The following is a 57,096-nucleotide window of genomic DNA, read 5'->3' as shown; positions in this document are numbered from 1 at the left end:
CCGTCGTAAGTGGCGACTTGATCCGAGCCGATGACAAGTGCGGCTTCACTGGCGCCGAACTTGGCTGCCACCGCGCGGGCTTTTGCCTCGGCGAGGCGCAGGGCCGTCACTTCGGGCGTTTCGCCGGCGAGCGGCGTTTCGTCGATTGCCGGGACGACGACTTCGAACGGAATCCGCAGGCGCTCGAGCAGTTCTCGACGATAAGGTGAACTCGACGCCAGGATCAGGCGTGGCGGGCGATTGAGGGAATCTGGCATGTGCAACCAACGGCTAGAGAGGCGGGTCGTACGAGGCTGTGCGGGTGGCGCACGTGTACGGGCTTAAGTGTTTGACTCGAAAAGACAAAACGGATATGATTTCGGGCTTTTCATCGGTATGCTATTGCACAGGCGGGCTACTGCTTAGGTAACGCGCTCTGGCAACACCGAGCAATACCGGGCAGCGCATGAGTTCCGCGGACTGCTTTGCAAACCGATTTACCCCCGGCGAAATCCTTGCCGACGCAGGAGCGCACATGACTCAACATCCTGGCAACCCTGCTGGTCTGTCCGACCCGCACGATATCGATCTGTTCGAATTTGCGCGGAGTGGGCGTCAGGCCGCGGGTGTCGTGCGCGTCTCGCAACTGCCGCGCATGTTAAACGAAGTCCCGGTTGAAGCGCCAGATCGCGATACCGCGTTCACGTGGCAAGCCGAAGGGGCGACGCAGCCGGAATTGCAGGACGACGGCACCGAGGGTCCGCAGCCTTATCTGAGGCTGGCGATTCACGGTGCTGCATGGCTCGAATGTCAGCGGTGCATGACACCGTATCTGCAGGCGTTCAATGTCGATGCAACTTACCGGATCGTCAGCACTGAGGCGGAAGCCGAAGAGTTTCCGCTCGACGAGGATGAAGTCGAAGTGATCGTGGGCTCGCGCCAGTTCGATCTCATCGACTTGATCGAAGAAGAGTTGCTGCTTTCCTTGCCGCTCGTGCCCAAGCACGAGGTGTGTCCTGAAGTGCACGAGAGCCTTGTCTCTGGTGTGGCTGGAGCAGAAGGCGAGGGCGACGAGGCTGCGCCGGACGAAGCTGGTGAGGGCGCTGAGCCCGAACGGCCCAATCCGTTTGCGGCGCTCGAAAGTCTCAAGCGCGGTGAGCCGGGCGACAAGAAGCACTGAACAGTTGCATGGGAGCGCGAAGCGGGCGCATTGGCCATTCGGTCAATGGCGGACACCGGGTCGGGCTGTGTTAGAATTCGGAAAATTTTTAGGAGTTAGTCATGGCAGTTCAACAAAATAAGAAGTCGCCGTCGAAGCGCGGCATGCACCGTTCGCACGATTTCCTGACGGCAGCGCCGCTGGCCGTGGAACCGAGCACGGGCGAAGTGCATCTGCGTCACCACGTTAGCCCGAACGGCTACTATCGCGGCAAGAAAGTCGTCAAGACGAAGAACGACTAATCGTTTCACTGCGTTGCGCCCCTTGGCGTTTCGCGTGGCGATCGGCTCGCTTGACATTTTCCCGGCTCGGCAAAAAGGCGGCATTCATCTGCCGCTTTTTTGTGTCGATCGCAGTTGGCGCTTTAGCGCTTACTGTGGTTCCATGCAGGGCGCCTGAAATTCGTCGCACTCCATGACAGTAAAGCTCACGATAGATTGCATGGGAGGCGACCACGGCCCGTCCGTGACCGTTCCCGCAGCCGTCAACTTCGTTCGTTCGCATCCCGATGCTGAGCTGCTGCTCGTCGGCATTGAAAGTGCGATTCGTGCGCAGCTGAAGAAGTTGAAGGCTCAAGACCTGCCGGCGCTGACCGTCGTACCTGCTTCCGAGATCGTCGCCATGGACGATCCGGTCGAAGTCGCGCTGCGCAAGAAAAAAGACTCATCCATGCGCGTGGCGCTCAATCGCGTCAAGGAAGGCGAGGCGCAAGCCTGCATTTCCGCCGGCAATACCGGCGCGCTGATGGCGGTCTCGCGTTATGTGCTGAAAACGCTGTCGGGCATCGAACGCCCGGCCATTGCGTCGGCACTGCCCAATCCCAATGGCTACACGATGATGCTCGACCTGGGCGCCAACGTCGATTGCGAGCCGCAGCATCTGCTGCAGTTCGCGGAGATGGGGCACGCGCTCGTGTCCGCGCTCGAGGGCAAGGAGCGGCCCACCATCGGCCTGCTCAACATTGGCGAAGAAGCCATCAAGGGCAACGACACCATCAAACGCGCCGGCGAACTGCTGCGCGCGAGTACACTTAACTTTCACGGTAACGTTGAAGGCAACGACATCTTCAAGGGCACGGTCGACGTGATCGTCTGCGACGGTTTTGTCGGCAATGTCGCGCTGAAGACGTCGGAAGGCCTCGCGCAGATGCTCTCCAACATCATCAGGGAAGAGTTCGGCCGCTCGTGGCTCACCAAGGTGATGGCGGTGCTCGCGTTGCCGGTATTGATGCGCTTCAAGAAGCGCGTCGATCATCGGCAATACAATGGCGCCGCGTTGCTGGGCCTGCGTGGGCTGGTGATCAAAAGCCACGGTTCGGCGGATGCCTACGCGTTTGAGTGGGCTATCAAACGCGGGTATGATGCCGTCAAAAACGGCGTGCTGGAACGCCTTGCGCGAGCAATGGAAGAGAATGCAGGTTCTCTCGAACAGGCAGCGCGCGATGCAAGCGGTGCGGGTCACGCAAGCCCGATCGCAGGCCAGCCAGCCGAGCCCTACGCTGCGCAATCCTCGAAGGCATAATGGCTCAATCGACAATTTATTCCCGCGTGCTGGGCACCGGCAGCTACCTGCCGCCCGGGCGCGTCACCAATCAGGATCTGGCCGAACGTCTCGCCAAGCAGGGTGTCGAGACGAGCGACGAATGGATCGTTGCCCGCACGGGCATCCATGCGCGCCACTTCGCCGAACCCGATGTCACTACCAGCGATCTGGCGCTCATCGCCTCGCAACGCGCGATCGAAGCGGCGGATATCGATCCGCAATCCATCGATCTGATCATCGTTGCAACCTCCACGCCTGACTTTGTGTTTCCGAGCACGGCGTGCCTGTTGCAGAACAAGCTCGGCATCAAGAATCACGGCGCGGCATTCGACGTGCAGGCCGTCTGTTCGGGCTTCGCTTATGCGGTGGCAACGGCGGACAGCTTCATTCGTAGCGGCCAGCATCGCACGGCGCTCGTGATCGGCGCGGAAACCTTCTCGCGCATTCTCGATTTCAAGGACCGCACCACCTGCGTGCTGTTCGGCGACGGCGCCGGCGCGGTGATCCTGCAGGCGTCCGAAGAACCGGGCGTGCTGGCGAGCGCTCTGCACGCCGACGGCAGCCATTCGAACATTCTCTGCACGCCGGGCAATGTGAACGGCGGTGTGATCGAAGGCAGCGCGTTCCTGCATATGGACGGCCAGGCTGTGTTCAAGCTCGCGGTCAATGTGCTCGAAAAGGTCGCGGTCGAGGCACTTGCAAAAGCGAATCTGTCGGCCGAGCAGATCGACTGGCTGATTCCGCATCAGGCCAATATCCGCATCATGCAAAGCACCTGCCGCAAGCTCGGCTTGCCGCAGGAACGCATGGTCGTCACGGTGGGCGAGCACGGCAATACGTCGGCTGCGTCCATTCCGCTCGCATTCGACGTCGCGGTGCGCGACGGCCGCATCAAGCGCGGCCAGAACGTGCTGATCGAAGGCGTCGGCGGCGGCTTCACCTGGGGCGCGTCGGTTATCCGCTACTGATAGCGGCGACGTTATGGCGAGCGCTCTTTGCGGCGCTCGGCTACGCTTGAGCGCGCTTGCCATCAATCGGGCGCGCCACCCACATCTGACAACATCGATTTTGGGGACGATATGAAATTTGCGTTCGTTTTTCCTGGGCAAGGTTCGCAGTCGGTTGGCATGCTTAACGCATTCGCCGATCACGCGGTCGTGCGTGAGACGGTTCAGGAAGCGTCCGACGCGCTCAATCAGGACCTCGGCAAGCTGATCGCCGAAGGCCCCGCCGAAGATCTGAACCTCACCACCAATACCCAACCGGTCATGCTGACCGCCGCGTACGCGATTTACCGCGCGTGGCAGCAGGCCGGCGGCCCGAAGCCGGCTATCGTCGCCGGTCATAGCCTCGGCGAATACACCGCGCTGGTCGCGGCAGGCGCGATCGCGTTTCGCGATGCCGTGCCGCTCGTGCGTTTTCGCGCGCAAGCTATGCAAACGGCCGTGCCGGTCGGCGTCGGCGGTATGGCCGCGATTCTCGGCCTCGATGACGATACGGTCCGCGCGGTTTGCGCCGAAGCGTCGGTCGCGGGTGTCGTCGAAGCGGTGAATTTCAACGCGCCGGCGCAAGTCGTGATCGCGGGTCACAAGGCCGCTGTCGAAAAGGCCTGCGAAGTTGCGAAGGCGAAGGGCGCCAAGCGCGCGTTGCCGCTGCCGGTGTCGGCGCCGTTCCACTCGTCGCTGTTGAAGCCCGCGTCGGATCAATTGCGCGAGTATCTGGCCAGCGTCGACGTGCAGGTGCCGTCGATTCCGGTGATCAACAACGTCGACGTCGCGGTGGTCAACGAGCCGGCAAAGATCAAGGATGCGCTGGTGCGTCAGGCAGCCGGTCCGGTGCGCTGGGTCGAAAGCGTGCAGGCAATGGCTGCGCAAGGCGTCACGCATGTGATCGAATGCGGCCCGGGCAAGGTCCTCGCGGGCTTGACGAAGCGTATCGACGGCAATCTGGTCGGCGCTTCGGTGTTCGACCCGGCTTCGCTCGAAGAAACGCTCAAGCTGGTGACGGCGGGCTAAACGCAGCCTCCTGGGGCGCCAGCAGGGCACCAGGCCTGACATCAAGAATCAATCAGCCCTCCGAAAGGGCATTCGGACTGACAGATGGAAAAGACTCTCGACAAGCAAATCGCAATCGTGACGGGCGCATCGCGCGGCATCGGCCGTGCGATCGCGCTGGAACTGGCGCGCCAGGGCGCGACGGTGATCGGCACGGCAACCAGCGAAAGCGGCGCGGCAGCGATCAGCGAAGCCTTTAACGCGGCTGGCGTAAGCGGCCGCGGCGCGGTGCTCAACGTCAACGACGCCGCCGCAGCCGAAGCGCTGATCGACGGCACCGTGAAGGAATTTGGCGCGCTGCACGTGCTGGTGAACAACGCCGGCATCACGCAGGACCAGCTCGCCATGCGCATGAAGGACGACGACTGGGATGCGGTGATCGACACCAATCTCAAGTCGGTCTTCCGTCTGTCGCGCGCAGTGCTGCGTCCGATGATGAAGGCCAAGGGCGGCCGGATCATCAACATCACGTCGGTGGTCGGCTCGGCCGGCAACCCCGGGCAGGTCAACTATGCAGCCGCGAAAGCGGGCGTAGCAGGCATGACGCGTGCGCTGGCACGCGAGATCGGCAGCCGAGGCATCACGGTGAATTGCGTGGCGCCAGGCTTCATCGATACCGACATGACCAAGACCCTGCCGGAAGAGCAGCAAGCCGCACTGAAGACGCAGATTCCGCTCGGCCGCCTCGGCAGCCCGGACGACATCGCACACGCTGTGGCGTTCCTCGCGTCGCCGCAAGCGGGCTATATCACCGGCACGACATTGCATGTGAACGGCGGAATGTACATGTCGTAACCAAATTCGGTTACTATCCGCGCCTTGACGCGTTTGCAAAAGCGTAAGGCGCATGCCTTGACAGGAACCCGATGCGCCGCTTTTTTGCCGGGTCAAACCTGATAAAATGCGCGCACCTGTATTTTTGAACTTCTTTTCCCTTGGAGGGGTAATGGACAATATCGAACAGCGCGTCAAGAAGATCGTCGCAGAACAACTGGGCGTTGCAGAAGCTGAGATCAAGAACGAAGCTTCGTTCGTGAACGACCTCGGCGCCGACTCGCTCGACACCGTTGAACTCGTGATGGCCCTCGAAGACGAATTCGGCATGGAAATTCCGGATGAAGAAGCCGAGAAGATCACTACCGTTCAGCAAGCGATCGACTACGCTCGCGCGAACGTCAAGGCCTAAAGTCATTCGCGCCTGCGTTTCTGCGTTGGCGGCGTATGACGCCCTGCCGTGTCGGTTTCCGACGCCAGCAGGGCTGGCGCTTTTTGCCGTGCAGGAGCCAGCGATGTTGACAGCGCAACTTTTCGCGCGATTGCCGACTTTCAAGAAAACGCCGGGCCGCCCCAAGTTTTCTTGCCCCTCTCGGGGGGACCTGGTGCGAAGCGCCGGGGGTAGGGGGCGGCTAACAGCCACAGGGCACACAGGGCAGGTTCCTGTGGCCGCTGTGGCTTTTGTGCTTTTGTCATCTATGAAAAAGGGGTTACCGTGAGCCGCCGTCGTGTTGTTGTTACAGGCCTGGGGCTGATTTCGCCTGTTGGCAATAATGTTGCCGACGGCTGGGCCAATCTGGTCGCCGGCAAGTCGGGTATTGCCAATATCACGAAGTTCGATGCGTCGAACTTCTCGACTCGTTTCGCCGGCGAGGTGAAGGGCTTCAACATCGAGGACTACATCCCCGGTAAGGAAGCGCGCCACATGGATACGTTTATCCATTACGGCGTCGCGGCCGGCATCCAGGCGATGCAGGACAGCGGCCTCGAAGTCACCGACGAAAATTCGGAGCGCATCGGCGTGGTGGTCGGTTCGGGCATCGGCGGTCTGCCGATGATCGAAGCGACGCAAACCGAGCTGCTCAATCGCGGCCCGCGCCGTATTTCGCCGTTCTTCGTGCCGGCATCGATCATCAACATGATCTCCGGTCACCTGTCGATCAAGTTCGGCATCAAGGGTCCGAATCTCGCCATCGTTACCGCGTGTACCACGGGTCTGCACTGTATCGGCGAGGCTTCGCGCCTGATCGAATACGGCGACGCCGACGTGATGATCGCAGGCGGTGCCGAATCGACCGTGTCGCCGCTCGGCGTCGGTGGCTTTGCGGCGGCGCGTGCGCTGTCGCAACGCAATGACGATCCGGCAACGGCGAGCCGTCCGTGGGACAAGGATCGCGACGGTTTCGTGCTGGGCGAAGGCGCCGGCGTGATGGTGCTCGAAGAGTACGAACACGCGAAGGCACGTGGCGCGAAGATTTATGCCGAAATCAGCGGCTACGGGATGAGCGGCGACGCCTATCACATGACCGCTCCGCTGGAAGATGGCGACGGCGCGCGCCGCTGCATGCTGGCCGCGCTGAAGAATGCAGGCATCAATTCGGATCAGGTGAATTACCTGAACGCGCACGGCACGTCCACGCCGCTGGGCGACCTGGCTGAAACCACCGGCATCAAGCGCGCTTTCGGCGACCACGCCAAAGACATGGTCGTGAATTCGACCAAGTCGATGACAGGTCACCTGTTGGGCGGCGCCGGCGGTCTGGAGTCCGTGTTCACCGTGCTCGCCGTGCATCATCAGGTGTCGCCGCCGACGATCAACATCTTCAATCAGGATCCCGCCTGCGATCTCGATTACTGCGCCAACACCGCGCGGGAGATGAAGATCGACGTCGCGCTGAAGAACTCGTTCGGGTTCGGCGGCACGAACGGCACGCTGGTCTTCAAGCGCGCCTGATCGCTTGCTGACACGCCAGTCGAAAACGCCGGCTTGCCCGGCGGTTTCCCTCGAATCGGCAACCGACGGAGCGCCGCAGCGGATCACGTTGCGGCGCTCCGTCGCCATGCGCGCCGCTTTGGGTATGTTCGTCCTGATGGCGACTGGCGCTGCCTATACATGCTTCGCGTCGCATCTGGGCGCCTGGCAGGCGGTTCCGTTGACGTTTTCCGTGTGGGCGCTGCTGACGTTCTGTGCGGTAAAGCATGAGCATGCGCAGCCGGTCGCGCTGAAAATCGGCCCAGACGGAGTGTCCGCCTGGAACCGGGCCGGCAGTTTGTTGACACAGGGTCGCATTGCCGGCTGTTCGCAATGGAGCGATCGCCTGCTCGTTCTGGCGCTGGCGCCGGATCATGGGCGCTCCCGCACGCTGCTTCTTGCCGCCGACGCGCTTCCTGCGGCCGTTTTCCGGGAGCTGGCCGTGCTGGGCCGGCGTGGCGCCGGCGCCTGACTGTAACGACTGTAACCGCTGTTACCGGAGTAACGTGCCGCGATGATGGGGACGCTACAATGGTCCCCCGCCATGCGCCCTATAGTTAACGGATTTATCAGGTGAGCGAAAAAGAAATTGATCAGGTGCTGGTCGAGCGCGTCCAGAAGGGCGACAAGGCCGCGTTCGAGCTTCTGGTCTCCAAATACCACCGCAAGATTCTCCGGCTGATCTCCCGCCTCGTGCGGGACCCGGCCGAAGTGGAAGACGTCGCTCAGGACGCCTTTATCAAGGCGTACCGGGCGTTGCCGCAATTTCGCGGCGAATCGGCCTTTTATACGTGGTTGTACCGGATTGCGGTCAATACGGCAAAGAACTACCTTGCGACCCAAGGGCGGCGCGCACCGACTTCGACCGAAGCAGATGCTGAAGAAGCTGAAACTTTCTCGGACGCCGACCAACTAAGGGATATCAACACGCCTGAGTCGATGTTGATGAGCAAGCAGATCGCTGAGACGGTCAATGCTGCGATGGCGGTTTTACCGGAAGAGTTGCGCACCGCCATTACTCTTCGTGAAATTGAAGGTTTGAGTTACGAGGAAATCGCTGAGATGATGGGTTGCCCAATTGGCACAGTCAGATCACGAATTTTCCGCGCTCGCGAAGCCATTGCGGCAAAATTGCGTCCGTTGCTTGACACACCTGAAGGCAAGCGCTGGTAAACACCAGCCCGCCGGACGGGGCGCGGGTGCAATATCTGGATTAGTGGTGTCACTACGGGGTATTTGTAAGATGGGGAGCATCATGGGGTCGGTCTCGATGCAATCGCAAGCCAGCTCGCGCGGCGAGCGTCTGTCCGCTTTTGTCGACGGTGAGCTGTTCGGCGAAGAGCATCTGAACACGTTTGTTTCCGAACTGGACGGCGAAGATCGTGCCGCCTGGTCGTGCTATCACCTGATCGGCGACGCTCTGCGTTCCGACGATCTGGCGGTCAGCCCGGCGGCGAGCAGCGCGTTTCTGAGCGGTTTTGCCGCACGTTTCGACAATGAGCCGCACGTGCTCGCGCCTGCTGCAATGCCGGTCGCGCGGCGTTTGCTGGCGCTGCGCCGCCGCGTTGTGCCGGCGTTTGCTGTTGCCGCCGCCGCTGCCACGCTGACGTGGATCGTCGTGCCGCAACTGCAAGGCGTGCCGGGCGGCCCGGGTGTGGCGCAAGTCGCGTCGACCCAGTCGCATGGTGATTCGCTGCAACGTGTGGCTATGGCGTCGGTGCCGGCCGCTACGCTCCAGCCGGTTGCGCAAGACGCCAACATCATTCGTGACGCCAGTCTCGATCAGTATCTGGAAGCTCACCAGCAATTCGCGCAACAGCCGGTCATGCCGGGCTCGATGCCGCTGATTCGCGCTGCCGCCGTTTCTACGCAAGGCCAATAGTTTGATGCAGACTCCGCGGTTGAATAAAACGACTATCTGGGGGCGGCTGCCGGCATTTCTGTTCTGCGCAGCCGTATTGTTGTCCGCCACGCCGCGGGTCTTTGCACAAACCGACGATCCGCTCGTCGCCCGTCGCACGGCCGCAGAGCTGCTCGATCGCATTCATCAGGCTGCCCAGCAGCAGAACTACGAGGGTGCGTTCGTCTATCAGCGCGGCAATTTCGTCCAGACGTCGCGGATCGCGCACTACGCGACCCGTACTGACGGCGAATTCGAGCAACTCGAAAGCCTCGACGGCAAGCCGCGCAAAATGCTTCGTCACAACGAAGATCTCTACACGTTCGTGCCCGAGCGACATCTGTGCGTGGTCGAGAAGCGCCAGAACAAAGATTCGTTTCCCGCGCTGCTCGCTGTAAGCGGCGAGCAGGTGCTGTCCGTCTACGAGCCGAAGCTGCTCGGCGACGACCGCGTCGCGGGTATCGATAGCCAGGTAATCGAGCTCGATCCGAAAGACGCATATCGCTTTGCTTACAAACTGTGGGCCGACAAGAAGACCGGCCTGCTGTTGCGTGCGCAAACGCTCGATCCGAACGGCCAGGTGCTCGAACAGTTGTCGTTTTCGCAGATTCGTATCGGCGTGCCGGTCGACAAGACCGCCATCGTCAACGGCATTCGTAATACAACGGGTTGGACGGTAGTGCGTCCGCCGGTCGAGCCGGTCGATATGGCTGCGCAAGGCTGGCAAATCACGCCGACGGTGCCGGGCTTCCGCAAGATTCGCGAGCTTCGCCGTCCCATGGCCGCGCGTGACCCCGGCCAGCCCACCATTCCGGTTGATCAGGCTGTATTCTCCGACGGCCTTGCGGCCATTTCGGTATTCGTCGAGCCGGTCGAGAACAATACTCGCAAGGAAGGCGCGGGCAGTAGCGGCGCCACGCACGTGCTGGTCAAGCGGCGCGGCGACTTCTGGATTACTCTGCTTGGTGAAGTGCCCCAGACCACATTGCAGCAATTTGCGTCTGCCATAGAATATAAAGCTCCGAAGTAATCCTCCGAATCACACGAATCCCTCGGCTTGCTACGATATGACGACTTTCTCGGTGCGCAAATTCCTCGCGGCCGCGGTGGTAGCGGCGTGTTTGCCGCTCGTGCCGCACACGGCATCGGCCGCTCCCGCAGCCAATCTGCCCGACTTTACTGACCTCGTCGACAAGGTCGGCCCGGCAGTCGTCAACATTCGCACGACCACGCGCGTGTCGACCAGCGGTGCCCGCGGCGGGTTGCCGCCAGGCATGGACGATGGCGACATGTCGGAGTTTTTCCGGCGCTTCTTCGGCATCCCGTTGCCGCAGTCGCCGCAATCGCCGGGTTCGCCACGCGGTGGCGATAACGGTGGCAGCGGCAGTGGCGGCAACCAGGACTCGCCGGATAACAGCGATCCCGAACAGAACAGCGGCGTCGGCTCAGGCTTCATTCTGTCGGCGGACGGTTACGTGATGACCAACGCGCACGTCGTGGACGACGCGGACACCATTTACGTCACTCTTACTGACAAGCGCGAGTTCAAAGCCAAACTGATCGGCGTGGACGATCGGACCGATGTCGCCGTCGTGAAGATCAGCGCGGCCAACTTGCCGACCATCACGATCGGTGATTCGAACAAGGTGCGGGTGGGCGAGTGGGTGGTGGCAATCGGTTCGCCGTTTGGTCTCGAGAACACGGTGACAGCCGGTATCGTCAGCGCCAAGGGGCGCGATACGGGCGATTATCTGCCGTTCATCCAGACTGACGTGGCCGTCAATCCGGGTAATTCGGGCGGTCCGCTGATCAATATGCAGGGCGAAGTGATCGGCATCAATTCGCAGATTTACAGCCGTACTGGCGGCTTCATGGGCATCTCGTTCGCGATTCCGATCGACGAGGCGATGCGTGTGGCCGATCAGCTGAAGGCATCGGGCAAGGTCGTGCGCGGCCGGATCGCGGTGGCGATCGGTGAAGTCACTAAAGATGTTGCCGATTCGCTTGGTTTGCCGAAGGCGCAGGGCGCGCTGGTCAGCAGCGTCGAACCGGGTGGCCCGGCAGATAAAGCCGGCGTGCAGCCGGGCGACATCATCCTGAAGTTCAATGGCCATTCGGTCGACACGGCAACGGACTTGCCGCGTATGGTCGGCGATACGAAGCCGGGCACCAAGTCGACCATTACGATCTGGCGCAAGGGTCAGACGCGCGATCTGCCGGTCACGATTGCCGAGATGCAGCCGGACAAGACCGCCAAGGCGGATGACAAAAAGCCGCCGGTGCCGAAGCAGCGCGCCACGAACGTGTTGGGTCTTGCCGTTAGCGATATCCCTGCCGACCAGATGAAGGCGCTGAAGCTGCGCAACGGTGTGCAGATCGACGCGGTAGACGGCCCGGCCGTGCGCGTTGGACTGCAAAAGGGCGACATCGTCCTGCGTGTGGGCGATACGGATATCACGAGCGCGAAGCAGTTCGACGAGCTGACCGCACACCTCGACTCGCAGAAGATGGTTGCGTTGCTGGTCCGTCGCGGCGAGAACACGCAGTTCGTGCCGATTCGCCCGCGCGCCCAGAAATGACGTCAATGGCGCCACTCACGCTCTACGGGCGCGCGTGGTGCCACTTATGCGACGACATGCGCGCCGCGCTCGAGCCGTTGCTGGCCGAATTCGCTGCGCAAGTCGTCGTGATCGACGTCGACACGGATCCTTTGCTGGAAGCCCGTTATAACGAGCTGGTTCCGGTTCTGGTCTGTGACGGCGTCGAACTGTGTCACTATCACCTTGACGTGGCGCGGGTTCGCGCCGCGCTTACTGCACGCGTTGTAGTAACCCATCCGGGATCCGGTTAAGGGTCCAAAACAGGCGCGAACGTGCGCTGTTCACACCCCGTTTCACGTCTCTCCTAAGCCGTCTTTTCCGCCCGAGCCTTGCAAGATGCGCCGGGCGATAGCCTTTTCGGCTAAAATAGATAGGTTTTTCACCTACTTACAAGGCGTGCTCCGCTATTGTCCGAGCGCGCCTTTTTTGCTTGATCGGCACTGAATGGATCATATTCGTAACTTCTCGATCATTGCGCACATCGACCATGGCAAGTCGACTCTGGCTGATCGCATCATCCAGATCTGCGGTGGCTTGTCCGACCGCGAGATGGAATCTCAAGTGCTCGACTCGATGGATCTCGAGCGCGAGCGCGGTATCACGATCAAGGCACAAACCGCTGCACTGACGTACAAAGCCCGTGACGGGCAGATCTACAACCTGAACATGATCGACACGCCGGGCCACGTCGACTTCTCGTATGAAGTCAGCCGCTCGCTGTCCGCATGTGAAGGCGCATTGCTGGTCGTCGACGCAAGCCAGGGCGTGGAAGCGCAAACCGTCGCCAACTGCTACACGGCGATCGAACTTGGCGTCGACGTCATTCCGGTGCTCAACAAGATCGACCTGCCGGCCGCGAATCCCGAGAACGCGATCGAAGAAATCGAAGACGTGATCGGTATCGACGCAACCGATGCGACGCGTTGCAGTGCGAAGACCGGCCTCGGCGTGGAAGACGTACTCGAAGCACTGGTCGCTAAAGTGCCGCCGCCCAAGGGCGATCCGGAAGCACCGCTGCAGGCGCTGATCATCGACTCGTGGTTCGATAACTACGTGGGCGTCGTGATGCTGGTGCGTATCGTCAACGGCACGCTGCGCCCGAAAGACAAGATCCGCATGATGGCGACCGGCGCGCAGTATCCGGTCGAGCATATCGGCGTGTTTACGCCGAAGTCGAAGAACCTCGAATCGCTGTCGGCGGGGCAGGTGGGTTTCATCATCGCCGGCATCAAGGAATTGGCCGCTGCGAAGGTGGGGGACACCGTCACGCTGTTGAACCGTCCTGCTGCCGAACCGCTGCCGGGCTTCAAGGAAGTGAAGCCGCAGGTGTTCGCCGGTCTCTATCCGGTCGAAGCGAACCAGTATGATGCGCTGCGCGACTCGCTGGAAAAGCTGAAGCTGAACGACGCCTCGCTGATGTACGAGCCGGAAGTGTCGCAGGCGCTCGGCTTCGGTTTCCGTTGCGGCTTCCTCGGCCTGCTGCACATGGAGATCGTGCAGGAGCGTCTCGAGCGCGAGTTCGACATGGACCTGATCACCACGGCGCCGACCGTGGTGTACGAAGTTCTGCAGCGCGATGGCACGATCCTCATGGTCGAAAACCCGGCCAAGATGCCGGAGCCCTCGAAGATCGAAGAAGTGCGCGAGCCGATCGTCACCGTGAATCTGTACATGCCGCAAGACTACGTCGGCTCGGTGATCACGCTGTGTACGCAAAAGCGCGGCAACCAGATCAACATGCAGTACCACGGCCGTCAGGTGCAGTTGACCTACGAAATCCCGATGGGCGAAGTCGTGCTCGATTTCTTCGATCGTCTGAAGTCCATCTCGCGCGGCTACGCGTCGATGGATTACGAGTTCAAGGAATATCGCGCGGCAGATGTCGTGAAGGTCGACATGCTGATCAACGGCGACAAGGTGGACGCCTTGTCCGTGATCGTGCACCGTTCGCAAAGCCAGTATCGCGGCCGTGAAGTCGCGGCGAAAATGCGTGAACTGATTCCGCGCCAGATGTACGACGTGGCGATTCAGGCCACCATCGGTTCGAACATTATTGCCCGCGAGAACATTAAAGCCTTGCGTAAGAACGTGCTGGCAAAATGCTACGGCGGCGACATTTCCCGTAAGAAGAAACTGCTCGAGAAACAAAAGGCAGGCAAGAAGCGAATGAAGCAGGTCGGGTCCGTCGAGATTCCGCAAGAAGCTTTCCTCGCGATTCTGCGTGTCGAAGACAAATAAGACGAACAACGGAACCCTATGAATTTTGCGCTGATTCTTTTTGTGCTCGTCATTTTGACGGGCGTCGCATGGGTCGCAGACAAACTGGTTTTCATGCCGCAACGGCGGCGCGCGGCGGAAGCCGTGGTCGCCGAGTTCGACCGCCAGCAGGCGCGCGTCGGCGAGCGTTTCGCCGACGAAAACGCGGCGCAAACGCGTGCCCGTCTGCGTGACGACAAGCTGCGTCAACCGTGGTGGCTCGAGTATTCGGCGAGCTTTTTCCCGGTGATTCTGGTGGTGTTCGTGGTGCGCTCGTTCGTGGTCGAGCCGTTCAAGATTCCGTCGGGTTCGATGGTGCCGACGCTGCTGGTGGGCGACTTCATCCTCGTCAATAAATTCGACTACGGCATCCGTCTGCCGATCACCAACACGAAGGTCACCGAAGGCCGTCCGCTCGAGCGTGGCGACGTGGTGGTGTTTCGCTACCCGAAAGACGAATCGGTCGACTACATCAAGCGCGTGATCGGTCTGCCGGGCGACACTGTCGCTTATCAGGACAAGCAACTGACGATCAACGGCAAGCCGGTGCCGGAAACGCCGCTGCCTGACTACCTCGACGAAGAGCGTCTCGGCTACGCAAAGCAATTCGAAGAAAATCTCGACGGCCGCAAGAACGCGATTCTGAACAACCCGGCCGTGCCGCCGTTCATCGTCGGTGCGGAAGATTATCCGTATCGCGATAACTGCACGTACAACGCACGCGGCGTGATCTGCAAAGTGCCGCCTGGCAATTACTTCATGATGGGCGACAACCGCGATAACAGCGCGGACAGCCGTTACTGGGGTTTCGCGCCGGATAAAAATATTGTCGGTCGCGCGTTTTTCATCTGGATGAACTTCAGCGATCTGAAACGCATCGGCTCATTCCACTGAGCACGCATGTCTTGATCGCACAGCACGCCGCGCGGGTGGCCCACACTTAGGTAACATCAGTCGCGGCGTGTTATCACGCTACTTTAAGAATCTGCGGTAACGTCGCTTCACCACGCTTTTTCCGCTGGCCGTCCCGCGTTTTCGCCGGGGCAGGCGCCCGCGTTATACTCTGCCCATGCCCCTATCTCCGTTGGAAAGCCGTCTGCGCTACGAATTTCGCAATGCGGAATTGTTGCGCCAGGCTTTAACGCACCGCAGTCATAGCTCCACGCACAACGAACGGCTCGAGTTTCTCGGCGACTCCGTTCTAAATTGCGCGGTGGCTGCGCTTTTGTTCCAACGTTTCGGCAAACTGGACGAAGGCGACCTGTCGCGCGTCCGCGCCAATCTGGTCAAACAGCAGTCGCTTTACGAAATAGCTCAGGCCCTTAATATCTCTGAAGGCCTGCGTCTCGGTGAGGGCGAACTGCGCAGCGGCGGCTTCCGCCGTCCGTCGATCCTGGCTGACACGCTCGAAGCCGTGCTGGGCGCGGTGTTCCTCGACGGCGGGTTCGATGCTGCCCAGACGGTCATCAAGCGCCTTTACGTTCCGATTCTCGATCACATCGACCCGCGCACGCTCGGCAAGGACGCCAAGACGCTGCTGCAGGAGTATCTGCAGGGCCACAAGATCGCGTTGCCAACCTACACGGTCGTCGCGACGCATGGTGCGGCGCACAATCAGCAATTTGAAGTTGAGTGCACGGTGCCGAAACTGGACGTTAAGGTGTCCGGCTCCGGTGCGAGCCGCCGCGCGGCCGAGCAGGCCGCGGCCAAGAAGGCGCTCGACGAAGTCATGGCCGCCGCGCCCGCCGTGGTCGCCAAGCCTAAGCGTTCAAAGGGCGCCCGTGCGGCGAAGAATGCCGAGCAGGAGGTTGTGCCCGGCGTGACCGGCGTACAGGCCGCGCTCGATTTGCGCAGCCCGGATCGGAAGAGCGAACGCGGGGCCGGGCGGGGTGAAACCCGCACGGCGCCGGCGGCGGAGTCTGCAGCCGAACGGCCGACCCTGACTGCGACGTCCGCGCCGCTGGCCGTGATTCGCGCCGCGCACGTGGAGTACAGCGGGCAGGACAAGTCGGAGCGCGCTGAGAGAGCTGACAGGTCTGCTGACAAAGCGGCAGCCGACAAGCCCGACGCCAAATCTGCTGAAATCAGATCCGAAGCCGGGAAGCCCGTAGACGCAAAGGCTGCTGAAGCCAAGCCCGCAGATGCAAAGGGCGCCGAAGCCAAGCCAGAAGCCGTCTCCCGCAGCGCCGACAAACACCGCAGCCGTGAAACCACACCCGGCGCAGCCGTGCCCACGCCTGGCGTGCCGGCACCTATCGAACACGAACCCGGCGTAGCCGACGCGGTGCAAACCCGCGTCGCCGATGCGGGCCATTGATTTCCATCGGCGCGCCATTCCCCGCGCGTCGATCTGAACCTGCCGTAGCCCGAATATGAACGCTCCCACTCCCACTGGTTTTCGCTGCGGCATGGTCGCGATCGTCGGCCGCCCGAACGTTGGCAAATCCACGCTGATGAATGCGCTGGTCGGCCAGAAAGTCAGTATCACGTCGCGCAAGGCGCAGACCACGCGCCACCGCATCACAGGCATTCATACGTTTGAAGACGCGCAGTACATCTTCGTCGACACGCCGGGTTTCCAGACCAAGCACAGCGGCGCGCTGAACCGTTCGCTCAACCGCGCGGTCACGTCCACGCTGAGTTCGGTCGACGCGATTCTGTTCGTGATCGAAGCCGGCCGCTTCGGCCCGGACGATCAGAAGGTGCTCGACCTGATTCCGCCGTCGGTACCCACGCTGCTGATCGCGAACAAGCTCGATCGCGTGTCGGATAAGGACTCGCTGTATCCGTTCATGCAGCAGGTGAGTGCGCTGCGTCAGTTCAACGAGATCGTGCCGCTGTCGGCGAAGAATTCGGACGACATCAAGCGTTTGCTGGAGACGATCAAGCCGTTCCTGCCGGAAGGCGCACCGATTTACGGCGAAGACGATCTGACCGATCGTAGCGAGCGCTTTCTTGCCGCCGAAATCCTGCGCGAAAAAGTGTTCCGCTGGACCGGCGACGAACTGCCGTACACGAGCACCGTGCTGATCGACAAGTTCGAAACCGAGGGGCGTCTGCGCCGCATTTTCGCGACCATCCTGGTGGAGCGCGATACGCAAAAAGCGATGATCATCGGCCAGAAGGGCGCCAAGCTGAAGCAGATCAGCACCGAAGCGCGCCTCGACATGGAAAAACTGTTCGACGGTCCGGTGTATCTGGAAACCTTCATCAAGGTGAAGAGCGGCTGGGCTGACAACGAAGCCGGACTCCGTGCGTATGGGTACGAATGACGCGTGGATGACGCTGAATTCCGACGCTGACCCGGACGACTCGGCGCCGGCAGCGCCGGCACGCGAGCCGTCCAAACCGGCTCGCAGTACCAAAAAATCCTCATCGAGCGCCAAAAGCGCTCAGGGTGCTCAAAGCGGCGCTCAAGGCGCCGAAGGCGAGCCGCGCAAAGCGCCGCCGCGCCGCGCGCCTCGCACCTCCGCGTCCGATTACCGGATCGCTGAGCAACCCGCTTTTGTCCTGCACAGTTATCCGTATCGTGAGACCAGCCTGATCATCGACGTGCTGTCGCGCGATCACGGCCGTCTTGCGCTCGTCGCGAAGGGCGCGAAGCGTCCGCACTCCGCTTTGCGCGGCGTGCTACAGACGTTCCAGCCGCTCGCCTTGTCGTGGACCGGCAAATCCGAAGTGCGCACGCTGACCGGCGCCGAATGGGTTGGCGGCATGTTGCCCTTGGCGGGCGACGCGCTGCTCTGCGGTTTCTATGTCAACGAACTGCTGGTCAAATTCTGCGCGCGCGAAGACCCGCATCCGCAACTGTTCCATCACTACGTCGTCACGATGACGCGCCTCGCGCATGACGAGCCGCCCGTGCAGGTGCTGCGTTCGTTCGAGCGCGTGCTGCTGCGGGAAACCGGTTATGCGATGGCGCTCGATCGCACCGTTGCGCGCAAAGCGGTGCAGGCCGAAGGCCGCTACGTGTTCGATCCGGAGCGCGGCGTGCGCGAAGCCTCCGACGATCTGCCCGCGCAATGGCCGGTGATTGCCGGACAGACCTTGCTCGATATGGAAAAGGACGATTACCATCGAGCGCAGACTGTGGCGCAAAGCAAAACGCTGATGCGCTTTCTGCTCAACACTTACCTTGGCGGCACGCCGCTCGCGACGCGCCAGATACTGATCGACTTGCAGAACTTATGAGCTTCTTTCTTACGTCGCCGAATGTGATTGACCTGGGCGTGAACATCGATCACGTCGCCACGCTGCGCAACGCGCGCGGCACGTCTTACCCCGATCCGATCCGAGCTGCGTTGATGGCCGAAGAGGCCGGCGCCGACGTGATCACGCTGCATCTGCGTGAAGACCGCCGCCATATCGTCGACGCCGACGTGCGCAAGCTGCGGCCGTTGTTGAAAACGCGCATGAATCTGGAATGCGCGGTCACGCAGGAAATGCTCGACATCGCGTGCGAAGTGCAGCCGCACGACACTTGCCTCGTGCCAGAAAAGCGCCAGGAACTGACGACTGAAGGCGGCCTCGACGTCGCTGGCCAGTTCGAAGCCGTGCGCGCCGCATGCAAGCAACTCGCCGAAGCGAGCTCGCGCGTGTCGCTCTTCATCGATCCGGACGAAACGCAAATCCGCGCCGCGCACGAAGCGGGCGCGCCGGTGATCGAGCTGCACACGGGCCGCTATGCCGAAGCGCACGATCCCGCCGAACAGCAGCGCGAATATGAGCGCGTGGTGCGTGCCGTCGAATTCGGCGCGACGCTCGGCATCAAGGTCAATGCGGGTCACGGCCTGCACTACACCAACGTTCAGCAGATCGCCGCGATCGAAGGCATCGTCGAATTGAATATCGGTCACGCGATCGTCGCGCATGCGATCTTCGCCGGGTGGGACAACGCCGTGCGCGAGATGAAGGCGATCATGGTCGCCGCCCGTCTCGGCGCAAGCGCGTAACGCCGCGGCGCCGAACATGACGATCTACGGCATCGGTACGGATATCGTTCAGGTCAGCCGCGTGGCCGCGGTGATGACACGCACCAACGGCCGCTTCGCCGAGAAGGTGCTCGGCCCGGACGAGCTGCGCGTGTATCACGCGCGTCACGCGCGGTCGGCGGCGCGCGGACTCGCATTTCTCGCCACGCGGTTCTCGGCGAAAGAAGCCTTCTCAAAAGCGATCGGCCTCGGCATGCGTTGGCCGATGACCTGGCGCGCGCTGCAAACGCTCAACAAGCCGAGCGGCGAGCCGATGGTGGTGGCATCGGGCGAACTGGCCGAATGGCTCGACGCGCGCGGCATCACGGCGCGCGTGACGATTAGCGACGAACGCGATTACGCGGTGTCGTTTGTGATTGCGGAAACCGGGGATGTGGCGCGAACGCCGGAGGCCCCCCACGCACCCGCCAGCGACGAATAAAAATATTCTGAACGCGGTGCACGTCGGCCGTGTCTCTCTTTGCTTCAAGCTTTTTCTAGCGGAATTCGATGAAACTCACTCCCGGACCGGTAATGCTCGACGTGGTCGGCACAAGGCTGAACCACGACGACAAACGCCGCCTTGCCCATCCGATGACCGGCGGCGTGATCCTGTTCACCCGGCATTACGAGAGCCGCGCACAATTGATCGCGCTCACCGATTCGATTCGCGCGATTCGCGACGATCTGCTGATTGCCGTCGACCACGAAGGCGGCCGCGTGCAGCGCTTTCGCACCGACGGCTTCACGGTGTTGCCGGCCATGGGCAAGCTCGGTACGTTGTGGGACAGCGACGTGCTGCACGCCACGAAGGTGACGACTGCGGTCGGCTACATTCTCGCGTCTGAGTTGCGCGCGTGCGGAATCGATATGAGTTTCACGCCGGTGCTCGATCTGAATTACGGCCAGTCGCAGGTGATCGGCGATCGCTCGTGCCATCGCGACCCGCGCGTCGTGACCTTGCTGGCGAAGAGCCTCAGTCACGGCCTTGCGTTGGCGGGCATGAGCAATTGCGGCAAACATTTTCCAGGACACGGCTTCGCGCACGCAGACTCCCACGTCGCGATGCCGGTCGACGACCGTTCGCTCGATGAAATCCTGCGCGAGGACGCGGCGCCGTACGACTGGCTCGATGTGTCGCTCGGGGCGGTGCTGCCCGCCCATGTTGTTTATCCGCAGGTCGACTCGAAGCCGGCGGGTTTTTCGCGTGTCTGGCTGCAGGACATCCTGCGCAAGAAATTGCGTTTCGAAGGCGCGGTCTTCAGCGACGATCTTTCGATGGAAGCCGCGCGCCAGGGCGGCACGCTGACCGAAGGCGCGACCGCCGCACTGCAGGCCGGCTGCGACATGGTGCTGATCTGTAATCAGCCGGACGAAGCGGAGAAGGTGCTGGACGCGCTGCGCTTCACGCCGTCGAAGGAGTCGCAGCAGCGGCTCAAGCGCATGCGGCCGCGCGGCAAGGCGCTCAAGTGGAGCAAGCTGGTCGCCGAGCCGCAGTATCTGCAAGCGCAAACTTTGTTGCGCAGTGCGTTTGCTTGAGCAACCGGTAAAGAGCGAATCCACAACTCAAGCGTTTGCATCGAACAAAAAAACGGCGCCTCTTTCAGGCGCCGTTTTTCCATTCAAGCGAGGCCTGCCGCAAAGCCGGCCTCACCCGGTCAGTTCAAACGCATCCGTTGCAGCTTGTTGTACAGCGTCTTCGGACTGATCCCCAGCAACGACGCCGCGCGATGGCGCGTGCCGCCGACCGCATCGAGCGTGGCGCGAATCAGCATTTCCTCGACGTCCGCGAGGGGCGTGCCGACGGTGACCTGCACGCGGCTGCCGTTCAGATCGCGCCCGTTTACCGAGCCCGCTTCATCGGCGCGCAACGATTCCAGGACGTCGCCCGATGCGTGATACGCGCGGCGCACGCGATCCTGCAACTCGCGCACATTGCCCGGCCACTCGTACGAGAGGCACTCGCGCAGGAAGTTGGGTCCGACCTGCTTGGCCGTTTCCGAGGTGCCGCGCGTGATCGCTTCGTGATTCAACTCGTCGACAACGGCTTGCGCGATCAGCGTCGGATCGTCACCGCGCTCGCGCAACGGCGGCAGCGATATCGCGGCCGCTTCGAGACGTAACGCCAAGTCTTCGTGCAGGCTGCCGTCGGCGACCGCCGCGCGCGGGTTTTTGCGCGTCGAGGCGATCAGCCGGAAGTCTGTCGCCACCTGATTCGTGCCGCCGACTCGCATGAAGGTCTGCGAATCGAGTGCACGCAGCAGCGCTTCCTGCTGGGCGCGCGGCAGTTCGGCGATTTCGTCGATGAACAGCGTACCGCCACTGGCCTGCTCGAACAGGCCCGGCTCGCGCTGTTCGGCACCGCTGAACGCGCCGCGTTCGTGGCCGAACAGCACGCTGTCGAGCGAGCGGTGCGCCGCGACGCTGGCCGCCGTCCGGCAGTCGAACGTGATGAACGGTCCTTTGCGGCGCCGGCTCATGTCGTGCAGCGTGCGCGCGGCAAGCTGCTTGCCCGTGCCGGCTTCGCCGGAAATCAGCACAGCGGCTTCGGTCGGCGCGATATGTTCGATCGTGTCGTAGACATGCTGGATCGCACCGCTGCGGCCGAGTAGCGAGCCGAAACGACCGAGTCGGCGCAGCGACGCGCGTAGCGTCTGGACTTCTTCGGTCAGCTCGTACGGACGCGGAATCCGGGCGAGCAGGCTGCGCAGGCGCGGGATATTGACCGGTTTAAGCAGATAGTCCCAAATGCCGTGCCGCAGACCCTCGATCGCGCTCTCGACCGTCGCGTTGCCGGTCATCACGATCACGGGCAGGGCGCCGCCGGGTGGATGCGCGGGCAGGTGCTGCAACACGTCGAGCCCGCTGCCGTCCGGCAGATTCAGGTCGACCAGCACGACATCGGGGATGAAGCGCGTCAATGCCGCCCGGGCCTCGGCGATGGTGGTCGCGGTGTCGACAGAGAAGCCGTCGGCGGCGAGGATGGCGGACAGGCCTGACAGGCTATTGGGATCGTCTTCAACAATCAGGGCGTGTGGCATGGCGAGCGCTATTTTTGGATGGACGGAATACCCGATACGCCGCGCCGGTGCTCTGGCGCGCGACACGGGCGCGATGGCTGGCCGGTACTGTCGGTCGAATGCCGGACCGCATGGGCAGCGCCTGCCGGGACGGCGGGATAGCCGCGGCCCGATTGGCATGGGCGCAGCGCAAGCCGCGGAACACGGCCTGCAAGCGGATCTGGGGCGATTCGACTCACGTAGTTCTGGTCCTTTGCTTTTCAGTGGATGCCCGCCCTGACGCGATGTGACGCGTGGAGGGGCACCTGTATTTTCTTCATTCGACCGGTCAGAAATCCCGATGGCTGTCGAAGAAACGCCGTACCTCGAGTTCCGCTTGCTGGCGAGTCTTACCGTAGCGTTCCTGGATCAGGCCGGCCAATTTGTCGACCCGGCCTTCTGCCTTGGTCAATTCATCGTCCGTCAATTCACCCCATGCTGTCTTGGCCTTGCCGACCATTTGCTTCCACTTGCCTTCAGCGATGTCGTGATTCATGTCGCATCTCCGGAGTTGAGGGAATCAAGCCTTACTGGCCTCTATCGGAGAGAAGCATGGACTGTGCCACAGACAATTACTTAAGCTTATCAATGGTTTATTTGACGCGAGATAGGAAGGAAAGCACAACGGACAGGCATTTTTGAGAAAGGGCCGGTAAAGATTTCCACAACCATACACGGCGGCGCAAAAAAGAAAAAGCGCCCAAAGTGGGCGCTTTTTTCTTGCCAATTATTTTTCGCCGCGCCGGACTTGGCTCCGCCGCGGGATTCAGGCTGCAGGCGCTTAGGCGCGGCTGCGGTACTCGTGCGTACGCGTGTCGATTTCGATCTTGTCGCCGATGTTGCAGAAGAGCGGCACTTGCAGTTCGAAACCGGTGGTCAGCTTGGCGTTCTTCAACACCTTGCCCGACGACGTATCGCCCTTGACAGCCGGTTCCGTGTAGATGATTTCACGGACCAGCGTGGTCGGCAGTTCGACGGAAATGGCTTTCTCGTTGTAGAACACGACTTCGCAAGCCATGCCGTCTTCGAGGTAATGGAGGGCGTCGCCCATCATTTCACCTTCGACTTCGAACTGGTTGTAGTCGGCGTCCATGAACACGTACATCGGGTCAGCGAAGTACGAGTACGTGACTTCCTTGCGTTCCAGCACGACGACGTCGAACTTGTCGTCAGCCTTGTACACGCTTTCCATGCCTGCGCCACTCAGCAGGTTCTTGAACTTCATCTTGACGACGGCGGAGTTGCGGCCCGATTTGTTGTATTCGGCCTTTTGCACGACCATCGCGTCTGCGCCGATCATGACTACGTTGCCGGTGCGGAGTTCCTGTGCGGTCTTCATAAAACTGTCCTGTACGAAATAAGTAGCTTCAACTTTTGCTCAACGGCATACGGCGCAAGCGGATCGGCCTGCCGGGTTTGCCTTGCGAATTGGTCTGGCCCGTGGGTCTAGCCCCTGAGTTTGGTCCCTGAGTCTGGCCCTTGAGTCTTGCTCCAATTATCCGGGCGAATTTGCCAGACGAATTTGCAAGACGAGTCTGCCGGATGAATTGGTCAAACGAGTTTGCCAAACCTCGCCACGGCCGGGCCGCGCTTGCGTCGTCGGCCGTTGGATAACCGCTTATTTTAACTGAGTTTTTGCGAACAAGGCCAGATTTCCGGCAAGGTCGCCTACTTGAGCCAGTTCGCCGGCCCATTCGGCCGCGCGCTGCTTCAGCGCCGCGCGGTGGCGCTGGAATTCCGCCCAGTCCGGCCGGCCCGCGCCGTTCCATGCGTGCCAGAAGCGCGCGAGGGCGTCCCGCGCCTCGGTGGGCAGGGTGCGGGCGTAGTGGGCGAGCGCGGCATCGAGCTTCGGCAGATGGGCGTCGTCGGCCTGGGGGTAGATGTGCCAGACAAAGGGTTTGGCGGCCCATTGGGCGCGCACGAACGAATCTTCGCCGCGCACGAAATTGACGTCGCTGGCCCACAGGAGCGTGTCGTAACCCGGTTGCTCGGTGAAAGCGAGTGCGTGAACGCCGAGGCTGCCGCGCTCGGCGTGCGAACCGGCAGCGAATGCCGGCAACCCGAAAAAGCGCGCGACCGCGCCCGAAATGCGTCCTTCCGGCACCAGCAGAACGACCGGTTCGGCGCTGTCGCGCCATTGTTCGAGCAGGCTGTCGATGGCGGGGTTTTCGTAGGCGAACAGCGAGACGACTGTGGCTGTGGGCGGGGGCGGCGCACGGCCGGTGGTCTTGAGCCACCACGCTTCGCGCTCCGGTTGCGAGGCCTCGAAGGCCGCGCGTGCGGCGTCTAGATGCCGCTCCTTGAGTACGCCGCCGGTGCCAAGGCCGAGTCCCGGGAAAAAGAAGGTCTTGGTCAGCGGGTAGCGTGGATGCGGCGACGGCCGCAGATGGAAATCCGCGACCCAGTCTTCGGCGCTCAGGTATTCGAGGTTGAACCAGACCGGCGCTCGCTCGCGCCGCGCCATTGCGGCGACGTAGATCGGCGGCAACTCGCAGCCGAATGCCTCGATCACGACGTCAGCCACTTCGAGCGTATCGCCCGCGTGGGCCGGCTCGTGCCAATGCTCGACGATGATGCCGCCGACTGCCTGGCGCGCGCGATCCAGCGCCAGCGACGGGCACAGTTTCTGGAACGCATGCAGATCGTCGACAAACACACGCACCTGCCAGCCGTGCTCACTCGTCAACTGGCGCGCGAGACGCCAGCACACGCCGATGTCGCCGAAATTGTCGATGACCGCGCAGAAGATGTCGCAGGCAATCCCTGTGGGCGCGGCCGCGGGTTGTTCGGAAACGGGCCTAACGGAGGAAGCGGAGGACATGGTGGCGTGGTCGCAGAGTGGAACAGGTGGCGCGGTCGGGTTCGGCAGGGTCTTGCTGGCGGGTGGCGCAAGCGGCTTCAGCCGCCGGCTTCTACCGGAGCATCACACCATTCGACGCAGCAGGGTTCGAACGCACGCGGAATGCTCTAAACTGGCGATTCTAAAGCACTCGCCCGCGGTTCCGCGCCTCAGTGACCACTCAGCGTGTAGCGTGTAGGCAGAGGCTTCGCGACACTGTCCCAGCCAACCGATTTTGCATGACCGAACCCGAAGCAACCGACGTTTTCGAGCCGAAAAAAGTGCTCGCCCAATTGCCGCATCTGCCCGGCGTTTATCGCTATTACGATACGCAGGGCACGGTCCTTTACGTGGGCAAGGCGCGCGATCTCAAGAAGCGCGTCTCGAGCTACTTCACGAAGACCCAACTGTCGCCGCGCATCGCGATGATGGTGACGCGCATTGCGCGCATCGAGACGACCGTCACGCGTTCCGAGGCCGAAGCGCTGCTGCTCGAAAACAACCTGATCAAGGCGCTGGCGCCGCGTTACAACATCCTGTTTCGCGACGACAAGTCGTATCCCTATCTCAAGCTGACCGGTCACAAGTTTCCGCGCATGGCGTACTACCGCGGCTCGGTGGATCGCAAGAACCAGTACTTCGGGCCGTTCCCGAGTGCGTGGGCGGTGCGCGAAAGCATCCAGATCCTGCAGCGCGTTTTTCAGTTGCGCACGTGCGAGGACTCCGTGTTCAACAACCGCACGCGGCCGTGTCTGCTGCATCAGATCGGCCGCTGCACGGCGCCGTGCGTCGCGGCGATTAGCGAAGAAGATTACGCGCGTGATGTCGCCAATGCGTCGCGCTTTCTGCTCGGCCGGCAGGGCGAGGTAATGAAGGAGCTCGAGCAGAAGATGCACGCGTTCGCGAGCGAGCTGAAGTTCGAGCAGGCCGCGGCGGTGCGCAATCAGATGAGTTCGCTGTCGACGGTGCTGCATCAGCAGGCGATTGAAGTCGGCGGCGATAGCGATGTGGATATTCTCGCGGTGGTCGCGCTCGGCGGGCGCGTGTGCGTGAATCTCGCGATGGTGCGCGGCGGGCGGCATCTGGGCGACAAGGCGTATTTTCCGTCGCACGTGGAAAGCGCATTGACGGTCGGCGAGGGCGGGCTTGAACAAGGCGGCGACGATGAACTGCTGCTCGATGCTGACCTGGTGTCTGACGAGACCGCGAACAGCATGAACACATCGTCCGATGCAGCTGACGCGCTCGCAATCGCCGGGGAGATGCCGTCCGAAGAAGATGACGACGAGGCCGATGCTGCTGTCGAGGCTGAAGGTGAAGAGGGCGATGAGATCGAGTCCGAAGTCGAGCCTTCGGCGCCACGCAAAGGCCGTGCAACCGTCGGCGGGATCGAATCTGAAGTGCTGGAGGCGTTCATCGCGCAGCACTACATCGGCAATCGCGTCCCGCCGGTGCTCGTGGTCAGCCATGCGCCGTCTACGCGCGAACTGGTCGACGTGCTGATCGAGCAAGCCGGCCACAAGGTGACGGTGCTGCGCCAGCCGCAAGGTCAACGGCGCGCATGGCTCGCAATGGCCGAGCAGAACGCGCGGCTCGCGCTCGCACGCCTGCTCTCGGAACAAGGCTCGCAGCAGGCCCGTACGCGCGCGCTCACCGACACGCTCGGCATGGAGTGCGATGACCTTGCGCATCTGCGTATCGAGTGCTTCGACATTAGCCACACGATGGGCGAGGCGACGCAGGCGTCGTGCGTGGTGTATCACCATCACAAGATGCAGTCGTCCGAATACCGGCGCTATAACATCACCGGCATTACGCCCGGCGACGACTACGCGGCAATGCGTCAGGTGCTGACGCGTCGCTACGAGAAGATGGTCGCGCAGGCGGCTGCGAACGCCGCGGACGAAGCCGCCGAATTGCAAAGCGACGCGGCCGCGGACCCGTCGCTCGCAGCGGATGCCGCGGAACCGGCTGCGGCCGGCGGCATCCTGCCCACCATTGTGTTGATCGACGGTGGCAAGGGTCAGGTTGAAATCGCGCGCCAGGTGTTTACCGAACTGGGTCTCGATACCGGCATGCTGGTCGGTGTCGCCAAGGGCGAGGGACGCAAGGTCGGTCTCGAGACCTTAATTTTCGCGGACGGCCGTGCGGCGCTCGAACTTGGCAAGGAAAGCGCGGCGCTGATGCTGGTCGCGCAAATTCGTGACGAGGCGCACCGCTTTGCGATTACCGGCATGCGCGCGAAGCGCGGCAAGACTCGCCAGACCTCTCGGCTCGAAGAGCTCGAAGGGGTAGGCGCGAAGCGGCGTCAGAGGCTATTGGCGCGCTTCGGCGGGCTGCGTGGGGTGGTTGCGGCCAGTGTCGAGGATCTGGCTAGCGTCGAAGGAATTTCGCAGGCGCTTGCTGAGCAGATCTATCGGCAATTGCACTGATCTGTAGTACGCCACGCTGCCCCAGACGGGCAACGTGCGGCCAATGGGTCGCGCAGAAGCGCTCAGCAAGCGGCTGATAAGTGTCCGACAAACGGTGCTCCGGCGCGGCGCCTGCCAGGCCCCGCGCGCCGCTTTGCTTGTGGCAGGCCCTGTGACACGGCACAATTGCATCTCCCTTGTCAGACGCTGCGCCTGCCCATGCCGTTTAATTTCCCGATTTTCCTGACTTGGCTGCGGATCGTCCTGATTCCGCTCGTCGTCGGCGTGTTCTATTTGCCCGACATGATGATGAGCCCGGCGCACCGCAATCTGGCCGCCGCGACGATTTTCATTCTGGCGGCGCTCACCGACTGGTTCGACGGCTTTCTGGCCCGCAAATGGAACCAGACCTCGGCGTTCGGCGCGTTTCTCGATCCGGTCGCCGACAAGCTGATGGTGACGGCTGCGTTGCTGGTGCTCGTGCAACTCGCACGGATCGATTCGGCGATCGCGCTGGTGATCGTCGGGCGCGAGATCGCCATCTCGGCGTTGCGTGAATGGATGGCGCAGATCGGCGCATCGAAGAGTGTCGCGGTGAATTCGCTCGGCAAGTTCAAGACGGTGTGCCAGATGGTCGCGATTCCGATGCTGCTGTTCTACGGGCCGTTGCCGTTCGGTGGCGGGGTGTCTGTCGATACGCGCGTGTGGGGCCTGTGGCTGATCTATCTGGCCGCGTTCCTGACGATCTGGTCGATGCTCTATTACATGAAACTCGCGTGGCCGCAGATCCGCGAACGGAGTGGCGTCGCCTGATTGGAAAACGTTCGGGGCGCGATGCCCGAGCGGCTGAAGCGTGCCCGAACGTCGGTCAAGCATGAGTGAAATCTTTTCCGTTAAAGACATTCGCAAAAGGGGTTGACACGTTTCAGTCGTTTCTCCATAATCTCGTTTCTCCGATGCACGCAGTTTGAAGCGCGGTGGCAGTAAGAGAGTAGTTGCGGTAATAAGGCAGCAGTTAGTAGGGCAAAAGCAGCACATTGCGGGAGTAGCTCAGTTGGTAGAGCGCANTTGGTAGAGCGCAACCTTGCCAAGGTTGAGGTCGCGAGTTCGAGCCTCGTCTCCCGCTCCAAATTTTGAAGCAACGCGTTGTTTGGCGCAGTAAAAGTGCAAGGCGTTGTGAAGTAGGGCAATGCGGGAGTAGCTCAGTTGGTAGAGCGCAACCTTGCCAAGGTTGAGGTCGCGAGTTCGAGCCTCGTCTCCCGCTCCATACATAAGGGGAAGCAACGCTTCCCTTTTTGTTTGGTGGGTCAGTCCTTACGGTCGCCCGCCAGACAAATCTGAGAATCTGCAGCTAGATTCCAGTCCGCTTGCGGCGCGATAGCAAAGCGGTTATGCAGCGGCCTGCAAAGCCGTTTAGGCCGGTTCGACTCCGGCTCGCGCCTCCAGTAGTTGATGTAAAGAAAAGCCCCGACTTGTCGGGGCTTTTCTTTTTTCGGCGACGTTGTCGCCGAAATCAACCTGGCGCGTTTCGGTGTCCGGCATCAGCGCTTACCGTGTTGCACCACGCAGCCGAACAACCGCTACTTCAAATCAAATGGGATGATTCAGATCGGCCGCGAGCTGGGATGCGATGTTGTTCGCCCCTTCCGTCAAACCCTGCTTGATGTCGGTAGCAGACACATTCAACTTCGCGTAGTTGAACGTTTTCCGGTATATGGCATTACCGGAATTGAGCGGGTCGGAATCGTTCGGTTTATTCCTGAACTGCCGCAAGTTGTCGGACTTCGGATACATCACGACATTAGCGGACACATAAAGGTTTCCAGACTGCAACTGGTAGCCGACATCGACGAACATGACTGCGCTTGCTGAAGCATTGTCAAAGACGATTCTTTTCTGCGTGCTCGAGTTGACAGTCTCGACATTGAGTGGCGCTGCAAACTTGATGGTCTCGAGCGAGCCGACTGCGTCGTTGGACGCCTGCTTCATGACGGCGCGGAAGTCATAATCGTGCAGTTGCTCAAACATCGGAGCGGCGGCGCTTTCTGCCGAGGATCGGCGGGCCGCATCGATGCCCGCTACAATCAGCGCGCCGAGCAGGCCTGCGCCACCGGCGTTGGTCGGCGTTACTGTCACCAACAAGCTATTCTGGGGAATGAATAGCGCACCGGCTACCGGCCCAAGTTCATGCTGCTCCTGCTTCGTTACCGACATGGGCGGCGTCGTCGCGCATCCCGCCAACGCTGCGATAGACAGCAATAAAAAGAGGTTTCTCAGGTTCATTTAGGGGATCAGCTTCCGAGTTAGCGTGTAATTAAGATTTCAGCGCTCGTAAGCCATATGGCCTTCCCACCCGTCGTTTCGGCGAAGTCCTGCGGTATCGCAGAAAGTCGAATAGAGGAAGTCAAATGGATCGTGCGTCTGCGATATTCTTAACGACAGATCCGCGGTTAACTTTAGCGCACGGTGACATTAAAGCGTCGTCGAAGACGGGCTGCATTCAGCGAGGGGTCGTTCTCGAATCGTGCGGTCTGTATTCACGAAGAGGGCAGTGACTCAATACAAGCAAGCCTGAGAGGTCCATGCCATCGCGACTGTTATCGGTTAGCCGTGACCGGTCATCTGTGTCTTTCATTTCTGTTGTTTTGTCTTTCAATTTTATTCCAGGTTTTTTTAGAGTCCGGAATAAAGCATTGATCGCTGGCGGTTCGGCGCCGATCATGTAAAGTAGCTCAGGCTGCTTCGCATATTCGGAAACATCGTTAGAGATACGATGCAATGGTTCTAGATGTTTCCAGGTCGCGAAAGCACGGGGCAGGGCAAACCCGCTGTTAATACAACATACGACCAATGAAAAAAAACATAACCGCTGCTGTGCTGTTTACCATTGGGTTGCCACTGCTGGCGATCGCGCAATCGGCACCGCCTCCCGACATTAAAGGCGGGGATTCGTGGACCTACGTCAACACCTTTGAGAAAACGCCTTCAATATGGCGCCAGACGCACGACGAAGTGACGGTCCTGCGCGCAACCCCTGCCCACATTTATTACACCTCGAAGCAGGCGGGCTCGACCCAGGTGCCGAACGAAGTGATAGCAGGCGCCGACTGGAGCCGCGAGCGCAACGTGAATGGCGCGGAGGTGGTCGTCAATCGGCCGTTCGTTTTCCCGCTATCGCCGGGCAAAACCTGGAACCTCGAATATACGGAACAGCATCCGAACAAGACCTTCGCTTCGCAAAAGTGGAGCAGCCAGTATCGGGTGGTGGATACTGAAACCGTCGAGGTACCGGCAGGAAAATTCCAGGCGATTAAAGTCGAAGCGGAAGGCGAATGGGTTGCGCAACTCGAGCCGACTCAGACCGTCACTCAAGCCGTGCAGACGCAGCAAGGCGACACCGCCATGATCACTCACGCACAGAAAACCGGCCCCGTTCAGGTGACCGGACGCACTTATAAAGCGTTCTGGTATGTGCCTGAGATTGGCCGCTGGGTAAAGTCAGTGGAAGAATATTACGGCAGTAATGGTGTGCGAAACGAGCGCTATACAGGCGAACTGGAGTCGTTCAAAAGAGGCACGGAATGATTCGAATGTTGACGATTAAACTGTCCGCTTTTGCTGCGTAAAAGAAAAAGCCCCGTACGTCGGGGCTTTTTTAATCCTTCCTGCATGCAAAACGGATAAGACATGCGTATCTCAAATCCCGTTCGCCGCTCCTTCTATTTACGCCTGATCTACGCGCTGTGTCTCTGCGGCGCCACCTGGACGCATCTGCAGGTGGCTTTGATCCACGGGCTCGGGTGGGACTACGGCGGCGCGGCGCCGCTGACACAAATCTACTGGACGTCGCTGCTCTTCATCGATCCGCTAACGGTTCTGCTATTGCTGTTGAGTCCGAGAGCAGGGCTGATCCTCTGCGTCGCTGTCATCTTCACGGACGTGGTGCACAATTCATGGTTCGCGTTGCACTATCCGATCCGCTTGGACCTGTACGTTTCGCAGATCGCTTTCCTGCTGTTCGTCGCGTTCACGGTGCGGACCGCATGGCGAGGGGCCGCGAGTCGGGCCGCCGCCCCGCGCGCCGCTGATTGAATTGCCCGATTGCCGCTTTGCGCAATTGCCCGTCTACACGAGGCTGCATGTACCTACAACTCACCGGCACCAACGTCCGTCTGCTCGGCTCGATGCATCTGTTTCCAGCGACGAGCCGCAGAACGCCGCCATGGATCGCCGAAGCGTATGACTGGGCCGAATCGCTGGTATTCGAATCCGATCCGCCGACGATCCTGCCGTTTCTCAAGGCTCCCGCGCAAGGCGGTGCTGATCAGTTGCGGCCTTTGCTCTCCGCCGATGCCTGGAATCAGCTCCAGGCTGTGTGGCCCGTCGAGGGCCCGTTGGCACCGCTCGTCGAGCTACGTCCTTGGGCCGCACTGATCGTCGCGCCGACGCTGTTCCAGCAGGTCGTCGAAGGCGTCGAGCCGCGCATGCTGCGCTCGGCGCTCACGCAAGCCAAACCGTACCAGTATCTCGAGACCGCGCAGGACGTGGCGGCATCGCTCGAATCGATTTCGCTTGAAGCAGTTGGCACCGCGCTCGGCATGCTGATGTCCGATCTCGGCGAACCGCAGCGCACGCTCGAGCGGATGCACGCCGCGTGGTTGCATGGCGATCTGGAAGCCGTGCACCAGATCGCTGTCGAGTCGCCAATGTTCAATCTGCCCGGCATCCGCCATGCCATTCTCGATGCGCGCAATCGCGCGTGGGCGGCGCGCGTGACGGCGCTGCTCGGGCGGCCGGAGCGCACCCTGGTGGTGGTGGGCGCGCTGCATCTGTGTGGGCCCGGTAACCTGATCGACTGTCTCGCACAGCCCGTCGAGCCGGTTTTCTTAAGCTGCTAGCGGATTTGCCGCCGGGCGGCAGCGTCGGCGCAATTCACCGTCAATACCGGGATAGCGGGCCCGGATTAGGGCGCAATCAGGCGGAACTCCAGTAGCCGGGCTCAATCCGACGGTATGGATGCCGCTATACACTATGTGCCTGCGACGCCGGTCAACCTCCATGGCTCTACGGAATACGACATGCATGTCCCACTGACGCCCGTTAATGAAAGTGCCCGCCTCGACACACTGCGTGCGCTGAACATCCTGGATACCTTGCCCGAAGAGCGCTTCGACAGGCTGACGCGTCTCGCCAAACGGCTATTCGGCGTGCCGATCGCGCTCGTGAGCATCGTCGATGCGGACCGGCAGTGGTTCAAATCGTGCGTCGGCTTGACCGCGAGTGAGACTTCTCGCGACGTGTCGTTCTGTGCACACGCAATTCTCGGCGACGAAATCCTGATGATCCCCGACACGCTGGCGGACGAGCGTTTCCACGATAACCCGCTCGTCACGAACAATCCGAATATCCGTTTCTATGCCGGCTGTCCCCTTACGGTTCCGAACGGCAGCAAGCTCGGCACGCTTTGTCTGATCGACGTAAAGCCACGCGGCCTTGACGAGGAAGAGCGCGAGTTGTTGCGCGATCTGGCGCGTATGGCCGAACAGGAACTGGTGGCGGTGCAACTGGCCACACTCGACGACCTGACGTTGTTGTCGAACCGCCGCGGTTTCGAAGCGCTCGCACAACATGCGTTGAATGTCTGCAAGCGGATGGACAAACCGGCGTCGCTGCTGTTTTTCGATCTGAACGATTTCAAGCTGATTAACGATACCCACGGCCACGCGGAAGGCGACCGCGCATTGAAGACCTTCGCCGAGGTGTTGCGCTCTGCGCTGCGCGAAAGCGATGTGATCGGGCGACTCGGCGGCGACGAGTTCGTCGCGCTTCTGACCGACTCGGGCAGCATGGAAACGCTGGAGGTCACGCAACGTCTCACGAAACTGCTGGACGAGCGCAATGCAGAGGCACAGCGTGGTTATCAGATCCGCTATAGCGTCGGCCAGATTCAGTACGTTCCTGAGCGGCATGCATCAATCGCCGAGTTGCTCGCTGCGGCCGATGCGGCGATGTATAGCCACAAACAGGCGTCGAAGGCGCGGGCGGCGCGTGGCGGTTGAGCGTGGCTGACTGCAGTATGTGTGCGGGCGGGGCGTCGGTCGTGGGTCGCAGCTGAACTCGCCAGGATCTGCGCGGCATAGTCTAAGATCCCCACGCGCGGCATAATTTCGCATTGCCGCCACCCCTGCTGGCGCACCTCTCTTTGAAGCCTTCCCATGACTGAACCGCAGCAAACTGCCAGCACGCGACTGGCGCAACTCGAATGGCGCTGGAAAGCGTTCGAAGACCTCACGGCCGCGGAAGTTTACGCGATGCTGGCCGCGCGCAGCGCGGTGTTCGTCATCGAGCAGAACTGCTTGTATGGCGATATCGACGGGCTCGATTCAGATGCCTGGCACCTGTTTGCCTTTGGCCCCGGTGAAAAGAAGCCGGCGCTCGCGGGCTATCTGCGCGTGCTGTTGCCGGACGCCGACGACACCGATATCCGCATTGGCCGTGTACTGACCACGGCGGAATTCCGCGGCATCGGCGTCGGCAACGCGATGCTCGAACGCTCGCTCGCGCATATCCGCGCGCAGTGGCCGGGTACGCCGATCCGTTTGCATGCGCAGGCGCATCTGCAAGGCTTCTATGGCGCGTTCGGCTTTACGCCGGTGTCGAACATTCACGAAGAGGACGGCATCCCACACGTGTGGATGCGTTCGGCTTAGAAAAGCGGGCCGCAACCGGACTCGGCGCTCGCGCGCCGACCGGCTTCAACCGCCGCGACTTCAATCGATTCGAGAATGCTTAGCGCTGGCTGCTCGCAGGCGCCGACGCGGGCTGCGTCAAGCCTTGCGTCGCCTTGACGCGCCGCTCGCTGCGCAGACGTCCGCGTGCCGACAAGCGCATCCAGTGACGCAACGCCAACAGCGCGCCGATCACGCTCATCATCGAGCCCGGAATCCACAGCAACAGCCCGCCGATTTGCTGATCGCGCATTGGGCTTAGCCACGTGAAGGCGCGGCCGCAAATCGAGTAAATCGGATACAGCTCGCGCGGCGTAAAGAAGATAAACGCGCCGAGCATGATCTGCGGCGGAATCGCAGCAATCACCACCAGTACGCGCTTGCCGGGCGACAAACGCGCCGGCGGCGCCGGGCGCGGATCGAGCACGAGCCACCAGAACAGCAGCCCGTCGATCACCATGCTCCAGTTCATCACGCGATAAAGCCGCCAGTCGAGCATCGCCATGAAATGAATTGGCGACATCAGCCAGAAGTAGATCAAGCCGACGAACAACGTGACGGCGACCACCGGATGCATCACCACGTCGAGCAGCTTGCGTACTACCGGCGTCTCCAGCGCAGGCCGCACGAAGCGTTGCCGCCAGCTGAATGGAATGCCCGCGCGCAACGCGGCGCCTGGATAGGAGAGGGCGATAAAGAACGGCCCGAGGTGATGCAGCACCAGATGCTGCGCGCGATGCATGAAGAACTCATGCTCGAAGAAATAATCGAGCCGCGTATGCAGCGCGATATACAGCGCGACCAACCCGAACCAGAAGGAAATGCGCCGGGGTATCGACACTTTCGCTTTGGGCGCACCACGCACGAAAAGAATCGCCGGCACCAGCAAGGCGATGACGACGGTCGGCGAAAACTCCCAGGGGTCGAGCCAGTAGAGCAGGTTCATCGCGGGACGTTACTTGGTCTGGGCGGGCGATTTGACGGCGAACGGTGTATCGAGCGTTTCGCCGTCGGAGAACTTCAGCGTCAGATGCACGGTGTCGCCCGGCGCGACCTTGTGCTTCGCGTCTTCGAGCATCACGTGATAGCCGCCCGGCGCAATCGCCACCTGGCCGTGTGCGGGCACCGTCAGCTTGTCGACCATCACCATCTTTTGCGTCGAGCCGTTCGATACGGTTTGATGCAGCATCGCGTCGCCGTAATCGTTGCTGGAAATATCGACGAGGTCGACCGGCTTGTCGCTCGCGTTCACCAGCGTCACGTAGCCGGCGGCGGGGAGATTGTTCGGCAGCCAGCGCACCCACGCGTCCTTGACGCTGATCGCGTTCGCACCGGCGGCGTACGCGGCCGATGCGAAACCGAATGAGAGGGCGAGGGTGCAGCTCAGTGCGGCGAACGTTTTGATCTTGATCGACATGGGTGAACTCGGGAAAGGTCAGGAACGGTCATCAACGATGCGGCGCAGGTCTTGTGCGATCGCATCGGGCGTATCGTGATCGGTGGCGAGCAGGCGCGCGTGGCCTTGCGGGTCGAACACGTAGACGGCCGAGCTATGAGTGACTTCGTAGTTGCCGTTGGGGTCGCGCTTTTCCATCTGATAGGCGACCCGGTAGCGCTTGGCGAGCGACTCGATCTGCCAGTCGGTGCCGGTTAGGCCCTCTGCGTGCTGCGAGTCGAAAGCGCCGACGTAGTCATGCAGCGCTTTGGGCGTGTCGCGCGCCGGATCGACGGTGATGAACAGGATGCGCACTTTTTGCGCGTCCGGGCCGAGTTTGCCGAGTACCTGCATCAGTCGGCCCATCGTTTCTGGGCAGACGTCCGGACAATGCGTATAACCAAAGTAGACGAGCGACGTGCGGCCTTTGAACGAATCACCGGTTACGGCGCGGCCGTCGTCGCCAGTTAGCTTGAAGTCGAGATCCGGCAAGTGGCCGGTCACGTTGGTCAACTGGAACGGTTCGGCGGGATGCGTGCAGCCGGTTAGCGCAGCGAGGGCGCCCACCATCGCGGTCAACGCGACCAGGCGCCCGGGCCACGGCCGGCGTGGCGTTAAGCGGTTCGACTGTTGGTGGCGGGGCGAGAGGATGGGGAACAAAGCAGGGTTCAATGACTCGATTGAAGAGCGGCGCGTGACGCTGCCCGTGAACGGACTCGGTTGATTCGTGCCAGGCGTGCGGCCTGTCATGGTGTGCGAATAGGGTCGTCGCTGCAATGGTCTGCGTGGCAGCGACTGTATCGCAAAATCTTCGATGACGTCGTGCAGCGCCCGCGGGCGCGCGGTTTGCGAGGCAATTTGACGCAGGTGGTTGAAAGCTCGCTGAAGCCTGATTGTTCTCTTTTTGAACGCAATCGTGAGCAGCGTCGGCTGCGCCGGCCTGCCAGGCTTGTGTCCTGGCTTACTTTCTCGAAAAATTGACGGATGCGCGGTAAGATGCGCACACTTTTCCGGCCGCAAAAGGCTGAAAGGCAAAATTAACCGATGCAAGCACTTCCGGCTGTTCTGTCTCCTGGTGAGACGGCATTTTTCTTCGACTTCGACGGCACGCTCGTCGAACTCGCACCCACGCCGGACGGCGTGCTGGTGCAACCGCGCGTGATCGGGCTGCTGACCGAGTTGCGCAGTCTCACGAACGGCGCGGTCGCGATCGTGTCGGGCCGCGGCATCGACAGCATCGACAGTTTTCTCGGCATGCCCGATCTGCCGATCGCGGGTCTCCATGGCGCGGAGCGGCGCGACGCGAACGGCGACACACAGCGCATCGGTTTTCACGACGAGCGCCTGTTGCGTATGGAGCAGGTGCTCGCGCAGGTCGTCAACGAACATCCCGGCATGCTGCTCGAAATCAAAGGCGCGGCGCTCGCGCTGCACTACCGCAACGCGCCCGACCGCGAGCCGGTGGCGCGCGAGGCGACCGAGCGGCTGGTGGCCGATTACCCCGGTTCGTATGTGTTGCAGCCGGGCAAGATGGTCTACGAAATCAAGCCGAAGGACGTCGACAAGGGCCGCGCGATGCGCGCGTTCCTGGAAGAGCCGCCATTCGTGGGCCGCACGCCGGTGTTTGCCGGCGACGATCTGACCGACGAGAAAGGCTTTGCCGTCGTCAACGAGCGCGGTGGCCTGTCGATCAAGGTAGGCGCGGGCGACACGATGGCGCATACGCGAATCGAGTCGGTCACGGCGCTGCTCGACTGGCTGGAATCGATTGTCGCGGCCGCGCGCGGAGCGTGATCTTGACACCGCCCGTGGCGCCTCATCCCCTAACGACTATGACTTACTGCATCGGGAATCGCGCTTCATGAGCCGACTGATCATCGTATCGAACCGGGTTGCGCCGATCTCGGAGGGCGGCCCGGCGGCGGGCGGCCTGGCAGTCGGCGTGTACGACGCGCTGAAAGAAACCGGCGGCATGTGGTTCGGCTGGAGCGGCGATGTGCTGAGCTCGGGCCAGCCGCAGATCAAGGTGGAAGAGCGTGGGCCGGTGACCTTCGCGACCATCGCGCTGATGCGCCGCGACTACGACCAGTACTACCGCGGTTTCTCGAACGCCACGCTGTGGCCCGCGTTCCACTATCGCGCCGATCTGCTGCAGTACGACCGGCACGATTTCGAAGGCTATTGCCGCGTCAACGCGTGGCTCGCCCAGCAACTGGTCCCGCTATTGCGCGAAGACGACGTGATCTGGGTCCACGACTATCACCTGATTCCGTTCGCCCAGGCGTTGCGTGCGGCCGGCGTGAAGAATCGCATCGGCTTCTTTCTGCATATTCCGTTTCCGGCATCGCAGGTATTGCTGGCCGTGCCGCCGCATCGCGAGCTGGTCGAAGCGCTGTGCTCGTTCGATCTGCTCGGTTTCCAGACCGCGCCGGATTTGCGGGCGTTCTGCGACTACATCGTCAATGAGGCGAACGGCACGGTCGACATATCCGCCAGCGGCCCGCTCACCGTCCATGCGTTCGGCCGCACCTTGCGCGCGGCGGCGTATCCGATCGGCGTCTATCCGGACGAAATCGCCGAGCTCGCGAAGGCGGGTGAGCGCGGCAAACCGGTGCGCACGATGAAGACGGCACTGCATTCGCGCAAGCTGATCATGAGCGTGGACCGCCTCGATTATTCGAAGGGGCTGGTCGAACGTTTCCGCGCGTTCGAGCGCTTGCTGGAACATTTCACCGCGCAGCGCAACCAGGTGTCGTTCCTCCAAATCGCACCGCCGACGCGGGCCGACATGAACGCGTACCAGGACATCCGCCTGCAGCTCGAAGGGGAGTCGGGGCGTATCAACGGCCGTTTTGCCGAACTGGACTGGACACCAATCCTGTACATCCATAAGCAGTACGAGCGCTCGGTGCTGGCTGCGCTATTTCGTACCGCGCATGTCGGCTACGTCACGCCGTTGCGCGACGGCATGAACCTCGTCGCCAAGGAGTACGTGTCGGCGCAGGATCCGGACAATCCGGGCGTGCTCGTGCTGTCACGCTTTGCCGGCGCCGCGCAGGAACTGGATGGTGCGCTGATCGTGAATCCGGTCGACATTGACGGCATGGCCGAGGCGCTGGCGCGAGCGCTGGAGATGCCGCTTGTGGAGCGTCAGGCGCGTCATCGCGACATGATGGTGCAGCTGCGCGAGAACAACGTGTCGGTGTGGCGCGACAACTTCATGCGCGATCTTCAGCGCGTCGATGGTGCGAAAAGCACCAGAACCGTGAAGGTGCGTGCCGGATCGGGCAAGAAGACGGCGCGCGAAACCACGGTCGGATAGGTGGTTTCGAGGCCAATTAGAATTGCCTCTGGAAAACAAAAAAGCCGCTCGGAAGCGGCTTTTTTGTTTGTTGCTGCTGCGATTCTCGCTGAAGCAGCAGAAGGCGGTGTGTTGACTAGACCACGTGCTGTTCATCCACCTTCTTGCCGCCGACATGCAGCGTGGTGCCCTTGCCGTACTGCTTCGAGAGCAGATCGCGATACAGGCCCGGCCGCTGGCGCAACTCTTCCGGACTGCCGTCGTCGATAACCTTGCCTTGGCTCATCACGATGATCCGGTCGAAGTTATTCAGCGTCGACAACCGGTGCGCGATCGCGATCACCGTGCGGCCCACCATCAACCGGTCGAGCGCCTTCTGGATCGCTTCTTCCGATGCGCTGTCGAGCGCGGAGGTGGCTTCGTCGAGCAGCAGGATCGGTGCGTTCTTCAGGATCGCGCGCGCAATCGCGATACGCTGGCGCTGTCCGCCGGAGAGCTTCACGCCACGGTCGCCGACGATCGTGTCGAAGCCTTCCGGCATGGCTTCGATGAAATCGCTGCAGCGGGCTTCGCGCGCGGCGGCGACCACTTCTTCCCGGGTCGCCTCAGGGCGGCCGTAGGCGATGTTTTCGTACACCGTGCGATGGAACAGGGAAATATCCTGCGGCACTAGCGCGATTGCGTGGCGCAAGCTGTCCTGGGTAATCGCGGCGATGTCCTGGCCGTCGATCTTGATGGCGCCGCCCTGCGTCTCGTAGAAACGTTGCAGCAGCGCCAGCACGGTGGATTTGCCCGCGCCCGACTTGCCAATCAGGCCGACCCGCTGGCCCGGCTCGATATGCAGATCGAAGTGATCGAGAATGGGCCGGCGGCGCGGATAGGCGAACGTCACGGCTTCGAAATCGACCCGGCCGCCTTGCGGCACGAGCTCGGTTGCGCCATCGCGGTCCGGCATGCCATGCGGCTCGAGCAGGGTGCGAACGGCTTCCGCGAGCCGCGCGACGTGCTGCGTGACGTCGACCAGCGCCACGGCCAGATCACGCGTGCCGTGCAGAATCGTGAAGCCGAGCGAGCTGACCAGCACGATGTCGCCGGAGGTCGCCTTGCCTTGATCCCACAGCCACAGCGCCCAGCCCAGCAAGCCGGCAGAGAGCAGCGCCGTGATCACCGCATGCAGCAGGCGCAGCTTTTCCAGATACAGCAGGCTCTGCTGGCGCGCTTCCATCTCCGCTTTGACGGTCGCGCCGAAACGCTGCTGCTCGCGAAACGTCATGCCGAAGGCCCGCACGAGGCCCATGTTGCTGATCACGTCCACCAGCTCACCGTCCACCGACGCTGCTTTGGTGGCGAAATGGTGATGCCGCGCCGAGCCACGCCCGGCAAGTTTGTAGAGCACGACCGACAGAATGGCCGAGCACAGCATCAGGCCGCCGGCCATCAGCGGATTCACGGCGGTGATCATGACGATCGCGCCGAGCACGGCAATACACGGCGGCAGCACGTTCCAGGCGGTGGTGTTCTCGGCGGTGTAGACCGCGTTCGAGGTTGCCGTGATGCGGCTTGCCAGCATGCCCGGCTGTTTCTCAGAGTAGTAAGTCGGCGAATGGCCGCTTAGATACTGGAAGAGGTCGCGCCGCAGGTCGCCGGTCACCGCCACGAAGGTGTGCGCGGCCACCCAGCCGCCGACCCGCCACAGCAGGTTGTCGGCGGCGATCAAACCAACCAGGATGGCGAACGCGCCCCACAGCGGACCGGGATGATGCCGGCCTTCGCCGAGCACATCGATCAGATGCTTGATCGCGTATTGCGAAGCGAGCGCACAGCCCACGGCCGCGAACACGCTGCACAGGACGATCGCATGCGCGAGCGGATGGCGGCGAATAAAGCGGAAAAGAAACGCAAGCGGCCTGTGCGCATAGCTCGCAAGCTTTGCGTTCTGGGCGTTACGCTGGGCGATGGTTAAGTGTTCCAATTGATCGTGAGGTCGGTGTGTTTCAGGTTGTGCATGCAAGGCATGGGCCACAGCAAAAGCGTTCGCCGCGAAGCCGATGCTTCGCATTGTAAACATGCAAAAGCGATTGCGCCCTGTGTATCCGGGCGATGGCGCGACTGATTTCGCGATAGACGACCGCGACCTACTGTTGCTCGACCCGCCGATCGGGCGGTGGTTCACGCAGGCTGCGGAATATTTCGGGATATAATTACAAATTGCATTCAACTGCGGTGCGGCATTTCTTCAATGCCTGCCGGCAAAGTTGACTCAGGACCTTACAGCTGCCGTATTCGGGTCAGCGTTGCAAGCCAGTTGTTACTGTAGAACTGTCTTATAAAACAAGGGTTTGTAAAGTGTTTCGCCTTTGTAACAACGTAAAGACTTTGAAATGTTGTGGTGCAGCGAGATCCCCGGCATTGATAATGCATGCTCTGCTAGCCCACCGAAATATCTGACAGTTTGTCAACGTAGGTGTCATGTGTGCGTTTACCGGCACATGCGCAGACAGCAAACTGCTGATCTGGGCTCACTACCCAAGCGATCCATCGCAGGATTTCTCGAAAGAATCAGGCCCGCGCCGGCATATCCGGCCAGACTGCCCTGGCGAGCAAGCGAATCGCTTTTACCAAACGCAGTACTTTTGCCTGATTTTTTACGAGGAGTTCTTCATTATGCGAATCGCTCAAATCGCTCCCTTGCACGAGGCGGTTCCTCCCAAGCTTTACGGCGGGACGGAACGCGTGGTGTCCTACCTGACCGAAGCGCTGGTTGAACAGGGCCATGACGTCACGCTTTTCGCAAGCGGCGATTCGCAAACCTCGGCGAAGCTCGAAGCGTTCTGGCCGCAGGCATTGCGCCTCGACCCGACCATCCGCGACGTGATGGCGCCGCACATGCTGCTGCTCGAAGAAGTGCGCCGCCGTGCGGACGAATTCGACGTGCTGCATTTCCACATCGACTACTACCCGTTCTCGCTGTTCGCCCGCCAGCCGGTGCCGTTCCTGACCACACTGCACGGCCGTCTCGATCTGCCGGAACTGCAGCCGATCTTCAACACGTTCAACGACGTGCCGGTGGTGTCGATTTCGGACAACCAGCGCATCCCGCTGCAACAGGCGAACTGGCTGCAAACCGTTTATCACGGCCTGCCGGAAAACGTGCTCACGCCGATCAAGGACGTCGAGCCGGGCTACCTCGCATTCCTTGGCCGCGTCTCGCCGGAGAAGGGTCTCGACCGTGCGATCCGCATCGCCGGCCAGGCAGGCATGAAGCTCAAGGTCGCCGCCAAGATCGACAAGGCCGATCGTGCCTATTACGAAGAAGTGATCAAGCCGCTGATGGCGCTCCCGCACGTCGAATACATTGGCGAAATCGGCGAAGCCGAAAAGCGTGAGTTCCTCGGCAACGCGCATGCACTGGTGTTCCCGATCGACTGGCCGGAGCCCTTCGGTCTGGTGATGATCGAAGCAATGGCTTGCGGTACGCCGGTGATCGCGTTCAACCGTGGTTCGGTGCCGGAAGTGATCGAAAACGGCGTGTCGGGTTTCGTCGTCGAAGACGAAATCAGCGCGGTCGCCGCAGTGAAGCGTCTGCACACGCTGCCGCGCGCCAAGGTGCGTGCCGCATTCGAATCGCGCTTCTCGTCGAAAGTGATGGCGCAGAACTACGTCGCCGCCTACGAAGAGTTGCTGCGTCAGAAGCATCGCACGGTGCTGCGCGAAGTTAACGCCAGCTGAGCGCCAGCTAAGTACGGTACGTAAAAGCAGCCAGACCGGCTGGCCGGGCGCGCACTTTCGGCGCCCAGTGATCGATGGTCCGGCTGCCCCAGCAACGCCCCGCGTGCATCTCGCCTGCGGGGCGTTGTTGCATGCGCGCCGCGATTTTGCGCGTATGCGGCAGAAAGTACGGTTTTGGGACCGGCAAGCATGAGCCTGTCTCGGTAATATCCCTATAATGGCCCTGCCGCAAATCTGGCTGCGGCGCCGTCGACGACAGGAGGATGCTTTGGCGAGAACGAAAGAGACGCGTGCGAACGCGGCGCCCGGCGCCGGAATGATTTTCGCGCTGCGCGCCATCGGTCTCGTGCTCCTCACTCGCTGGCTTTTTTCGATGGCGCAGATGGACCTGGGCGCGTCGTTGTCGGCGATGGTGTCTTCGCCGTGGGCGTGCATCAACCTGGTGTTCCTGTTCCTGCTGATCTTCCTGCCGGGCGCCCGCGCCGTGGCTGAGCGTCCGTTGCATCCGCTGCCGCAATGGTTGCGTCAGGCGGTGCGTCTGTTTGCTTTCCTCGGATTCCTGTTTGCTGTCTGGTCGGTCGGCGCGTTTGCGGCGAGCGCCGGTTGGCGGCGCGCCGCGCAGGCGGTGGCAGCCACCAACGGCTGGCTGTTAGCGGCACCGGCGTTGTACGCGGCGGTCGTGTGGATTTGCCGGCCGCGTGCGCTGTGGCGAACCAATATCGCCGCGCGACGCTTTGCGATCGGCCGCTATGCGGTCGCGCTCGATCCGGCCACACGCACGGTGGTCGTCTGGGCCGAGCGTCGCAAGGTAGGGCAGTACGACGCCCGCGAATTGTCCGTGCACTGGGCGGCGGCCCCTGGCATGAGCGCGCCGTCGGCGCCTGCTCCTGCGGTGGCGTTCGGTGTTGCCGGCGAGGCGGGTGGACCTGCGGCGCCGCTCGGTTCGGTCGGCGCGCCTGCGCTGGTGCGCGGCGGCTTCGGCCGACGTCCGAAAATCGAATTGCTGTGGGATTCGCCGGCTGCGGCGGGCCACAACCGGCAAACCGTGTTCCGCACCGCGCTGACTACCGAGGGCGATCGGGTCGCCGCGCGAGCGCTCGACACATCGTTGCGGCAAGTCTGAAACTGTCGCTTCGTTCGGTCAGCTACAACGCGCGGGTGAAGCAGACGTCGTAAAGTGCGGTAGTCGATAATAAGACATGTAAGAAAAAGTGCCGCCCGGCGTTTCAGTGGGCGAGTGAGAGATACATCGATCGTATTGCGTCGTTTGCAGGAGTCGCTATGCTGGTTCGCTGGTTGCTTGCCGCCCTTCATCTACTTGCTTATGGCTTTGCCCTCGCGTCGATTCTCCGGCGCACCTGGTCACTTCGGCGAGCCAGCGTGCCTGCTGCGCTGCGATCCGTATTCCGCTCCGACTCGCGCTGGGGTCTTTCGGCTTTAGTGCTGATCGTCACCGGTCTGATGCGCGTCTTCGGCGGTTTCGAAAAGGGCGCCGACTACTACCTGCATGAGCCGCTCTTTCACTTGAAGATGACGCTGCTCGTGCTGATCCTCATTCTCGAAGTCCCGACGATGCTCGGCCTGATGCGCTGGCGCGCCAGCATCAGAAAAGGCGCCACGCCTGATTTGCGAAAGGCGCGTACGTATGCGCGTTTCAGTGTGATCCAGACCGTGCTGCTGGTGTTGATGGTGTTCGCGGCGACCGGCATGGCGCGCGGCATCGGGCTGCCTGCGGGCGTGGTGTAGGCGTGCGTTAGGGGGCGAGCGCCTGCAGAAAGCGCCTGTTACGGCGGCTTCTGCAGGACGTCCCGCATGCTTCTTCTTAATTTACTTCTCGACGAGCAAGTCCGAATCATCGAGTCGATTCGCTTTCGCGGCATTGGTCTTGTGCGCGACCTCCGAATCGCCCAGGCCCTTGATCAACTCCAGCGCCTGACGTTCGAACAAGCGCCTGTACAAGCCATTCTCGAGTCTGATCAACGCCTCGTGACTGCCTTCCTCGATGACCTTGCCCTTGTCCAGCACCAGCAGTCTGTCCAGCGCTCGCACGGTGGAGAGGCGGTGCGCCACCACCAGCGTCGTGCGGCCCATCATCAGCCGTTCCATGGCCTGCTGGATCAGCACTTCGCTTTCGCTATCGAGGCTCGAAGTCGCTTCGTCCAGAATCAGGATCGGCGCGTCCGCGAGAAACGCCCGCGCGATCGCGACGCGCTGACGTTCACCACCCGAAAGCTTGATACCGCGCTCGCCCACCAGCGTGTCGTAGCCTTGAGGCAGCGCCGAGATAAAGCCGTGCGCACTCGCGAGCTTCGCGGCGCGTTCGATCTCGGCACGGCTCGCATCGGGCCGGGCATAGGCGATGTTCTCCGCCAAGGAGCGGTGAAACAGCACCGGCTCCTGCTGAACGATCGCGATCTGGCTGCGCAACGACGCCTGCCGCACACGGGCGATATCCTGACCGTCGATCGTGATCCGGCCTTCTGAAATGTCGTAGAGCCGCTGGATCAGCTTGATGAAAGTCGTCTTCCCCGAACCCGAATGTCCGACCAGTCCGACGCGTTCTCCTGGCGCGATGCGCACGGAGAAGTTGTCGTAGAGCGGCGTGGCCTTCGCACCGTAGTGGAAGGTAACGTGCTCGAAGCGAATTTCGCCTTTGCCGATCGCGATCGGGCCTGCGCCGGGGCGGTCTTCGATACCCAGCGGCTGGCTCTCGAGCGACACCAGTTCTTCCATGTCGTTCACCGAGCGCTGCAGGTTGCGGATGTGCATCCCTACGTCGCGCAGATAGCCTTGCAGCATGAAGAACATCGTCAGCGCGAAGGTGATGTCGCCGACACTCGCTTCGCCGCGCACCCACAACAGCAACGCGACGCCGAGAATGGCGGCCTGAATCGCCACCAGCATGCTGCCTTGCACGCCGCCGTTGATCGTGCCGCGAATCCACGTGCGGCGCGTGCGATGACGCCACTTGACGATCACGCGCTCGAGCAGGGCTTCTTCGCGATCTTCGGCGCCGAACGCTTTCACCACGCCGTTGCAACTGACCGCGTCGGCGAGGGCGCCACCCATGCGTGTGTCCCACGCGTTAGCGAGGCGCGCGGCGGGCGCAACGAAGCCGAGCGACAGCGCCACGGTCACCGCGATATACAGCACCGAACCGATACCGACAACCGCGCCCATCATCGGCCAGCGCCAGCCGAGCAGCACCGTTGCGCCGACCAGCATGACCAGCGACGGCAGCAACGCGACCAGCAACGTGTCGTTGAGCAGGTCGAGTGCCCACATGCCGCGCGTGATCTTGCGCACGGTGGATCCGGCGAAGCTGTTGGCATGCCAGTCTGTCGAAAAACGCTGCACGCGATGAAAGGCGTTGCCGGCGATCTCGCTCATCATCTTGAGCGTCAGCCTGATGAGGTTGAAGAACACGCCTTGACGAAGCAGCTCGGCGCCGAGCCCGAGCGCACCCAGCACGCAGAAGGCCGTGATCGCCGCGTGCCACGCGACGGCGTTACTGGCGGAGCCGGATGCGATCGCGTCGACGAGCCGTCCGGCGAACATCGGCGTGAGTACGTCGGCCAATGCCGAGAGCAGCACCAACGCCGCAGTGACGAAGATGCGCCAGGGCTGTTTGGCCCAGTGACGGAAGGTAAAGCCGAGGACGTCCTTGAAGGCTTGTCCACGAAAGTCGAGTTTTTTTCTAGTCATTTGCCACGACCCGGTGGCGCGTGAGCGCACCGAGGTTCCAGTCAAGAAGCGAAAGGAAGAGACAGTCAAGCGAGCCGCGCTGTGTTGACAGCAATGCCGGCAATGGGACTACGGACTGTCTGGGAATTGCGCGGAACGCCTGATCAGGCAGCACCGCGTGAGCGACAACGCGACAAACTTAAAGTCGCGAGAATGGTCGTGAGGCCATCCCAGGGAGAGCGATATGCACTGCGAACATGTGACGCCTCCCTGTAGTCGAATGAAGTGAAGGAATGGACGGGGCAAGTGCCCGAAAACTGACTATATCAGCAGTATTTGGCCGCCGCAATCGTACGGAAGTTCGGTGTTGACTTCGAAGCAGAGCGGGCGCAGATGCCTACCAACGTACGCGCACTTGAATCAAAAACAAAAAAGCCCTCGACTTTCGTCTAAGGGCTTTCTCTTGTGGTTCTTCGGGAACCAGCGAATCTGGTGGGTGGTACAGGGATTGAACCTGTGACCCCTGCCGTGTGAAGGCAGTGCTCTACCGCTGAGCTAACCACCCGAAGAGAGCCGAATTATGTCAGGGATTTTTCGACTCGTCTAGTACTTTTTAAGCGGTTTGCTCATCCGCAGCTTGAGCCGGAGCCGGTTCGAGACGCCACACGCTCGTGCCTTTGACCGCTTTGTCGAGACCGTCGAGCACGGCCTGATGTTCGGCGACTTCGTCGTCGCTCGCGGCGATCACGACCAGATTCAGCGAATCGATCGCGATGCGCGGTGCACTCGCATCGCCGCCACCGTGCGAATCGCCAAGCATGTCGATGACAAGGCTTTCCTGGCCGCGCGTCATCGCCAGATAAACCTCGGCAAGCAGTTCCGAGTCGAGCAGTGCGCCGTGCAAGGTGCGGTGTGCGTTGCTGATGCCGAAGCGGTCGCACAGCGCGTCGAGCGAATTGCGCTTGCCCGGGAACATCTGCTTGGCGCGCGCGAGCGTATCGATGATCTCGCCGCAGTAGGTTTTCACCGGCGGCAAACCTAGCAACGCAAATTCGGCATCGAGAAAGCCGATGTCGAACGGCGCGTTGTGAATGATCAGCTCCGCGTCCTGAATGAAGTCGCGAACCTGATCGGCAATCTCGGCGAACTTCGGCTTGTCGCTCAGAAACTCCGTGGTCAGCCCGTGGACCGCCAAAGCGCCCGGATCGCTTTCGCGTTCCGGGTTGATATAGAAATGCAGGTTGTTGCCCGTGAGCCGGCGGCTCACCATTTCGACGCAACCGAGTTCAAGGATCCGGTCGCCGGTTCGTGCATTCAGGCCGGTGGTTTCGGTGTCGAGGATGATTTGACGCATGTCGGATTAGCCTGCTCTAAAAAAATCAGCAAAAAAGAAGGGCGCGCGCGTAGGTGTCGCCGCGGGCGTCACGGCACGCGTCACATTTCCGCGAGTGACGCGACGCCGCGATTGGCCAGTTGATCCGCGCGTTCGTTTTCCGGGTGGCCATTGTGACCGCGCACCCAGCGCCATTCAATTTCGTGCTGCGCGACGAGCGCATCGAGCCGTTTCCAGAGATCGGCATTCTTCACCGGTTGCTTCGCGGCGGTGATCCAGCCTTTTTTCTTCCAGCCGTGAATCCATTCGCTGATGCCTTTCTGCACGTACTGCGAGTCGGTGTGCACGACGGCCTTGCAGGGGCGCTTGAGCGCCTCGAGCGCGCCGATCACGCCCATCAGTTCCATGCGATTGTTGGTGGTGTTGGGCTCACCGCCGAACAGTTCTTTTTCCTGATCGCCGAAGCGCAGCAGCGCGCCCCAGCCGCCAGGGCCGGGGTTGCCCTTGCAGGCGCCGTCGGTGTAAATATCGATGATGTCGGGAGTCATTGAGTGTGGTTGCGTGTGTTCGGAGTGGCGGCGGGCGCGAGGCCCGCGGCGAGGACAGGTTTCTTCACTTTCAGCGGGCCGATGAGGCGCATGCCACGCACGCGCTTGATCGCCTTGATCATGTAGGTGGCGCCGAAAATCGGCCACCAGCGGTCGCCGGCGGCTTCCATGAAGCCATAGCGGGACAGCCATTGTTCGCTGCCGAGCGGCGGACGATAGCAGCCGAAGCGCCCGCGTTCAAGGTCGAAACCCAGCAATTTGATCCAGTCTTTCAGGCGCGTGAAGGCGATCAGGTCGACTGCGGCGGGCACGAACGGCCGGCCGGTCATCTTGCCGACCGATTGGCGCGCGCCCCACAGCGACAGCGAATTGAAGCCGAGAATGATCAACTGCCCTTCGGGCATCAGCACGCGCTCCGCTTCGCGCAGCAGCCGGTGCGGGTCGCTCGTGAATTCCAGCGTATGCGGCATCACGATCAGGTCGACGCTTTGTGCTTCGAACGGCAAGTCGAGCAGATCGCACCAGACCGCGCTGCGCCCAGCGGGCGCAGGCAAACCCGCGGGCAGACCTTGCGCGGCGCTGTTACCCATGTTCTTGCCCGAGCCGTTCCCGGCGCGCCCGAGACCGCGTGGAAAAGTGTAGGGCGCACTCGCGCCGCTCGCTGCGTCGAGCACAAGCCCGCGGCACGGCATGCGGTTCTCGCGCAGGGCGTCGAGCTGCGGCAGGCCGAGTTGCAGCGCATGGTAACCGAACACGTCGGACACCACGCGATCGAGCTGGGTCTGTTCCCACTCGAGTACGTAGCGCCCGGGCGGCGAATCGGTCCAGGCAGGCCAGTCTATAATTGCTCGATCAGTCATATCAGAGAATGCGTCGCCTATGAATGCGCTCGAGTACGTACCGGTCCCGGCGTTTGAAGACAATTACATCTGGGTCGTTTCCGACGGGCATCATGCGGTGGTCGTCGATCCGGGTGAGGCCGCCCCCGTGCGCGCATATCTGGCGAAACGGGGTTGGCGGCTGAGCGCTATTTTACTCACCCACCATCACCAAGACCATGTCGGTGGGGTGGCCGATCTGCTGAACGGCCAGGCCGTTCCCGTGTACGGCCCCGCTGGTGAGGCGATCCAGCATCTCACGCATCGTCTTAAAAACGGCGATCACGTGACGATTGCGGCCCCCGCGCTCGAATTCAGCGTGCTCGACGTGCCTGGTCACACGAGCGGTCACATCGCCTATTTTCAGGCGGCCGACCCGCGCGGCACGCCGCACGTGTTTTGTGGCGACACGCTGTTCGCATGTGGCTGCGGCCGCTTGTTCGAAGGCACGCCCACGCAGATGCTGGCGTCGCTGGATTCGCTCGCCGCGCTGCCCGGCGCAACCGAGGTTCACTGCGCCCACGAGTACACCTTGTCGAACATCCGCTTCGCGCTCGCCTGCGAGCCGGGCAACGCCGAACTGCAAGCCTGGCGCGACACGGCGAGCGAATTGCGCGCGCGCCATGTGCCGACGCTGCCCACTACCATCGCCCACGAACGCGCCGTGAATCCGTTTTTACGCGCCGACAGTCCGGCGATTCGCGCCACCTTGCAGGAGCAGTTGCACGAAAAAGTGTCCGATCGTTTGGCGGCATTTACGCTGATGCGCGAATGGAAAAACCGCTTCCGTTGACCCGTTCAGCATCAGGGTATTGCTCACGCGAAGAATCGCAAAAATTCGCCAAGCCCAAGATTTCCTTGATATTTTTCGTAATTTTCCGATTGACGTAAACGTTGCCGTTTCGTACTATCGGCTGCAAATTCCAGCCCTTGTGGAAGCCGAGACGTTCATGCGATTTATCTTTAGTGCGTTGTTGGTCCTGACACTCGCCGCTTGCGCGAGTCAGGGACCGGCGACGAATAGCCCTACCACCGCAACAAACCCCGCCAGCCAGCAAGCCGTAGCCGACGCCCTTCGCAAGACAGCCACCGCCAAAGAGACGATCAACGTCGATCAAGGCTCGGTCAGTCAACTGACGAGCGCGGATGCCGATTTGTGGGGCCGTATTCGCCGTGGTTTTCAAATGCCGGATCTGCAAACCGACCTCGTCGACATGCAGGTCAACTGGTATGCGCAGCGCCCGGACTACGTGCAGCGCATGACCGAGCGCTCGCAGAAATACCTGTACCACATCGTCGAAGAGCTCGAGGCGCGCAATATGCCGACCGAGCTCGCGTTGCTGCCGTTCATCGAATCCGCGTATAGCCCGCAGGCGTTGTCGGTGGCGAAGGCCGCGGGCATGTGGCAGTTCATGCCGGGCACGGGCCGCACCTACAACCTCAAGCAGAACATGTGGCAGGACGAGCGCCGCGACGTGCTGGCTTCGACTAGCGCCGCGCTCGACTACCTGTCGCGTCTGCATGACATGTTCGGCGACTGGCAACTGGCGCTCGCCGCGTACAACTGGGGTGAGGGCAATGTGCAGCGCGCGATCGCGCGCAACGAAGCAGCGGGGCTGCCCACCGACTACCTCAGCCTGCGCATGCCGAACGAGACGCGCAACTACGTGCCCAAACTGCAGGCGGTGAAGAACATCGTGATGAACCCGCAGATGTACGGGCTCACGCTGCCGTCGATTCCAAATCACCCGTATTTCGTCACGGTCACGACTTCGCACGACATCGACGTGGACATGGCGGCGAAACTCGCCAATCTGTCGCCGGACGAATTCCGCTCGCTGAACCCGTCGTTCAGGAAGCCGGTGATTCTCGGCGCCACGCAGCCGCAAATCCTGCTGCCGTTCGATAACGCCAGCGCCTTCGAACGTAATCTGAAGGCCTATTCCGGCTCGCTGTCGTCCTGGACCACGTACACGGTCACGGAGCGTTCGGCACCGGCGGCTATCGCGCAAAAGATCGGTGTCGACGCCGACACGCTGATGGAAGTGAACAAGATTCCGGCCGGCATGCGTTTGAAACCGGGCTCCACGATCGTGGTGCCGCGTGGTTCGGACGACGACGAAGACATCAGCGCCGACGTCGCGGAAAGCGCCGTGCTCGCCATGGAGCCTGACGTTCCCGACACGCGCAAGATGCTGATCCGCGTGCGTCGCAATCAATCCATGGCCGCGATCGCAGTGCGTTACGGCGTTTCGATCGGTCAATTGAAAGCGTGGAATCGCACGCATCGCGATCAGGTTTCGCGCGGCCAGGTGATCGTGCTGCACGTGCCGGTCGGCAAGGCGATGCCGAGCGAACCGGGTCCCGAGCGCATCGCAACCGACGTGCAGGGCGGCGGCGTCGAGAAGATCGGCACCCGTGTCACAGACACGAAGAACGATTCGCGCTACGATAAGAAGAAGGGTCGTGGCCGTTCCGCCGTGGTGAAGGTATCTGATCCGGTGGTTAAAGCGAGCAAGCCGACAACGTCCGGCGCCACCAAGGGCAAGGTGACGAAGGTGTCGGCTTCCACGTCCAGCAAGGCGTCGAAGGCCGCGGCAGATAGCCGCCAGAAGACCGTGGCCAACGCGAAGAAGGGTAAGTAGACCAAAAAGCGGCTCCACGGTAGTGACCACATGCGTTGCGGGGGCAGCGCATGAATTGCGCTCCGATCACGCACCGTGTTATTCCGACGCCGTCACCTCAGGGTGACGGCGTTTTTCATTCTGCAGATCAAATCAGGCGAATTTCGCTCATTTCATTTATCGTTCGTGCTCAGGCCTTGTCGGCCGCTCTTTTCAAAGCTCATGTCGTCCACCCAGTTGCGCGTTTTCCTCCTGTTTTCTGCCGGTTACTTCGTTTCGTACCTGTTTCGCGGCGTCAATCTGGGCTTTGCGCCCTTCATCACGCACGATCTCGGCTTGTCGGCCACTGATCTCGGTTTGCTGACCAGTCTGTATTTCCTCGGCTTCGCGGGTGCGCAGATTCCGGCGGGTGTGTTGCTCGACCACTTCGGCGCGCGTCGGGTGACGGCGGCCACTCTGCTATTTGCCGCGCTGGGAATCTGGGTGTTCGGCGCGGCGCACGGCGTTGGCGCGATGATGATCGGGCGTCTGCTGATCGGCGTCGGCGTGTCCGTGTGTCTCGGCGCCGCCTTCAAGGCGTTGGCCCAGCATTTCGCGTCGGCACGGTTGCCGCTGATGAACGGGTTGGTGATGGCAATTGGCGGCTTCGGCGGCGTGATGGTCGGCTCGCCACTCACGTGGGTGCTGGGTTTCGCCAGTTGGCGCGCGGTCTGCGTTGGCTTGGGCTTGCTGACGGTTCTTGTGGCGGTCGCGCAGTGGACCCTCGCGCCGGACGCAAAGGAAACACATCACCAGGCAAGTCTCGGCGCCCAGTTCAAGGGCACTTTGCACATCCTGAAGAGCGCGGCATTCTGGAAGATCGCGTCGTTTTCAGTCGTGACGCAAGGTGTGTTCTACGCGATGCAATCGCTGTGGGTCGGCGCCTGGTTGCGCGACGTGCAGGGCTTCGAGCCGCGAGAAGCTGCCGCGCTGGTATCGATTCTCGGCTTCGCGATGATGGCCGGCTGTGTGGGCTTCGGCGCGGCGGCGCGCAGCCTCGAGCGGCGCGGTATCTCGCTGTACGTGTTTTGCGGCATCGGTATGGCGCTGTTCGTCGTGACCCAGCTGCTGATCATGTTCAATGCGCCGCTGCCCGCGAGCCTGCTGTGGGCCGCGTATGGGATCTTTGGCGGGACCGGGATTCTCAGCTACGCGGTGATGGCGCGGCACTTCCCGGCGCAGATGATCGGCCGGGTGAATACCACCCTGACGCTGATCATTTTTTTGCTGATTTTCGGCTTCCAGATTGGTGTTGGAGCGGTGCTGTCGCACTGGCCGGCCAGTGGCGGACACTATCCGGCCGCCGCACATCTGACCGCCTGGGGCATTCTGATGGCGCTGCAATTGTTAAGCGCGATCTGGTACGTATTGCCCGGCCGCGCAGAGCTTCAGCCGGCGCACGCGCACGCCGAGCGGCAGGTTTAAGGTCGTTATAGAGGGTTCGGCCGGCCGGGTCATATTTACCGGCGCTATCCCGATTCTGGCCCTCGCAAATTTTGTAGGCCGGCTTCTGAGCCATGCGCAGCAAGACTTCGACCCGTTTGGGAGGGCGCGCCGCTCTGCCGGCGCCCCATCTCGGATTTGGAGGGAAGGGTAGTTTCACGCTATAATTTCAAGGTTTGAGCTTATCAACCCGCACCCTAGCGCCTACCTCTCCCATACCGTTCATCCGCCGCGCGCTTTTGACGCCCCGCACCCAGCCGAGCCGTCCACACAATGGACCCATCGCGCCCCTTGCGACGTCGCTAGCAGTACGCGAGCGAGTCTGCGCGCGCATCCTTGCCGGTGCGTTTCGCTGCGGCTCGCAGTCGGATAGACAGGTCGGCAACAGGGTGTTCCCCAAGGAGTCTCCCGTGTTGCCGTCATTTTCTCCCGCTTTGCTCGCACTCGCCGACGGCACGGTCTTTCGTGGTTACTCGATCGGCGCCCCCGGGCATACGATCGGCGAAGTCGTGTTCAACACCGCTATCACCGGTTATCAGGAAATCCTGACCGACCCGAGCTACGCGCGCCAGATCGTGACCCTCACGTATCCGCACATCGGTAATGTCGGCGTGAATGCCGAAGACGTCGAAGCCACGAAAGTCCATGCCGCCGGCCTGATCATCCGTGATCTGCCGGTTCTCGCGTCGAACTTCCGCATGGAGCGCACGCTCCCGCAATACCTGAAGGACGAGGGCGTGGTCGCCATCGCCGGTCTCGACACCCGCATGCTGACGCGCGTGCTGCGCGACAAGGGCGCGCAGAACGGCGCCATTCTGGCCGGTTCGGATGACGAAGCGAAGGCAATCGAACTCGCGCGCTCGTTCCCGGGTTTGTCGGGCATGGACCTCGCGAAGGTCGTGTCGACCAAGGAAAGCTACGAATGGACCCAGACCGAATGGCGTCTGGGCACCGGATACGGCACGCAGAACGCGCCGAAGTACCGCGTGGTCGCGTTCGATTACGGCGTGAAGTACAACATTCTGCGCATGCTGGCTGAGCGCGGCTGCCACGTCACCGTGCTGCCGGCGCAAGCTTCCGCGGCTGACGCACTCGCGCTCAACCCGGACGGCGTGTTCCTGTCGAACGGCCCCGGCGATCCGGAACCGTGCGACTACGCAATCGCGGCGACCAAAGAGCTGATCGAGCGCGGCATTCCGACGTTCGGCATCTGTCTCGGCCACCAGATCATGGGCCTCGCGCTCGGCGCCAAGACCCTGAAGATGAAGACCGGCCACCACGGCGCGAACCATCCGGTGAAGGATCTCGAAGATGGCCGTGTCGTCATCACGTCGCAGAACCACGGTTTCGCGGTCGACGCCGACACGCTGCCGGCCAATGCCAAGGTCACGCACATCTCGCTGTTCGACGGCACGCTGCAAGGCTTCGCGCTGACCGACAAGCCGGCGTTCTGCTTCCAGGGCCATCCGGAAGCATCGCCCGGTCCGCACGACATCGCCTATCTGTTCGATCGCTTCACCGCGTTGATGGACACGAAGAAGGCCGGCAAGGCGACAGCGGCATAAGCAATAGAGTGTGAGGCGCCCAGGCGGCGCACGGCTCGCGGCGCGAACAGCGCCTCAGCGCACAAGCGCAGCGAGCCGCACACAACAGAGCGCGCGCAACGTATCAACGCAGCGCGCCGACGGAAAGAATTCAGGAATACATTAGCGAGAGCGTTATGCCCAAGCGGACAGACATTAAAAGCATCCTCATCATCGGCGCGGGTCCGATCATCATCGGCCAGGCGTGCGAGTTCGACTACTCGGGCGCACAGGCATGCAAGGCGCTGCGTGAGGAAGGCTACAAGGTCATTCTCGTCAACAGCAATCCGGCGACGATCATGACCGACCCGAACACGGCCGACGTCACCTACATCGAGCCGATCACGTGGGAAGTGGTGGAGCGCATCATCGCCAAGGAGCGTCCGGACGCGATCCTGCCGACGATGGGCGGCCAGACCGCGCTGAACTGCGCGCTCGATCTGCACGCGCACGGCGTGCTGGAGAAGTACAAGGTCGAGCTGATCGGCGCCTCGCCGGAAGCGATCGACAAGGCGGAAGACCGTCAGAAGTTCAAAGACGCGATGACCAAGATCGGCCTCGGTTCGGCCAAGTCGGGCACCGCGCATTCGATGGAAGAAGCACTGCAGGTGCAGGCCGACATCGCGACGCAAACGGGCAGCGGCGGTTATCCGGTCGTGATCCGTCCGTCGTTCACGTTGGGCGGTTCGGGCGGCGGTATCGCGTACAACCGCGACGAATTCGAAGAGATCTGCAAGCGCGGTCTCGACCTGTCGCCTACGCGTGAGCTGCTGATCGAAGAATCGCTGCTCGGCTGGAAAGAGTACGAGATGGAAGTGGTCCGCGACAAGAAGGACAACTGCATCATCGTTTGCTCGATCGAAAACCTGGACCCGATGGGCATCCACACCGGCGACTCGATCACCGTCGCGCCGGCGCAAACGCTCACGGACAAGGAATATCAGATCCTGCGTAACGCATCGCTCGCCGTGCTGCGCGAGATCGGCGTGGACACGGGCGGTTCTAACGTGCAGTTCTCGATCAATCCGAAAGATGGCCGGATGATTGTGATCGAAATGAACCCGCGCGTGTCGCGTTCGTCAGCATTGGCCTCGAAGGCGACTGGCTTCCCGATCGCGAAGGTTGCGGCAAAGCTGGCAGTCGGCTACACGCTGGACGAGTTGAAGAACGAAATCACCGGCGGCCAGACCCCGGCATCGTTCGAACCGACGATCGACTACGTCGTCACCAAGATTCCGCGTTTCGCATTCGAGAAATTCCGCGAAGCCGATGCGCGTCTGACCACGCAAATGAAGTCGGTCGGTGAAGTGATGGCAATCGGCCGCACCTTCCAGGAATCGTTCCAGAAGGCGCTGCGTGGCCTCGAAGTGGGCGTGGATGGTCTCGATGAAAAGACCAATAACCGCGACGAGATCATCCGCGAGATCGGCGAAGCCGGTCCGGATCGTATCTGGTATGTCGGCGACGCGTTCCGTGTCGGCATGACGGCCGAAGAGATCTTCGAAGAGACCTCGATCGACCCGTGGTTCCTCGCGCAGATCGAACAGATCATCCTGAAGGAAAAGGCGCTGGCCGGCCGTACGCTGGCAAGCCTGTCGAAGGAAGAGCTCAAGTATCTGAAGCAAAGCGGCTTCTCGGATCGCCGTTTGGCCAAGCTGCTCGGCGCGAAGCCGGCGGAAGTGCGCCAGCGCCGTATCGAGTTGAACGTGCGCCCGGTCTACAAGCGCGTCGACACGTGCGCGGCCGAATTCGCCACGAAAACCGCTTACATGTACTCGACCTACGAGGAAGAGTGCGAAACGAACCCCACGAACAACAAGAAGATCATGGTGTTGGGTGGCGGCCCGAACCGGATCGGCCAGGGTATCGAGTTCGACTACTGCTGCGTGCACGCTGCGCTCGCCATGCGCGAAGACGGCTACGAAACGATCATGGTCAACTGCAACCCTGAAACGGTTTCGACCGACTACGACACGTCCGATCGTCTGTACTTCGAATCGCTGACGCTCGAAGACGTGCTCGAAATCGTCGACAAGGAAAAGCCGGTTGGCGTGATCGTGCAGTACGGCGGTCAGACGCCGCTGAAGCTCGCACTCGATCTCGAAGCGAACGGTGTGCCGATCGTCGGCACGTCGCCGGACATGATCGACGCCGCCGAAGACCGCGAGCGTTTCCAGAAGCTGCTGCAGGACCTTG

53 protein-coding genes and 4 tRNA genes (2 of these 57 cut by a window edge) are annotated in these 57,096 nt (G+C 61.7%); 42 read left to right on the top strand and 15 right to left on the bottom strand.

What is annotated here, in order from left to right; translation table 11 throughout:
* Positions 1-257, bottom strand: partial view of a Maf-like protein gene (locus M0D68_RS24775; protein ID WP_200618369.1) — the beginning only. Its footprint begins 361 nt before the window's first position; only the first 257 of its 618 coding nucleotides appear in the window; it begins with the start codon at positions 255-257; the stop codon falls past the left edge of the window.
* Positions 258-514: 257 nt separating this feature from the next.
* Here M0D68_RS24775 and M0D68_RS24770 point away from each other — a divergent pair, with 257 nt between their 5' ends.
* From M0D68_RS24770 to nagZ, 22 genes are all read left to right on the top strand, one after another.
* Positions 515-1,159 (top strand): DUF177 domain-containing protein, encoded by a 645-nt coding sequence (locus tag M0D68_RS24770; RefSeq protein WP_256455413.1) that lies wholly within the window; start codon positions 515-517, stop codon positions 1,157-1,159.
* Between the two features lie 101 nt (positions 1,160-1,260).
* Positions 1,261-1,440, top strand: coding sequence for a 50S ribosomal protein L32 (gene rpmF / locus M0D68_RS24765; protein WP_006051932.1), 180 nt, complete (start codon positions 1,261-1,263; stop codon positions 1,438-1,440).
* A 172-nt stretch (positions 1,441-1,612) separates the two neighbouring features.
* A complete protein-coding gene (plsX, locus tag M0D68_RS24760; RefSeq protein ID WP_200618371.1) occupies positions 1,613-2,719 on the top strand; it encodes a phosphate acyltransferase PlsX in 1,107 nt (368 codons plus the stop codon).
* Positions 2,719-3,708, top strand: coding sequence for a beta-ketoacyl-ACP synthase III (locus M0D68_RS24755; protein ID WP_093640482.1), 990 nt, complete (start codon positions 2,719-2,721; stop codon positions 3,706-3,708). Before plsX ends, M0D68_RS24755 begins: the two co-directional genes overlap by 1 nt.
* A gap of 111 nt (positions 3,709-3,819) precedes the next feature.
* On the top strand, positions 3,820-4,755 hold the full coding sequence (fabD, locus tag M0D68_RS24750; RefSeq protein ID WP_093640479.1) for an ACP S-malonyltransferase: 936 nt from the start codon (positions 3,820-3,822) through the stop codon (positions 4,753-4,755).
* Between the two features lie 84 nt (positions 4,756-4,839).
* Positions 4,840-5,589: a 3-oxoacyl-ACP reductase FabG gene (gene fabG, locus M0D68_RS24745; protein ID WP_093640475.1), complete on the top strand. Its 750-nt coding sequence runs from the start codon at positions 4,840-4,842 to the stop codon at positions 5,587-5,589.
* Positions 5,590-5,740: 151 nt separating this feature from the next.
* Positions 5,741-5,980, top strand: coding sequence for an acyl carrier protein (gene acpP, locus M0D68_RS24740; RefSeq protein ID WP_004197638.1), 240 nt, complete (start codon positions 5,741-5,743; stop codon positions 5,978-5,980).
* Between the two features lie 303 nt (positions 5,981-6,283).
* Positions 6,284-7,522, top strand: a complete 1,239-nt coding sequence (gene fabF, locus M0D68_RS24735; protein WP_093640472.1) for a beta-ketoacyl-ACP synthase II — start codon at positions 6,284-6,286, stop codon at positions 7,520-7,522.
* Between the two features lie 106 nt (positions 7,523-7,628).
* Positions 7,629-8,012, top strand: a complete 384-nt coding sequence (locus M0D68_RS24730; RefSeq protein ID WP_266225638.1) for a protein YgfX — start codon at positions 7,629-7,631, stop codon at positions 8,010-8,012.
* A 101-nt stretch (positions 8,013-8,113) separates the two neighbouring features.
* The gene (gene rpoE, locus M0D68_RS24725; RefSeq protein WP_006051939.1) at positions 8,114-8,713 is read left to right on the top strand and encodes an RNA polymerase sigma factor RpoE; all 600 of its coding nucleotides are present in this window, start codon (positions 8,114-8,116) and stop codon (positions 8,711-8,713) included.
* A gap of 82 nt (positions 8,714-8,795) precedes the next feature.
* Positions 8,796-9,422 carry a sigma-E factor negative regulatory protein gene (locus M0D68_RS24720; RefSeq protein ID WP_054036216.1) on the top strand — a complete coding sequence of 209 codons (627 nt, stop codon included), beginning with the start codon at positions 8,796-8,798 and terminating at the stop codon, positions 9,420-9,422.
* Positions 9,423-9,426: 4 nt separating this feature from the next.
* Entirely contained in the window at positions 9,427-10,470 is a 1,044-nt protein-coding gene (locus M0D68_RS24715; RefSeq protein WP_093640668.1) for a MucB/RseB C-terminal domain-containing protein, read from the top strand.
* A gap of 37 nt (positions 10,471-10,507) precedes the next feature.
* Complete coding sequence (locus M0D68_RS24710; RefSeq protein WP_200618373.1) at positions 10,508-12,019, top strand: DegQ family serine endoprotease; 1,512 nt, start codon at positions 10,508-10,510, stop codon at positions 12,017-12,019.
* The gene (locus M0D68_RS24705) at positions 12,016-12,291 is read left to right on the top strand and encodes a glutaredoxin family protein (protein ID WP_200618374.1); all 276 of its coding nucleotides are present in this window, start codon (positions 12,016-12,018) and stop codon (positions 12,289-12,291) included. Before M0D68_RS24710 ends, M0D68_RS24705 begins: the two co-directional genes overlap by 4 nt.
* Before the next feature lie 193 nt (positions 12,292-12,484).
* Entirely contained in the window at positions 12,485-14,278 is a 1,794-nt protein-coding gene (gene lepA / locus M0D68_RS24700) for a translation elongation factor 4 (RefSeq protein ID WP_093640463.1), read from the top strand.
* Between the two features lie 18 nt (positions 14,279-14,296).
* On the top strand, positions 14,297-15,190 hold the full coding sequence (gene lepB / locus M0D68_RS24695; protein WP_266225637.1) for a signal peptidase I: 894 nt from the start codon (positions 14,297-14,299) through the stop codon (positions 15,188-15,190).
* Between the two features lie 175 nt (positions 15,191-15,365).
* Entirely contained in the window at positions 15,366-16,613 is a 1,248-nt protein-coding gene (gene rnc / locus M0D68_RS24690; RefSeq protein WP_266225636.1) for a ribonuclease III, read from the top strand.
* Positions 16,614-16,668: 55 nt separating this feature from the next.
* A complete protein-coding gene (era, locus tag M0D68_RS24685; protein ID WP_093640457.1) occupies positions 16,669-17,568 on the top strand; it encodes a GTPase Era in 900 nt (299 codons plus the stop codon).
* Entirely contained in the window at positions 17,555-18,487 is a 933-nt protein-coding gene (gene recO / locus M0D68_RS24680; protein ID WP_200564617.1) for a DNA repair protein RecO, read from the top strand. The genes era and recO overlap by 14 nt, the downstream gene beginning before the upstream one ends.
* Positions 18,484-19,248, top strand: coding sequence for a pyridoxine 5'-phosphate synthase (pdxJ, locus tag M0D68_RS24675; protein WP_093640452.1), 765 nt, complete (start codon positions 18,484-18,486; stop codon positions 19,246-19,248). The genes recO and pdxJ overlap by 4 nt, the downstream gene beginning before the upstream one ends.
* Before the next feature lie 16 nt (positions 19,249-19,264).
* Positions 19,265-19,708, top strand: coding sequence for a holo-ACP synthase (gene acpS, locus M0D68_RS24670; RefSeq protein WP_093640449.1), 444 nt, complete (start codon positions 19,265-19,267; stop codon positions 19,706-19,708).
* A 68-nt stretch (positions 19,709-19,776) separates the two neighbouring features.
* Positions 19,777-20,805 (top strand): beta-N-acetylhexosaminidase, encoded by a 1,029-nt coding sequence (gene nagZ, locus M0D68_RS24665; RefSeq protein ID WP_266225635.1) that lies wholly within the window; start codon positions 19,777-19,779, stop codon positions 20,803-20,805.
* A 119-nt stretch (positions 20,806-20,924) separates the two neighbouring features.
* On the opposite strand, the gene M0D68_RS24660 is transcribed toward nagZ, so the two are convergent.
* The 4 genes from M0D68_RS24660 to earP all read right to left on the bottom strand — a co-directional run bounded on the left by M0D68_RS24660 (position 20,925) and on the right by earP (position 25,146).
* Complete coding sequence (locus tag M0D68_RS24660) at positions 20,925-22,307, bottom strand: sigma-54 dependent transcriptional regulator (RefSeq protein WP_093640444.1); 1,383 nt, start codon at positions 22,305-22,307, stop codon at positions 20,925-20,927.
* 307 nt (positions 22,308-22,614) lie between these two features.
* Entirely contained in the window at positions 22,615-22,821 is a 207-nt protein-coding gene (locus M0D68_RS24655) for a CsbD family protein (RefSeq protein WP_200618380.1), read from the bottom strand.
* A gap of 285 nt (positions 22,822-23,106) precedes the next feature.
* Positions 23,107-23,664, bottom strand: a complete 558-nt coding sequence (gene efp, locus M0D68_RS24650) for an elongation factor P (protein ID WP_093640439.1) — start codon at positions 23,662-23,664, stop codon at positions 23,107-23,109.
* A gap of 279 nt (positions 23,665-23,943) precedes the next feature.
* Entirely contained in the window at positions 23,944-25,146 is a 1,203-nt protein-coding gene (gene earP, locus M0D68_RS24645; RefSeq protein ID WP_266225634.1) for an elongation factor P maturation arginine rhamnosyltransferase EarP, read from the bottom strand.
* A gap of 257 nt (positions 25,147-25,403) precedes the next feature.
* On the opposite strand from earP, the gene uvrC reads away from it, so the two are divergent.
* The 5 genes from uvrC to M0D68_RS24620 all read left to right on the top strand — a co-directional run bounded on the left by uvrC (position 25,404) and on the right by M0D68_RS24620 (position 29,020).
* A complete protein-coding gene (gene uvrC, locus M0D68_RS24640) occupies positions 25,404-27,596 on the top strand; it encodes an excinuclease ABC subunit UvrC (RefSeq protein WP_266225633.1) in 2,193 nt (730 codons plus the stop codon).
* A 198-nt stretch (positions 27,597-27,794) separates the two neighbouring features.
* Positions 27,795-28,388: a CDP-diacylglycerol--glycerol-3-phosphate 3-phosphatidyltransferase gene (gene pgsA / locus M0D68_RS24635; RefSeq protein WP_054036235.1), complete on the top strand. Its 594-nt coding sequence runs from the start codon at positions 27,795-27,797 to the stop codon at positions 28,386-28,388.
* Positions 28,389-28,614: 226 nt separating this feature from the next.
* Positions 28,615-28,704, top strand: a tRNA-Gly gene (locus tag M0D68_RS24630).
* Positions 28,705-28,766: 62 nt separating this feature from the next.
* Positions 28,767-28,842: transfer RNA gene (locus M0D68_RS24625), tRNA-Gly, on the top strand.
* 104 nt (positions 28,843-28,946) lie between these two features.
* Positions 28,947-29,020 (top strand) — tRNA-Cys (locus tag M0D68_RS24620).
* Positions 29,021-29,165: 145 nt separating this feature from the next.
* On the opposite strand, the gene M0D68_RS24615 is transcribed toward M0D68_RS24620, so the two are convergent.
* A complete protein-coding gene (locus M0D68_RS24615) occupies positions 29,166-29,858 on the bottom strand; it encodes a hypothetical protein (protein WP_143131759.1) in 693 nt (230 codons plus the stop codon).
* Positions 29,859-30,425: 567 nt separating this feature from the next.
* On the opposite strand from M0D68_RS24615, the gene M0D68_RS24610 reads away from it, so the two are divergent.
* The 5 genes from M0D68_RS24610 to M0D68_RS24590 all read left to right on the top strand — a co-directional run bounded on the left by M0D68_RS24610 (position 30,426) and on the right by M0D68_RS24590 (position 34,285).
* A complete protein-coding gene (locus M0D68_RS24610; protein WP_093640427.1) occupies positions 30,426-31,160 on the top strand; it encodes a hypothetical protein in 735 nt (244 codons plus the stop codon).
* 102 nt (positions 31,161-31,262) lie between these two features.
* A complete protein-coding gene (locus M0D68_RS24605; protein WP_093640424.1) occupies positions 31,263-31,667 on the top strand; it encodes a hypothetical protein in 405 nt (134 codons plus the stop codon).
* A gap of 47 nt (positions 31,668-31,714) precedes the next feature.
* Positions 31,715-32,473 carry a TraB/GumN family protein gene (locus M0D68_RS24600; RefSeq protein WP_093640421.1) on the top strand — a complete coding sequence of 253 codons (759 nt, stop codon included), beginning with the start codon at positions 31,715-31,717 and terminating at the stop codon, positions 32,471-32,473.
* Between the two features lie 180 nt (positions 32,474-32,653).
* A complete protein-coding gene (locus tag M0D68_RS24595) occupies positions 32,654-33,634 on the top strand; it encodes a sensor domain-containing diguanylate cyclase (protein ID WP_266225632.1) in 981 nt (326 codons plus the stop codon).
* Between the two features lie 156 nt (positions 33,635-33,790).
* Positions 33,791-34,285 (top strand): GNAT family N-acetyltransferase, encoded by a 495-nt coding sequence (locus M0D68_RS24590; RefSeq protein ID WP_256455401.1) that lies wholly within the window; start codon positions 33,791-33,793, stop codon positions 34,283-34,285.
* A gap of 79 nt (positions 34,286-34,364) precedes the next feature.
* Here the strand turns inward: M0D68_RS24590 and M0D68_RS24585 are convergent, their stop codons facing one another.
* From M0D68_RS24585 to M0D68_RS24575, 3 genes are read right to left on the bottom strand one after another with little or no spacing between them, the layout of a single operon-like run.
* Positions 34,365-35,249, bottom strand: a complete 885-nt coding sequence (locus M0D68_RS24585; protein WP_266225631.1) for a cytochrome c oxidase assembly protein — start codon at positions 35,247-35,249, stop codon at positions 34,365-34,367.
* A gap of 9 nt (positions 35,250-35,258) precedes the next feature.
* Positions 35,259-35,720 carry a copper chaperone PCu(A)C gene (locus tag M0D68_RS24580; RefSeq protein WP_200618388.1) on the bottom strand — a complete coding sequence of 154 codons (462 nt, stop codon included), beginning with the start codon at positions 35,718-35,720 and terminating at the stop codon, positions 35,259-35,261.
* Between the two features lie 18 nt (positions 35,721-35,738).
* Positions 35,739-36,308, bottom strand: a complete 570-nt coding sequence (locus tag M0D68_RS24575) for an SCO family protein (protein WP_234486548.1) — start codon at positions 36,306-36,308, stop codon at positions 35,739-35,741.
* A 474-nt stretch (positions 36,309-36,782) separates the two neighbouring features.
* On the opposite strand from M0D68_RS24575, the gene otsB reads away from it, so the two are divergent.
* Positions 36,783-37,532, top strand: a complete 750-nt coding sequence (gene otsB, locus M0D68_RS24570; protein WP_200653102.1) for a trehalose-phosphatase — start codon at positions 36,783-36,785, stop codon at positions 37,530-37,532.
* 67 nt (positions 37,533-37,599) lie between these two features.
* A complete protein-coding gene (gene otsA, locus M0D68_RS24565; RefSeq protein ID WP_093640665.1) occupies positions 37,600-39,060 on the top strand; it encodes an alpha,alpha-trehalose-phosphate synthase (UDP-forming) in 1,461 nt (486 codons plus the stop codon).
* A gap of 115 nt (positions 39,061-39,175) precedes the next feature.
* Here otsA and M0D68_RS24560 read toward each other — a convergent pair whose 3' ends face one another.
* A complete protein-coding gene (locus M0D68_RS24560) occupies positions 39,176-41,011 on the bottom strand; it encodes an ABC transporter ATP-binding protein (RefSeq protein ID WP_093640662.1) in 1,836 nt (611 codons plus the stop codon).
* A 692-nt stretch (positions 41,012-41,703) separates the two neighbouring features.
* On the opposite strand from M0D68_RS24560, the gene M0D68_RS24555 reads away from it, so the two are divergent.
* From M0D68_RS24555 to M0D68_RS24545, 3 genes are all read left to right on the top strand, one after another.
* Positions 41,704-42,768 (top strand): glycosyltransferase family 4 protein, encoded by a 1,065-nt coding sequence (locus M0D68_RS24555; protein WP_266225630.1) that lies wholly within the window; start codon positions 41,704-41,706, stop codon positions 42,766-42,768.
* Positions 42,769-43,036: 268 nt separating this feature from the next.
* Positions 43,037-43,891, top strand: a complete 855-nt coding sequence (locus M0D68_RS24550) for a hypothetical protein (RefSeq protein ID WP_266225629.1) — start codon at positions 43,037-43,039, stop codon at positions 43,889-43,891.
* Positions 43,892-44,049: 158 nt separating this feature from the next.
* A complete protein-coding gene (locus tag M0D68_RS24545) occupies positions 44,050-44,514 on the top strand; it encodes a DUF2214 family protein (RefSeq protein ID WP_211702264.1) in 465 nt (154 codons plus the stop codon).
* An 81-nt stretch (positions 44,515-44,595) separates the two neighbouring features.
* Here the strand turns inward: M0D68_RS24545 and M0D68_RS24540 are convergent, their stop codons facing one another.
* The 5 genes from M0D68_RS24540 to M0D68_RS24520 form a co-directional block, all read right to left on the bottom strand.
* Positions 44,596-46,473 (bottom strand): ABC transporter ATP-binding protein, encoded by a 1,878-nt coding sequence (locus tag M0D68_RS24540; RefSeq protein ID WP_093640394.1) that lies wholly within the window; start codon positions 46,471-46,473, stop codon positions 44,596-44,598.
* A gap of 469 nt (positions 46,474-46,942) precedes the next feature.
* A tRNA-Val gene (locus M0D68_RS24535) sits at positions 46,943-47,017 on the bottom strand.
* Between the two features lie 48 nt (positions 47,018-47,065).
* Entirely contained in the window at positions 47,066-47,806 is a 741-nt protein-coding gene (gene dnaQ, locus M0D68_RS24530) for a DNA polymerase III subunit epsilon (protein WP_266225627.1), read from the bottom strand.
* Positions 47,807-47,886: 80 nt separating this feature from the next.
* Positions 47,887-48,333, bottom strand: coding sequence for a ribonuclease HI (rnhA, locus tag M0D68_RS24525; protein WP_093640388.1), 447 nt, complete (start codon positions 48,331-48,333; stop codon positions 47,887-47,889).
* Entirely contained in the window at positions 48,330-49,193 is an 864-nt protein-coding gene (locus M0D68_RS24520; protein ID WP_266225625.1) for a class I SAM-dependent methyltransferase, read from the bottom strand. Before M0D68_RS24520 ends, rnhA begins: the two co-directional genes overlap by 4 nt.
* A 19-nt stretch (positions 49,194-49,212) precedes the next feature.
* On the opposite strand from M0D68_RS24520, the gene gloB reads away from it, so the two are divergent.
* The 5 genes from gloB to carB all read left to right on the top strand — a co-directional run.
* A complete protein-coding gene (gene gloB / locus M0D68_RS24515) occupies positions 49,213-50,004 on the top strand; it encodes a hydroxyacylglutathione hydrolase (protein ID WP_093640382.1) in 792 nt (263 codons plus the stop codon).
* Between the two features lie 157 nt (positions 50,005-50,161).
* Positions 50,162-51,856: a transglycosylase SLT domain-containing protein gene (locus M0D68_RS24510; protein ID WP_200618396.1), complete on the top strand. Its 1,695-nt coding sequence runs from the start codon at positions 50,162-50,164 to the stop codon at positions 51,854-51,856.
* Positions 51,857-52,057: 201 nt separating this feature from the next.
* Positions 52,058-53,299, top strand: coding sequence for a nitrate/nitrite transporter (locus tag M0D68_RS24505; RefSeq protein WP_200653107.1), 1,242 nt, complete (start codon positions 52,058-52,060; stop codon positions 53,297-53,299).
* Positions 53,300-53,727: 428 nt separating this feature from the next.
* The gene (gene carA / locus M0D68_RS24500) at positions 53,728-54,882 is read left to right on the top strand and encodes a glutamine-hydrolyzing carbamoyl-phosphate synthase small subunit (protein ID WP_054036255.1); all 1,155 of its coding nucleotides are present in this window, start codon (positions 53,728-53,730) and stop codon (positions 54,880-54,882) included.
* A 155-nt stretch (positions 54,883-55,037) separates the two neighbouring features.
* Positions 55,038-57,096, top strand: partial view of a carbamoyl-phosphate synthase large subunit gene (carB, locus tag M0D68_RS24495; RefSeq protein WP_266225624.1) — the 5' portion only. 1,196 nt of this gene lie beyond the right edge of the window; 2,059 of the gene's 3,255 nt are visible here — the first part of the coding sequence; the start codon lies at positions 55,038-55,040; the stop codon falls past the right edge of the window.

It is taken from the genome of Paraburkholderia sp. SEWSISQ10-3 4 (assembly GCF_030464785.1).
In the GTDB taxonomy this organism is placed as follows: domain Bacteria; phylum Pseudomonadota; class Gammaproteobacteria; order Burkholderiales; family Burkholderiaceae; genus Paraburkholderia; species Paraburkholderia aspalathi.
The sequence above is the reverse complement of the archived record's forward strand: the minus strand, read 5'-3'. Positions and strand labels throughout refer to the sequence as shown.

Coding starts and splice junctions, on each gene's coding strand:
- lepA (WP_093640463.1), top strand. CDS start 12,485: ATGGATCATATTCGTAACTTCTCGATCATTGCGCACATCGACCATGGC.
- fabD (WP_093640479.1), top strand. CDS start 3,820: ATGAAATTTGCGTTCGTTTTTCCTGGGCAAGGTTCGCAGTCGGTTGGC.
- acpS (WP_093640449.1), top strand. CDS start 19,265: ATGACGATCTACGGCATCGGTACGGATATCGTTCAGGTCAGCCGCGTG.
- dnaQ (WP_266225627.1), bottom strand. CDS start 47,806: ATGCGTCAAATCATCCTCGACACCGAAACCACCGGCCTGAATGCACGA.
- M0D68_RS24605 (WP_093640424.1), top strand. CDS start 31,263: ATGCGTATCTCAAATCCCGTTCGCCGCTCCTTCTATTTACGCCTGATC.
- efp (WP_093640439.1), bottom strand. CDS start 23,664: ATGAAGACCGCACAGGAACTCCGCACCGGCAACGTAGTCATGATCGGC.
- M0D68_RS24595 (WP_266225632.1), top strand. CDS start 32,654: ATGCATGTCCCACTGACGCCCGTTAATGAAAGTGCCCGCCTCGACACA.
- M0D68_RS24585 (WP_266225631.1), bottom strand. CDS start 35,249: ATGAACCTGCTCTACTGGCTCGACCCCTGGGAGTTTTCGCCGACCGTC.
- lepB (WP_266225637.1), top strand. CDS start 14,297: ATGAATTTTGCGCTGATTCTTTTTGTGCTCGTCATTTTGACGGGCGTC.
- M0D68_RS24655 (WP_200618380.1), bottom strand. CDS start 22,821: ATGAATCACGACATCGCTGAAGGCAAGTGGAAGCAAATGGTCGGCAAG.
- gloB (WP_093640382.1), top strand. CDS start 49,213: ATGAATGCGCTCGAGTACGTACCGGTCCCGGCGTTTGAAGACAATTAC.
- M0D68_RS24730 (WP_266225638.1), top strand. CDS start 7,629: ATGCGCGCCGCTTTGGGTATGTTCGTCCTGATGGCGACTGGCGCTGCC.
- M0D68_RS24715 (WP_093640668.1), top strand. CDS start 9,427: ATGCAGACTCCGCGGTTGAATAAAACGACTATCTGGGGGCGGCTGCCG.
- M0D68_RS24710 (WP_200618373.1), top strand. CDS start 10,508: ATGACGACTTTCTCGGTGCGCAAATTCCTCGCGGCCGCGGTGGTAGCG.
- rpmF (WP_006051932.1), top strand. CDS start 1,261: ATGGCAGTTCAACAAAATAAGAAGTCGCCGTCGAAGCGCGGCATGCAC.
- recO (WP_200564617.1), top strand. CDS start 17,555: ATGGGTACGAATGACGCGTGGATGACGCTGAATTCCGACGCTGACCCG.
- fabG (WP_093640475.1), top strand. CDS start 4,840: ATGGAAAAGACTCTCGACAAGCAAATCGCAATCGTGACGGGCGCATCG.
- M0D68_RS24555 (WP_266225630.1), top strand. CDS start 41,704: ATGCGAATCGCTCAAATCGCTCCCTTGCACGAGGCGGTTCCTCCCAAG.
- acpP (WP_004197638.1), top strand. CDS start 5,741: ATGGACAATATCGAACAGCGCGTCAAGAAGATCGTCGCAGAACAACTG.
- M0D68_RS24520 (WP_266225625.1), bottom strand. CDS start 49,193: ATGACTGATCGAGCAATTATAGACTGGCCTGCCTGGACCGATTCGCCG.
- pgsA (WP_054036235.1), top strand. CDS start 27,795: ATGCCGTTTAATTTCCCGATTTTCCTGACTTGGCTGCGGATCGTCCTG.
- M0D68_RS24755 (WP_093640482.1), top strand. CDS start 2,719: ATGGCTCAATCGACAATTTATTCCCGCGTGCTGGGCACCGGCAGCTAC.
- M0D68_RS24580 (WP_200618388.1), bottom strand. CDS start 35,720: ATGTCGATCAAGATCAAAACGTTCGCCGCACTGAGCTGCACCCTCGCC.
- M0D68_RS24770 (WP_256455413.1), top strand. CDS start 515: ATGACTCAACATCCTGGCAACCCTGCTGGTCTGTCCGACCCGCACGAT.
- M0D68_RS24505 (WP_200653107.1), top strand. CDS start 52,058: ATGTCGTCCACCCAGTTGCGCGTTTTCCTCCTGTTTTCTGCCGGTTAC.
- era (WP_093640457.1), top strand. CDS start 16,669: ATGAACGCTCCCACTCCCACTGGTTTTCGCTGCGGCATGGTCGCGATC.
- rnc (WP_266225636.1), top strand. CDS start 15,366: ATGCCCCTATCTCCGTTGGAAAGCCGTCTGCGCTACGAATTTCGCAAT.
- M0D68_RS24590 (WP_256455401.1), top strand. CDS start 33,791: ATGACTGAACCGCAGCAAACTGCCAGCACGCGACTGGCGCAACTCGAA.
- nagZ (WP_266225635.1), top strand. CDS start 19,777: ATGAAACTCACTCCCGGACCGGTAATGCTCGACGTGGTCGGCACAAGG.
- M0D68_RS24575 (WP_234486548.1), bottom strand. CDS start 36,308: ATGGTGGGCGCCCTCGCTGCGCTAACCGGCTGCACGCATCCCGCCGAA.
- M0D68_RS24705 (WP_200618374.1), top strand. CDS start 12,016: ATGACGTCAATGGCGCCACTCACGCTCTACGGGCGCGCGTGGTGCCAC.
- M0D68_RS24510 (WP_200618396.1), top strand. CDS start 50,162: ATGCGATTTATCTTTAGTGCGTTGTTGGTCCTGACACTCGCCGCTTGC.
- rnhA (WP_093640388.1), bottom strand. CDS start 48,333: ATGACTCCCGACATCATCGATATTTACACCGACGGCGCCTGCAAGGGC.
- earP (WP_266225634.1), bottom strand. CDS start 25,146: ATGTCCTCCGCTTCCTCCGTTAGGCCCGTTTCCGAACAACCCGCGGCC.
- otsB (WP_200653102.1), top strand. CDS start 36,783: ATGCAAGCACTTCCGGCTGTTCTGTCTCCTGGTGAGACGGCATTTTTC.
- M0D68_RS24610 (WP_093640427.1), top strand. CDS start 30,426: ATGAAAAAAAACATAACCGCTGCTGTGCTGTTTACCATTGGGTTGCCA.
- otsA (WP_093640665.1), top strand. CDS start 37,600: ATGAGCCGACTGATCATCGTATCGAACCGGGTTGCGCCGATCTCGGAG.
- M0D68_RS24540 (WP_093640394.1), bottom strand. CDS start 46,473: ATGACTAGAAAAAAACTCGACTTTCGTGGACAAGCCTTCAAGGACGTC.
- M0D68_RS24660 (WP_093640444.1), bottom strand. CDS start 22,307: ATGCCACACGCCCTGATTGTTGAAGACGATCCCAATAGCCTGTCAGGC.
- plsX (WP_200618371.1), top strand. CDS start 1,613: ATGACAGTAAAGCTCACGATAGATTGCATGGGAGGCGACCACGGCCCG.
- M0D68_RS24545 (WP_211702264.1), top strand. CDS start 44,050: ATGCTGGTTCGCTGGTTGCTTGCCGCCCTTCATCTACTTGCTTATGGC.
- M0D68_RS24615 (WP_143131759.1), bottom strand. CDS start 29,858: ATGAACCTGAGAAACCTCTTTTTATTGCTGTCTATCGCAGCGTTGGCG.
- M0D68_RS24600 (WP_093640421.1), top strand. CDS start 31,715: ATGTACCTACAACTCACCGGCACCAACGTCCGTCTGCTCGGCTCGATG.
- pdxJ (WP_093640452.1), top strand. CDS start 18,484: ATGAGCTTCTTTCTTACGTCGCCGAATGTGATTGACCTGGGCGTGAAC.
- uvrC (WP_266225633.1), top strand. CDS start 25,404: ATGACCGAACCCGAAGCAACCGACGTTTTCGAGCCGAAAAAAGTGCTC.
- M0D68_RS24720 (WP_054036216.1), top strand. CDS start 8,796: ATGGGGTCGGTCTCGATGCAATCGCAAGCCAGCTCGCGCGGCGAGCGT.